The sequence below is a fragment of the Novosphingobium sp. BL-S-34 genome, from assembly GCF_056857015.1.
The window spans coordinates 1934565-1991603 of sequence record NZ_CM166473.1; the positions used below are offsets into that span (position 1 = coordinate 1934565).

A 57039-nucleotide genomic window follows, 5' to 3' on the forward strand; every position below is an offset into this window, starting at 1 on the left:
CCCAGCGCCGCCCCCGCCCCAACCCGAAGCCCCCGGCCCGTTCTCCTTCGGCGATGCGGCCCGCGTGGAACGCATCCTGGCCGAGGCCGGGTTCTCGCGGATTTCCGTGCTCCCCTTCGATCACGACATCCCCTTCGGCCAGGGCGAAGACCGCGAGGCCGCGCTGAACGATGCCGTGGCCATGGCTTTCGAGGTCGGCCCGCTTTCGCGCGCGCTGGCCGATCAGCCGCAGGACCTGCGCGCCCGCGCCGCCATCGAAGTGCGCAAGGCCTTCGCCCGCAGGCCCGGCGAAACGTCGGTCATGATCGACGGCGCGGCCTGGATCGTCACCGCGCGCAATCCGGGCGGCTGACGCGCCGGGGGGCGCTCCGCCCGTCTAGACCGATACCGCGCTCGCCACCCGACCCGCGGCGCCGAATACGCCGAGATAGCGCGCGATCTCGGCCGGATCGCCAGTGGCCTTGGCGGGATTGTCCGAGAGCTTCACCGCCGGGCGCCCATTGGCCGACACGACCTTGCAGACCAGCGAGATCGGATCGAGATCGTCCGTTTCGAACGGCGCGCAGCCGCGGAAGTCATTGGTGAGGTTGGTGCCCCAGCCGAAGCTCATGCGCACGCGGCCGTGGAAATGGCGATAGGTCGCCTCGATGCTGTCGATATCCATCCCGTCCGAGAAGATCAGCAGCTTGGTCCTGGGATCGCGGCCCTTTTCCTGCCACCAGCGAATGATCTGTTCGCCGCCCTCGATCGGCGGGGCGCTGTCCGGGCGGAAGCCGGTCCAGTCCGCCACCCAGTCCGGCGCGCGTTCGAGGAAAGCGGCGGTGCCGAAGGCATCGGGAAGCACCACGCGCAAGTTCCCGCCGTAATGGTCGCTCCAGTCCTTGAGCACGCGGTAGGGCGCCTGCCGCAGTTCCTCGTCGCCATCTGCCAGCGCGGCCAGCACCATCGGCAATTCGTGAGCATTGGTGCCGATCGCTTCAAGGTCGGCGTCCATCGCCAGAAGCACGTTAGACGAGCCGATGAAGCGGCTGCCGAGCCCTTCCTTCAGGGCCTCCACGCACCAGCGCTGCCACAGGAACCCGTGCCGCCGCCGCGTGCCGAAATCCGAGAGCACGAGGTCGGGAAGCTGGGCCAGGCGCTCCACTTTCTCCCACAGCTTGGCCTTGGCGCGGGCGTAGAGCACATCGAGCGCGAAACGGCCGCGGTCCTTCAGCGCCGCGCGCGAGCGCAGTTCGTTGACGATGGCGAGCGCGGGGATCTCCCACATCATCGTGTGCGTCCACGGACCTTCGAAGCGCAGCTCGTACTGGCCATCCACGCGGCGTAGGTCGTATTCGGGAAGGCGGAAATCGGCGAGCCAGGCGATGAAATCCGGGCTGAACATCTGCGCCTTGCCGTAGAAGCTGTTGCCCGCCAGCCAGATCAGCTCCTTCTTGCCGAACCGCAGGCCGCGCGCATGATCGAGCTGTGCGCGCAACTCGGCTTCGTCGATCACTTCGGCCAGGCGCACCGTTTTGGAGCGGTTGATCAGCTCGAACGTCGCCTGGACATCGGGATAGAGATGCCGGACCATCTGCAGCATCAACAGCTTGTAGAAGTCCGTATCGAGCAGGCTGCGCACGATCGGATCGAGCCGCCAGTTGTGATTGTAAGTGCGGGTTGCAATATCCGTGTAGACCATAAGCCATTCTTAGGACGTTCTCACGCGATGACAAACCTTGGCACGATCGCGCTTTCGGCAATGCCGCTTCCGGTTTCCGGCACGCGGCGCTTCGTCGTGGTGGTGGACATGCAGGGAGACTTCGTGCGCGCCTCGGGCGCCTTGCCGGTTCCCGGCGCCGAAGCGATCGTGGCGCCGATGCAGGAATGGCTGGCGGCGCTCGATCCCGCGACCACGGCGGGCGTGCTCCTGACCTTCGACACGCACAGTCCCGAAATCTACGCCGCCTCGCCCGAGAGCGCGCAGTTCCCGATCCACTGCCTGCGCGGCACGCCGGGATGGGACAGCGTTCTGGATGCAGGCGCCATCGCGCCGTCGATTCCGGTCTACACCTTGGAAAAAGGCGTGTTCGACATGTGGGCCGAGCCGGGCCTTCGCTTGATTCGCCTGAATGGCGAGGGAACCGAGGCGGCCGGAAACCGGGGCGAGGCGATCGACCGCGACGGCTTTTTCGCCGGCCTGGCTGCGGAGGGCGTGGCCGATGTCACCGTGGTGGGCGTGGCTGCGGATTTCTGCGTGAAGTGGGCCGCGGAAGGCCTGCTCGCCCGCGGTTTCCGCGTGGAACTGCCTGCCGCCCTGACGCGGGGCATTGCCATGGAAGCCGAAGCGGTGGCGGCGCAGCTGGCCCCCGCACGAGGGAGCGCCTCGGCCGGTTAGGCGCGAAACGCCGGCCACCTACTACTGGCCAACGGGACGTCAGCTATGCAGGACGAAGGGTATTTCCACCAGGCCGCGCACCATGACTGCCGCGCCGTCGCGGCGGGTGGGCGACCATTTCCAGTGGCGCACTGCCGATAGCGCGGCCCGGTCGAGCCGATCGAAGCCGCTGCTGCGCGATACCGAGATGTCGGCGACTCTGCCGTCCATGCCCAGGACCACCAGCAGGACCACCGTGCCCTGCTCGCGATTGCGGCGCGAATCGACCGGATAACGCGGCGGATCGGCGGCGATCATCTTGGACGAGAGATCGCCGGCATTCTCCACGCGCGGCGGCGCCGAAACGGCGACGGCGGCGGCCGGCGGGGCGGGCGGTCCCGGTACGGCCACCGGCAGGACCGGCGGCGCAGGCGAAGTGGTGATCGTGGCCGGGGCGGCGCTCAGCACCAGCGGCGGCGGGGGCGCGACCACGGGCGAGGCGGTCTGCACCACATGCTTCACCGGCTGCGGCGAGGGCCTGGGCGGCGGCGGTGCCGGCGGGCGGGGCTGCTCCAGCTGGGCGACGACCAGCCGCGGGCGCGCCTTCTGATGGCCATGGACGACATTGAGCGCCAGCATGGCCGCGATCATCCCGCCGACGATCGCCGTGGCGCCGAGCATGGCGACCAGGTTCGGTCGCTGGTCCTCGCCGTAGCGCGCGCCCTGTGCGGCGGCCTGTGCGGGATGCGACCAGCCGGTGGCCATGCCCACCGCGTCGCGCGGCAGCGCGCCGGCAAGGCGGGTCTGCGTCCGGGGCGCGAGGTCCGGAGAACGGCCCGGCTCCGGGGCAAGCGGATCCGCGTGATCTAAGGTTGCGTACATAGTCTGGCGCTGCCCCCCTCGAAGCCGCCTCGTCATTCGGGCTAATGCGAGGCATTCGCATAGCTGAGTCGGCGGTCGACGTCGAGCACGAATCCATCGCGCCCCGGCGATCCGGTGGACGCTGGGTGCCTCTCGGGTCTTGTGGGCTCACCGGATCGGCGCGACCGGGGCGCCGCTGCCTTCGAGCGGCAACGTCAAGGGAGGGACGGACGCGCCGCGTCAGATCTCCAGCTGGCTGCCCAGTTCGATCACGCGGTTGGTGGGCAGCTTGAAGAATTCCATCGCGCTCTGGGCGTTGCGCACCATCGAGGCGAAGAGTTTCTCCCGCCAGATCGCCATGCCGGGGCGGCTCGACGGGATCAGCGTCTGGCGCGAGAGGAAGTAGCTGGTCTCCATCGGTTTGAACGGCCCTCCCGCCCGGTTCTCGGCGGCGAGGGCGGCGGGAATGTCGGCCTCGTCCATGAAGCCGTAGCGCAGGACCATGCGGTAGAAACCGGCGCCCATGTCCTCCACTTCGCAGCGGTCTTCCGGCGCGACATGAGGCACGCCCCGGTTGGCGACGGTCAGGATCACCACGCGGTCATGCAGGATGTGGTTGTGCTTCAGGTTGTGAAGCAGCCCCGGCGGCACGCCCTCGACGGTGGAGGCCAGGAACACCGAGGTTCCCGCCACGCGCCGCACGCGTTCTCCCACGGATTTCAGGAAGGCCTCGATGGGGATCGAATCCTCGTGCATGCGCTCGCGCACCAGCCGCCGCCCGGTGGCCCAGGTGGTGAGCAGAGTGAACACCACGGCCGCCACCAGCAGCGGGAACCAGCCGCCGTCGGGAATCTTCGTTGCGGTCGAGGCGAAGTAGAGCCCGTCGATGAACAGGAAGCCCAGAGTCACGGCTCCGGCCAGCAGCGGGTGCCATTTCCACACGGTGAAGGTCAGGACGCCCAGCAGGCAGGCGGAAATGAGCATCGTTCCGGTCACCGCGATGCCATAGGCCGCCGCCAGATTGCCCGAGCTGCGGAAGCCGAACACCAGCAGGATCACCATGCCCAGCAGGCCCCAGTTCACCAGCGGCACGTAGATCTGCCCCGCCGCCTTGGCGCTCGTGTGCATGATCTTCAGGCGCGGCAGGAAGCCGAGCTGCACGGCCTGGTGCGAGACCGAGAACGCGCCCGAGATCACGGCCTGGCTGGCGATGATCGTGGCCATCGTGGCCAGCGCCACCAGCGGCAGGCGCGCCCAGTCCGGCGCCATGAAGAAGAACGGATTGCGGATCGCCTCGGGATTGCGCAGCACCAGCGAGGCCTGCCCCAGGTAATTGAGCAGGAGGCACGGAAAGGCCACGTAGAGCCACGAGATCGAGATCGCCTTGCGGCCGAAATGGCCCATGTCGGCATAGAGCGCCTCGGCCCCGGTCACGGCCAGCACCACCGAGCCCAGCGCCAGGAAGGCGAGCTTCGGGTTGACCATGAAGAATTCGAGCGCGTGATGCGGGCTCAGCGCGGACAGCACTTCGGGGGCCTGGAGGATGGAATGGATGCCCAGCCCGGCCAGCACCAGGAAGTAGACGATCATGATCGGCCCGAACAGCTTGCCCATGGCCGCGGTGCCGTGGGACTGGACCGAGAACAGCCCGATCAGGATCACCACGGCGATCGGCAGCACGAATTCGGCGAAGCGCGGGTTCACCACCGTCAGCCCCTCCACCGCCGAAAGCACGGACATGGCGGGGGTGATGATGGCATCGCCGTAGAACAGCGCCGTGGCCATCACGCCGAGCATGGCGATCACCGGCGTCCAGCGGTTCTTGCCCAGGGTGCGCCCGATCAGCGCCAGCAGTGCCAGGCTGCCGCCCTCGCCATTGTTGTCGGCCCGCAGGATGATCAGCACGTACTTGACCGTGACGATCAGCATCATCGTCCAGAACATCAGCGAGATCACGCCGAACATGTGCAGGCGGTCCACCACCAGCGGGTGATGGCCGATGAAGCTTTCCTTGAGGGCATAGAGCGGCGACGTGCCGATATCGCCGAAGACGACGCCGATGGCGCCGATCGACAGTGCCGTGAGGCTCTCATTGGGGGCGTGATGCCCGGAAGACTCGCTCATGCAACGGGCGCCTAGTCTCACGCGCACCAAGGCGCCACGACCTTTATGGATTCTTTATGTGCGGGGCGCAATTCCCCGTGGAAGCTTAACGCCTTGCAGGGCCATCTTGCTCCCACATCGTCCCGTCGGAGCCGTTTCATGCCCGCCCTGCGCCTTTTCATGCCGGTTCGCCCGCTTCTGCGCCGCCTGCGCGCCGGCGAGCGCTGCTGGCCCGCCGCGATCGCGGCCCGCCTTGTCGCCCTGGCCCTGCTGGCCGGATTCTGGCGGCTGGCGCTGGCGGAGCGCCGCCTTGCGCTTACCCCTCGGCCTCACCCCGCCACCCCGCTGGACCTGCTTTTCTGCGCGGCCATGGTGGCGCTCCTGCTCGGCGGGCTGGTTCTGGGCATCGCCGGGGCCGGGCTGCTGCGCGAGGTTGCGCTGCCCGGCCCGTTCTCGGCGCGAGGGGACTTTGCCGCCGGGCGATGACGGCCCCTCTCGACAGGGCGGGCGCTCTCGGCGCACAAGCGCGGCCGTGACAGATCCCTCGGCCATTCCCCCGACCGCGCCGCCCGGCGATCGGCTGCTCGTGGCCGTCAGCGAGCAGCCCGGCGCGCTCGATCTCATCCGCGCCGCGCGCCGCATGGCCGAGGCGCTGGACGCGCCGTGGAGCGCCGTCCACATCGAGACCCCGCGCAGCGCCCACTACAGCGATGCCGAGAACGCAGCCCTGGCCGAAGCGCTTCATCTGGCCGCCCAGCTCGGCGCCCAGGTGGCAAGCCTTCCCGCCGAATCCGTGCTGGACGGGCTGGAGCGCTTCGCCGCCGATGCCCATGCCACCCAGGTCGTCATCGGCAAGTCCCGCCGCTCGCGCTGGTTCGAGCTGCGCCACGGTTCGATCGTCGACCGCCTCGTGCGCCGCGCGCCGGGGCTGGCGGTGCACGTCCTGCCGCTGGCAGCGCCGCCGCGGAGGGCCCTCAGCCGGCAGGCCGCCGCAAGGAAGGCGGACCTGGCCGCACGATGGGGCAGCCGGACCGGCTATCTCGTGGCTTTCGGCCTCACTGCCCTGGTGACCTTGCTGGGCACGGAAATCCTGCGCACCGGAAATATCTCCGACCTCGGCCTGCTTTACCTGCTGCCGGTCATGGTCGCGGCCACCCGCTATGGCCTGCGCACCGGCATCGCCACCGGGCTGGTCTGCTCGATCGCCTACAATTTCTTCTTCATCCCGCCCACCCATACCCTGACCATCGACGACCCGCGCAATATCCTGACCGTGCTGGTCCTGCTCGGCGTGGCGGTGGTCAGCAGCCAGCTTGCCGCGCGGGTTCGCGCCCATGCCCTCCAGGCCCAGGCGAGCGCCGCGCAGAACGGCGCGCTCGCCGGTTTCGCGCGATTGCTGACGGGAATCCGCACGGTGGACGAACTGGGCCGCGTGCTCTGCGCCGAGATCGGCCGCCTGCTCGACGGCAATGCCGTGCTGCTCATGCCCGGCGAGGAGGGGCAGGCCCGCGCGCTCACCCGCCGCTGGAGCTGGTCGCCCGAAGCGCAAACCGCGCAGCCGCAGCTCGAAACGCTGGACCTGGCCGCCGCGAACTGGGCCTTCGAGCACGATGCCCCGGCCGGGCGCGGCTCCGACACGCTCACTGCCTCGGAATGGCTGTTTCACCCGGTGGCGGCGGGCGGGGCGGCCCTGGGCGTGTTCGGCCTCTCACGCAGCGACGCGCGCGAGCCGGTTCGCTCGGACCGGCTGCCGCTGCTGCTCAGCCTGCTCGACCAGGCAGCGCTGGCGCTGGAGCGCATCGAACTGGAAGCCCGCATGGCCGAGCTTTCGCAGGCACGTGAGCGCGACCGCCTGCGCCATGCCCTGCTGTCCTCGGTCAGCCACGACTTGCGCACGCCGCTCACCACGATCATCGGCACGCTGGCCGCCTTGCGCAGCACCGATGCCGAACAGGAACGGCAGATGGCCGCCGCGCGCGGAGAGGCGGAGCGCCTGCACCGCTTCGTCGCCAACCTTCTGGACATGGCCCGGATCGAATCCGGCGCGCTCCAGGGCAAAGTCGAGCCGGTGGACCTTGACGAAGCGGTCGCGGAGGCGCTCCACGCCATGCGCGCGCTGCTCGGCCGTCATCCGGTGGAAACCGCGGTCTCCGCCGATGCGCCGATGGTGCTCGTCGATCCCAACCTGTTCCACCAGTGCCTCACCAACCTGATCGAGAACGCGGCCAAATACGGCGACCCGCAAGGCCCGATCACCGTGGCCGCGCAGCGCCGGGGCGGCGGGCTGGAGCTGACCGTCTCCGACCACGGCCCCGGCATCCCGGCAGGCGCGGAAGAACGGATCTTCGAGACCTTCACCCGGATCGAAGGGTCCGACCGCAAGGGCGGCACCGGCCTTGGCCTTGCCATCGTGCGCGGCTTCGCGCTTGCCATGGGGCTGCAGGTCTCGGCCGCCAACCGGACCGACGGCACGCCCGGCGCGTGTTTCACCATCCGCTTCGATGCGGACCACCTCAAGGAGTGGCCGCTATGAAGCCCCCCCTATGAAACCGAACGTGACCATCCTCGTCGTCGATGACGAACCCGCGATCCGCCGCCTCCTGCGCGCCGGCCTGGCCCGCGCGGGCTATGCCGTGGTCGAGGCCGCCAACGCGCGCGAGGCGCTGAACGCCATGGCCATAGACAAGCCGGAAGTCGTGCTGCTGGACCTGGGCCTGCCGGACCGCGACGGGCTGGAACTGATCCCAGCGATCAAGCTGCAGGCCGCGATCATCGTCATTTCCGCGCGCGATGCCACGGACCAGAAGGTTGCCGCGCTGGATCTCGGCGCGGACGATTACGTTTCCAAGCCGTTCGACAGCGATGAAGTGCTCGCGCGCATCCGCACCGCCCTGCGCCACCGCCTGCCCGCGCCGACGCAGGACGGCCCGGTGCGCCGGGGCGACGTGGAGATCGACCTGCTTGCCCGCACGGTCCGCAAGGGCGGGGAGGAAGTCCACCTGACGCCCAAGGAATACGGCTTCCTCTCGGAGCTGGCCTGCCATCCGGGGCGCGTCATCACTCATGCCCAGTTGCTGCGCGCTGTCTGGGGGCCCGGGCACGAAAGCGATGTCGAATACTTGCGCGTCGCCGCGCGCGGCGTGCGCCGCAAGCTGGAGGACGACCCCGCGCGGCCGACGATGCTCCGCAACGAACCCGGCGTGGGCTATCGCCTGGTTGGGCTGGAATAGCGCCGGGCGCGAGGGGCGCCCGGCGTTATGCCGCTTCGCGAAGGGCCTCGGCTTGCCCGCGAAGCCGGGCCGCGCGCAAGGGCGAGAAGCCTGCATAACGTCCCGGCCGCAGCCAGAGCGCGGTCACCACGCCCATGCCGATGGCGCTCGTGGCGGACCACATCAGCTTGTCGAGCGGCAGGAAGGCCGAGGACGCCGCCAGGATCGCGAAGTCGATGAGGATCTGGCTGCGCCCGATGTTCCAGCCGCGCCGCTGCTGCAGCCATACGGTGACGATGCCCACGCCGCCCACGCCCGCCCCGTGGCGCACCACGGCCAGCGTCCCCATGCCCAGCAGCGTGCCCGCGCCCACCGCGGCGGCGAAGGGGTCCTTCACCTCGATCGTCAGGGCATGTTCGGACAGCACTGAGGCCAGCGCGATGCCGCCGCTCGCGGCAATCGTGCGCAAGGTGAACAGCGAACCCATGGCCCGCAGCGCCAGGAACAGGAAAGGTACGTTGAGCGCCGCGAAGAGCAGGCCCGGCGGGAGCGGCGCGAAATGCCCGACCAGCAGGGCCAGCCCCGCCATGCCGCCCGTCACCAGCCCCGCCGAATGGAGGATCGTCAGCCCCAGCCCGATGAGCAGGCTGCCCACCGCGATTGCGTAGATATCCTCGATGCGTCCGTGGCGGATGGCGTTCATGGCGAAAGGGGTTGTCTCCGGATGATTCGCGCGCCGTTTATGCACTTGCGAAGGCGCTGTCGAGGCTTGTCGAAAGCCCGGAATATTCTCACTTTTCCGTGGCCTTCGGCGCAAGGAACGGGAGCGCAGGAGGGCCGTTGAAACGCCAATTATTTCGCACCTGCGAAATGGCCGGGGCGCATTCGCGCTCGCGGCGGGGGCATGCTTGCGCTAGCCTGCGGCCTCCAACCCCCAGCGCCGACAGAGCATGACCGCCAAGCCCCGACTCAAGCTGCAGGCCCGCCTCTATTGCGGGGAAGAGATTGCCATGGGGCCGGGCAAGGCCGATCTGCTGGAGGCAATCGAGCGGGAAGGCTCAATCTCGGCCGCCGCCCGGGCCATGGGCATGAGCTATCGCCGCGCCTGGCTGCTCGTCGATGCGATGAACCGGTGCTGGAGCGAACCGTTGGTCGAGGCGGTGGCGGGCGGCAGCCACGAGCGCGGGGCGCGGATCACGGAGACCGGACGCACGGTGCTCGCGCAGTTTCGCGGCCTGCAGTCGCGCATGGCCGCGTTGGACGGATCCGAGGAATATGCCGCGCTGGAACGCGCCTTGCGCAGCCTGCCGCTTCCGCCCAAGGGTGACGGCGCGGCTTAGGGCAGCCGCGTCACCAGCAGCGGCAGGCGCGAGGCGGCATTGCCGGAAACCTGGATCAGGTAAGTGCCGGGCTGGAGCGTGAAGTCCACCATCTTGCGGATCCCCGAGCAGTCCGGACCATGGCCGTGCGCGGTCGAGGTCATGACAGTACCGTCGCCCACTTTCGCCCCGGCCTTCACCACGTCGATCCAGGCGGCCGACCCCAGCGCCACGCGGTAGCTGCCGGGATCCTTGACGCCGAACGTATAGAGCCCGCCGAAGCTGACCGAACCGCCCGGCTTTTCAGGACGCTGGGCGTAGCGCATCTCGCTGGTTGGGCGCAGGCCGCCTTGCACCGCCTTGCCCAGTTCCAGCTTCGCGCCGGAGAGCGAGCGGGTGTCGCGCGCGGCCAGCAGCGGCTTGCGCTTGTTCCAGCTGGCCATTTCGGGCGGCAGGTCCACCGGGTCCGACGAACAGGCCATCGGCGTGGGCACGCGCTCCGGTGCCGGAGAGCTGGAAGGCGCCGTGGGCGCTCCGACGGGCGATTGCATGGGGAAGCGGTCCGGCGTGACCTGTTCCGTAGGGGTCGGGGCGGTCGCCTGCGCCGAAGCCATGTTCAGCGGCGCGATCGCGGCGAGCATCAGCGCCGGTCCATAAGGCAGGTAGTGCCGGATCATCGTGCAAACACCTCTTTCGCAACTGCTTTTCATAATCGCCCTCAACTCTGCGCGGAGCGATATAGCCGATCGCGCGGCGTGCGACAGGCCGAAAAATCCACAACGCCTGGCCGCGCCCGGCGGTTGCCGTGCGGCCGTTTTCGCAAATCACGGCGCGCGGAAAACGGACAAAAAAAAGGCCGGTCCGAAGACCAGCCCTTGGAAAGTTTTTGGGAGAGGATGCCTGAAAGGCCCGTCCTATCTGGATGAGAATCGGGATTTCGGCAAATGAGGAAATGAAACCTGCTGTTGCGTTCCGCGCAACTCGCACGCAATTCCGGCATTTTTCCGTGGCGGATCGCCGGGCAATCTGCGCGAACCCTTGCACTTTCCTCAATGCCGAAACGGGGCTTCATTAAGGCTTCGCGCGCGGCGGAGAGGGCGAAAGCCCGCGATAAACCAAGGGTTTTGCTTTAATGGCCAGGCCGCGTCGGCGTCGGACCCGGCCGCAGACCTCTGCCCGGCAATCGTTTCAGGCAGTCGCACGAACCGCAAGTTTCGCAGCGGGCGTCAGCCCGCACCAAATGCCGCTCAGAAATGCGCCAGATAGCCGCCGTCCACACCGAGCACCTGCCCGGTGACGTAACTGGCCGCATCCGAAGCCAGGAAGACCACTGGCCCCACCACTTCCTCGGGCCGCCCCCAGCGGCCGAGCGAGGTGCGGCGGGCAAGGTGCGCGGCCACTTCGGGGTCGGCAACCATGGCCGCATTGGCCTCCGTGGCGAAATAGCCGGGTGCCACGGCATTGACCGTAATGCCGCGCGGACCGAGTTCCGCCGCCAGCGCGCGGGTCATGGCGTCCAGCCCGCCCTTGGCCATGGTATAGGCGGCGTCGCCAGAGCGGGCGATCTGTCCGGCGATCGAGGTGATGTTGATGATCCGCCCGCCCCCGCCCATGCCCGGCGCCAGCAGGCGGGCCAGATCGAAAGGCGCGACGAGGTTGACCTCCAGCATCATCCGCACGGCCTCGCGGTCAAGCGCCTCCATCGGCCTGCGGTCGCGGCGACCGGCATTGTTGACGAGAATGTCGATCCTGCCCAACCCTTCCAGCGCGGCGCGGGCGGCATCGCCATCCGCCAGGTCGAAAGCTGCGGTTGCCGCCGCGCCGCCGGCATCGGCGATCTCCTGCCGCAGGCTGTCGAGCGTCGCGATGCCCCGGCCGTGCAGCACGACGCGCGCGCCCGCCCGCGACAGGCCAAGCGCGATCTCACGCCCGAAACCGCCGCCGGCGCCGGTCACGAGGGCCGAGCGCCCTTCCAGCGGGAAGGCTCGGGAAAGGCCGGGACTCGCAGGCGCAGCGCCGGGGGAATGGGAAAAAGACGTCATGATCCTCCGTTACAATCGCGGCTCTTTCGGAACCAGCCCTCTCCTTACGGAGTAAGGGTGCGCCCTTGGAAGTGGCGCAAAGCCGCTGCAAACCGTTGAATCCGCGCGGATAGAGCCCCGGACAAGCCTCGCCCCGAAATCCCTGCCATTGGCCGCAATAGAAAACCTTGCGCTTGACCCTCCTTTCTCAACCAAATAACTAGACAAGCACACCGCACGGCGTCGGATGACCAGGCCGATCGTGCATATCCAGGGTTTCTTGGTCCGCGGCATTTGATGGGAAGCAGCTTGCTCCGCGTTACCAACCGCTAAAGCGCGCGATGCTCAGGCGACAGCGCCAGGCGTCGTGTTCCCCTCACGCCAACGATGAGGTGATACGATGCAGACCATGACTCCGCGCGGCTGACGCGCAACGGCCATGACCCCGCGCGCCTGACGCGCATCACGGGCTGACCAGCGGGAATTCACAGGACCAGCCGACCACGGCGGCCCCCGGAAACCCGCGTCCTTCACAGCAGACCCACGCGCCCGGCGCCGGAACCATGCGGTTCCGCGTGGAGGGATCGTGCGTCCCCGATCCGGTTTTTCCGGGCCTCAACGCAGGCTCCGGCCGTCCTCTGGCGCCCTGAACACGGGCCGACCCCGGCATGGCCGCCTGCCCCGAACCCAACCGCTTCAAATCCGCAGAAATTCACGCCCGACGACAGATCGGCGCGCACTCATGACAACAGGGATCCAGTTGAATGTTTCGCAGTTTCGTCACCGCCACCAGTCCGCTTGCGCTCACGGTTTCGCTGCTGGCCGCACCGGCTTTCGCCAACGAATCCGTAGCAGCGGAGACGGCGCCCGCCAGCGCCGCGCCTGAAGCCGCCGCTCTCGATACCGCAGCAGAGGCGAACAGCGGCGAGGCCATTGTCGTCACCGCATCGCGCCGCCGCGACGAGAACGTGCAGGACGTGCCGGTCGCCATCAGCGTCATCAGCGCCGCCACCCTGGAAAAGCGCGGAGACTATACGCTCGGCTCCATTTCGCAGCAGGTGCCCAGCCTTCAGGTCATCACCTACAACGCGCGCAACACCAACATCAACATTCGCGGCCTCGGCTCCAACATCTCGCTCACCAACGACGGGCTGGAGAACGGCGTCGGCTTCTACATCGACAACGTCTACTACGGCCGCGTCGGCCTGGCGCAGTTCGACCTTGTCGACCTTCAGGGCATCGAAGTGCTGCGCGGCCCCCAGGGCACGCTGTTCGGCAAGAACACGACCTCGGGCGTGATCAACGTCACTTCCCGGAAACCGACGTTCGATCCCGAACTCACGGCCGAAGCGAGCATCGGCAATTACGGCTTCTACCAGTTCCGCGCTTCGGGCTCTGCAGGGATCTTCAAGGACCTGCTGGCGGTGCGCCTTTCGGGTGCGATCAGCGAGAACGACGGGTTCCTCTGGAACAAGACCACCAACCGCCGCGCGCAGGACTACCTGAACAAGTCCATCCGCGGGCAACTGCTGTTCACGCCCGATCCGGACTTCGAAGTCCGCATCATCGGCGACTATGCCAAGCAGAAGCAGAACCACGTCCTCAACGTCTTCGCCGGCCTGCACACCACTTACACGGACGGTACCACCATCGCCAACAACTGGGCCCAGCGCGCCGCGCGGTTCCCCGGCTATACCCTGCCCAGCTTCGACGCCTTCGACCGCGTGGGCGAGGCGGACAGCCACTATCAGTCCAACATGGCCGGCTACGGCGTTTCGGGCGAGGTCAACTGGAACCTCGGCAATGCCGCGCTGACCGCGATCACCGCCTATCGCTGGTGGGACTGGAACCCCGCCAACGACGGCGACAGCACCTCGCTGCCGATCGTCACCAAGGCCCAGCAGGCCAACCGCCAGCGCCAGTTCAGCCAGGAAATCCGCCTGGCCTCCAAGGGCGGCGGCAGCTTCGACTATGTGGTCGGCGCCTATTATTTCTGGCAGATCGTGCGCGGCTACGGCGCCTCGCGCTATGGCCCCGCCGCGGCCCTGTGGAACCTGCCGGCCGCCAACCAGACGATCGCCAATGCGGCGCTGGACGGGTTCGAATCCAATTCCACCTCCACCCCGGAAACCAAGACCATCGCCGTGTTCGGCCAGACCGACTGGCACATCAACGATGCCCTGACGCTCACCACCGGCCTGCGCTTCACGCATGAGAAGAAGGAAGGCGCCTACGCCCAGTACTGGGTCGACGGTGCCGACATCTCCGGCTTCACCGCCGCGCAGCAAGCGGCGATCAACGCCATCCGCACCCAGTTCAACCCGGTGACCAGCTATGCCACCAGCTTCACCAACAACAGCCTTTCCGGCCTGGTCACGCTGAACTGGAAGGTCGCGCCGGACATCAACGTCTATGGGACCTATTCGCGCGGCAACAAGTCGGGCGGGCTCAACTTGTCCGTCCTGCCTGCCGGCGTCGATCCCGACGTGAAGCCGGAGAAAGTCGACGCCTTCGAACTGGGCTTCAAGTCCCAGTTCCTCGATCGCCGCGCCACCTTCAACGCCGCCGCGTTCTGGACCGAGATCAGCGACTACCAGACCACCATCACCGACCTGCCGGTGGGCGCCGTGGTGGGCCGCCAATATATCTCGAACATTCCCAAGGTCCGTTCGCGCGGCCTGGAAGGCGAACTGGCCGTGGCGGCCACTGACAACCTCAACTTCAATGCCTCGGCGACTTATACCGACGCCACTTACATCACTTACAAGAACGCCCCGCAGGCCTTCGAACGGCAGAACCAGGGCGCGATCCAGGACCTTTCCGGCGAGCGCCTGCCCGGCGTGCCCAAGTTCGCCTGGACCATCGGCGCGGACTTCAGCACCGCACTCGGCGATCTCGGCGGCAAGGAACTGGGGCTCTATGCCCATGCCGACTACGCCTACCGCAGCAATTTCAACACTTCGGCCTCGAATTCGGCCTGGGCGCAAATCCCCGGCTTCGGCCTGGCCAACGGCCGCATCGGGCTGAGGACGGACGACGGCCTCTGGGACTTCTCGATCTGGGCCAAGAACCTGTTCGACAAGAACTACTACGTCAGCCTCAGCGCCGCCAACACCGGCGCGGTCACTGCCCAGCTGGGCGAGCCGCGCACGTTCGGCGCCACCCTTCGCACCAAGCTCTGATCCCGCTCCCAACCAGGAGGCGCCAGCCATGATCCACGAGAGATTTCCTTCATCGCCGCCACGACAGGAACGACTTGATGGCTGGCGCCTCCTGCGCTTCACCGCCATGTCCGTGCCGATCTACGCCGCCGCGCAGCCGGTCATGGCCTTCGTGCCGGCCATCCTCTCGCGCCACTATGCCATTCCGCTGGCGGGGCTGGGGCTGGTCTACCTGATCGGCCAGGTAGTGAACTCGCTGCTGGACCCGGTGATCGGCGCGCTGAGCGACCGTACCGTCAGCCGGTTCGGGCGCAGGCGGCCGTGGATCGCGGCCGGCGGGCTGCTGTTCATCGTGGGCAGCACCATGCTGTTCTTCCCGCCCGAGGGCGCCAGCCTCACCTGGGTGGGGATCGGCGTGCTCTGCTATTACACCGGGGCCTCCGCCACCCAGACCACCTTGCTGGCCTGGTCCGGCGAGATCAGCGGCGACTACGACCAGCGCACGCGGATCGCCTCGCAGTTCACGCTGCTGTCCTCCGCGGCGCTGGTGCTGACCCTGCTGCTGCCCGCCCTGGCCGACCAGTTCCGGCCGGACGACGGCCCGCTGCGCCTGACCCTGTTCGGCACCCTGGTGCTGGTCACCGCCGTGCCCGGCCTGCTGCTCACGCTGACCGCCGTGCCCGACCACAGCGCGCCTTCCGGTGCGGAGCCATTCGTGCTGCGCAAGACGTTGAAGGCGGTCTTCGGCAATCCCCTGCTGCTGCGCGTCCTGGCCGCGGACGCCGCGGTCACGGCCGGACAGGGCGTGCGTACCGCGCTGCTGCTGTTCATCGTCACCATCTATTTCCAGCGCCCGGAATGGGCCGCCGGGTTCTTCCTGCTCCAGTACTCCTTCGGCGTGCTGGCCGGGCCGATCTGGCGCCGCATCGGCCTGCGCCTCGGCAAGAGCCGCGCCGCCGTGCTGGCGGAGCTGACCCAGGCGGCCATCAACTTCGGCCTCGTGTTCCTGACGCCCGACCGTTTCGGCCTGATGATGGCGCTCGCCGTGGCGCAGGGCCTCTCGCAAGGCTCGGGCAACCTCATGCTGCGCTCGATGGTGGCAGACGTGGCCGACCTCCACCGCGCCGAGACCGGCGAGGACCGCGTGGGGCTCTACTATTCGGTATTCAGCGTCTCGATGAAGTTGGGCGGCGCCTTGGCTTTCGGGATCGCCCTGCCGCTGGTCACGGCCTTCGGCTTCGATCCCAAGGCCGCCACCAACACGCCCCAGGCGCTCGATGCCCTGCTGCTGGTCTTCGCGCTCGGCCCGGCGCTGGCCCACACCCTGGCCGCCGCGCTGGTGGCGGGCTTCCCGCTCGACGCCGGCCGCCACGCCGAAATCCGCCGCCAGATCCAGGCGCGCGAGGACGTCTACGCCGCCGCCGCCGTCCCTGCCGAATGACCTTCCCGACCCCTGTTTTCACGAAGCCCGTTCCCCGTTTTCACGAAGAAGGAGTAACTGCCATGACTTCGATTGCCACTTACGCCAATGCCAAGGATCCCGCCTCCCCGCTCGACGTGGCGCCGATCACCGGCACCATCGGCGCCGAGATCCGGGGCGTGACGCTCTCCGGCGATCTCGACGGCCCGACCGTGCAGGCCATCAAGGACGCGCTCGTCCGCCACAAGGTGATTTTCTTCCGCGGCCAGCACGAACTGGACGACCAGCGCCACGAGGCTTTCGCCTCGCTGTTCGGCGAGCCGGTCGCTCACCCGACCGTGCCGGTGGCCGAAGGATCGCGCTACCTGCTCGAACTCGACAGCAAGGAAGGCTACGCCGCCTCCAGCTGGCATACCGACGTGACGTTCACCGATGCCTATCCGGCCGGCTCCATCCTGCGCGCGATCACCATTCCCGAAGCGGGCGGGGACACCGTCTGGGCCAATACCGAGACTGCCTACGAAGGCCTGCCGGAAAGCCTGCGCCAGCTTGTGAACACGCTCTGGGCGGTCCACTCGAACGATTACGACTATGCCGCCGTGCTGGGCAATGCGCCGAAGGATGACGAGGCCGCCCAGAACCGCACGCAGTTCCAGAAGAACATCTTCGCCTCGACCGTTTACGAGACCGAGCACCCGCTGGTTCGCGTCCATCCGGTCTCGGGCCAGCGCAGCCTGCTGCTCGGCCATTTCGTGAAGCGCATCGCCGGGCTGAACCAGGCGGATTCGGCGCGGATCTTCTCGATCCTTCAGGAACACATCACGCGCCCCGAGAACGTCGTGCGCTGGCGCTGGCAGCCGGGCGACGTGGCCTTCTGGGACAACCAGGCGACCCAGCACCGCGCCGTGGCCGACTTCGGCCTCCAGCGCCGCACCCTGCGCCGCGCGACGATCGCCGGCACGGTGCCGGTCGCCATCGACGGACGCCAGAGCCGCACGACCCGGAAGGAAAAGGCCACCACTTACGAACCGGCCTGATCCCTCACACCCTGTACGGGCCGTTGACTGCCCGCGCCGCGCGCTTCCGCCGCGGCGCGGGATTTTTCCAAGGACATATCGATGAAATCCAAGCGTTTCGCTTTCGCCGCCGCTTTCGGCGCAGCCCTGCTCGCCACCACCGTAACCCCGGCGTTGGCGCAAACCGCTCCGGCGCCGTCCGGTCCTGCGGGCCAGGTTCCCGCGCAAGCCCGCCCGAACTTCCTGGTCATCATCGCCGACGACCTCGGCTTTTCCGATGTCGGCGCCTTTGGCAGCGAGATCGCCACCCCCAACCTCGACCGGCTGGCGCTGGACGGGCTGCGGCTGACGGGCTTCCACACCGCGCCCACATGCTCGCCCACGCGCTCGATGCTGCTGTCCGGCACGGACAACCACCGCGCCGGGCTGGGCAGCATGGCGGAACTCACCGCCCCCAACCAGAAGGGCAAACCCGGCTATGAAGGCTATCTCAGCCGCGATGTCGCCAGCCTGGCCGAGCGCCTGTCCGCGGGCGGCTATCGCACGCTGCTTTCGGGCAAGTGGCACCTGGGCCTGACCCCGGACCTCGATCCCCATGCGCGCGGCTTCCAGCACAGCTTCGCGCTGCTGCAGGGCGGCGCCAACCACTATGGCCGCGACCAGTCCGCCGAACCCGGCAAGGGCGCGACCTATACCCGCGACGGCAAGGTCCTGGCCTCGCTCGACAAGGATTTCTACTCGTCGGATGCCTATGCCACGAACCTGATCGCGGAATTGCAGCAGAGCCGCCGCGAGAGCCCCGACAAGCCGTTCTTCGCCTATCTCGCCTTCACCGCGCCGCACTGGCCGCTCCAGGCGCCCGCCGAAGACGTCGCGCGCCAGAGCGGCAAGTACGACCTGGGCTTCGACGAGATCCGCAGCCGCCGCCTCGCCCGGCAGGAGCAGCTCGGGATCCTGGCCAAGGGTACGGCCGCGCACAGCGTGCGCGCCCCGCGCGGCGGCTGGGATTCGCTGTCTGCGGCGGACAAGCGCGAAGCCGCACGCGACATGGAGATCTATGCCGCCATGGTCGAGCGCATGGATCGCAATGTCGGCCGCGTGATCGAGGAACTGCGCGCCAGCGGCGAACTCGACAATACCGTGATCGTGTTCCTGGCCGACAACGGCGCGGAGGGCCTCGATTATCGCACGACCGGCGCGAAAATGCTCGGCAGCCGGGTTGCCGAGGCGGACAACAGCTTCGCCAATCGCGGCAAGGCGAACTCCTACATCACGTACGGCCCGGAATGGGCGCAGGCCGGCACCGCGCCCTCGTGGCTGACCAAGGCCTATGCCTCGGAAGGCGGCACCCGCACCGTGGCCTTCGTCCATGCCAGGGGGCTGGCCCACGCGCGGGGCGTGGGCAGTGCCTATGTCAGCGTGGCCGACATCGCGCCGACCCTGCTCGACTATGCGGGCGTGCCCGCCGCCGGCACCACGTTCCAGGGCCGCACCGTCCTGCCGATCACCGGCAAGAGCGCGCGTCCCTGGCTGGAGGGCAAGGCCGCCGCGGTCCACGCCGCCGACGAGCCGCTGGGCACCGAACTGTTCGGCAGCCGCGCCTTGCGCAAGGGCGACTGGAAAGTGACCGACATCGGCGACGGCCAGTGGCGCCTCTTCGACATCGCCCGCGACCCCGGCGAAACCCGCGACCTCTCCGCCGCGAACCCGGACAAGCTGCGCGAACTGACGGCCGCCTGGGACGATTATGCCAAGGCCAATGGCGTGATCCTGCCCACCGAGGCGCTCTACCGCCCCTGAGCCGCCCCGCGCAGGAGGGGGCGGGACGGATCGCCGCCCCCTCCCTGCGCTCTCCCTCTCCTGCCCTCCCCCCTCACCGTGACGCGCGCGGCGAAGCGATCCCCGGCGCGGGGCGGGAGAGACTTGCCCCGGCTCCTGGCGGCAAACGAGAAAGATCAGGCTTTTCAACAGGCCGCGCCCGGCAATATGGGTGCCGCGCCATACCCCCGATGGGCCACGCGCTGGCCCTTTTGTTGAATCGCTCCCGCGCCATGCGCTGGCTACGCTGCACCTGCTCAAAGCCACGAGAGGTCGCATGCGTTCTGAATCGCCGCTTCGCGCGCTCTTCGTCATCAATTCGCTCGCCGGCGGCGGGGCAGAGCGCGTGTTCACCACCCTGGTGGACCAGCTCAGCCGCCGCCCGGACGAAATCGCCATCACCGTCGCCCTGCTCGATAACGAGGCGGAAGAGGCCTACCGCCTGCCCGCCGGCGTCACGGTGGAGCGCCTAGACGCGCGCGGCGGGCTGCTGCGCAGCATCACCCAGACCCGCAAGCTCGTGCGGCGGCTGCGGCCGGACGTGACGCTCTCGTTCCTCTCACGCGCCAATGTCGCCGCGATCGTCGCCATGCGCCGCACCGGCGGCGCGGCGATCATCAGCGAGCGGGTGAACACCACCGCCCACCTCCGGAGCGGCCGTCTCGCCTTCCTCAGCCGCCTCCTGATCCGCAACACCTACCCCGCCGCCCGGCGCATCATCGCCGTCTCCCAAGGCGTCGCCCGCACGCTGGAGAGCGACTTCGACGTGGAGCCGCAGCGCATCTCGGTGATCTACAACCCGGTGGACACCGCGCATATCCACGCGCTGGCCGCGCAGGAACCGGCCATCCCGGTCACCGCGCGGGACTTCGTGACGATGGGCCGGCTGGTGGACAACAAGAACACCGCCATGGCCATCCGCGCGTTGGCGGAAATAGGGACGGTAACGGGGGCGGGAGCGGGGGCCGAAGCGGGATCCGGCAACCTGATCGTGCTGGGCGAAGGTCCCTTGCGGGAAGACCTGATCCGGCTGGCGGCCGGGCTGGGCCTGGCCGATCGCGTGCATTTCCCGGGCTTCCTCGCCAATCCCTACGCCGTGCTGGCGCGGGCGGGATGTTACCTGCTCACGTCCTATGCCGAAGGTTTTCCCAATGCCATGATGGAGGCCATGGCGGTCGGCCTGCCGGTCGTCGCCACCGATTGCCCTTCGGGACCGGCGGAAATCCTGGAGGTCGAGCTGGACGGCGCGCGTTCGGTCATGGGCCATGGCGGCGCTCTCGTGGCGCCCGACGATCATGCCGCCATGGCGCGCTGCATGGCCGAGATGATGGGGCCGCGCCATGCGGAACTGTCGGCCGCGGCCGCCCGGCGCGCCGCCGCCTTCTCGGTGGAAAGCGCGGTCGAGCGGTTCCGGACGGCGCTGATGGAGGCCGCCCCGGCGCCTGCCGCAAGGCAGGCACAGGCGGTGCGGCCATGAAAGTCTGCGTTACCGGCCTGCGCGGCATCCCCGGCGTCATGGGCGGGGTGGAGACCCACTGCGAGGAACTCCTGCCCCGCATCGCCGCCATGGAGCCCGAGATCGAGATCGAGGTCTGCTGCCGCGCGCCCTATGTCGATCCGGCGATCACCAGTTTTCGCCACGTCGCGCTGAAGCCGCTCTATTCCCCCACCGGCCGCATCAGCGAGGCGCTTGTCTCGACGTTCGTGGGCATCGTCCACGCGCGCCTTCACGGCGCCGACGCCGTGCATATCCACGCGGTCGGCCCCGCGCTGCTGGCCCCTTTCGCCCGCCTGCTCGGCCTGCGCGTGCTGCTGACTCACCACGGCGCCGACTACGACCGCGAGAAATGGGGCCGCGGCGCCAAGCTCATGCTCAAGCTGGGCGAGTGGCTGGGCGTGCAATCGGCCGACCGCGTGGTCTGCGTCTCGCCCTCGCTCGCCGCCCGCATGCGCGAGCGCTACCCGGCGCGGGCCGAGCGCGTGGAGTTCATTCCCAACGGCGTCAGCACGATGCCCCCCTCTCCCCAGAGCGACGAGGACGTGCTGGCCGAACTGGACCTGCGCGCGCAGGACTATGTCCTCTGCGTGGCGCGGCTGGTGCCGGAAAAGGGCATCCACTACCTGGTGGAGGCCTTCCGCCGCAGCGGAGACGGTCTCGGCACGGACGGTTCTGGCAGGGATGGGCGCACCCTGGTGATCGCCGGGGCGGGCCGCAAGGACGATCGCTATGCGCAGGACCTGCTCGCCATGGCGGAGCCGCGCATCCGCTTCCTGGGCATGGTGCCGCGCCCCCGGCTGGGCGTGCTGCTGCGCAATACCGCGCTTTTCGTGCTGCCCTCCTTCCATGAGGGCCTGCCCATCGCCGCGCTGGAGGCGCTGGCCTGCGGCTGCCCGGTCCTGCTCAGCGACATCCAGCCCAACCTCGACCTCGGCCTGCCCGCCGACCGCTACTTCCCGGTCGGGGACGTCAACGCCCTCGCCGCGCGTCTCGGCGCGGAAGACCGGCCGCAAACCGGCCCGCAGGACGAGGAAAGCGCGGGCGATCCCCCGCCCGAGACATTGCCCGAGACATTGCCCGAAACATTGCTCGACTGGGACGAAGTGGCCCGGCGCACGGCCGCCGCCTACCGCAAGCTCAAGACCCGCAAGTGGCTCAGCCATGCCCTTACCCCTGCAAGCTGAGGCCCTCCCGCCGATCCCGGCCCGGACCGGCGCCACGGCCGAAGCGCCCCTAGACCGCGACCGGAGCACGCCATGCTGGCACTGACATCGGGCAGCCCGCCCATCCCGATCTTCCTGCTCCTGCCCACGATGATGCTCTACTGCGTGCTCGTGGTGGTGCTCTGCCTGCAGGTGCGCGCTTCGGCGCGGTTCCTGATCGTGGCTTTCGCGATGCGCCTGGCGATGTCCGCGATGCCGCGCTTCGCCTTTTCCTCCAGCCCGGCGGGACTGAGCTGGAACGCGCTGGCCTCGGTGGTGCTGGTGGGCGTGGGCGCGCTGCTGCTCCTGCGCAGCCGCGCCGTGCCGCTGATCCTGGCGCCGATCGCGCCGCTGCTCATGGTCATCGCCATGAGCGCCGTGCTTAACGGCGAGATCTCCGGCTCGGTCGAGAGCCTGGTGAAATACGCCTATCTCGCGATCATCGCCCTCACCGCCTACGACGCCTTCGTGATCGACGGCGCCGGCAAAGTGCTGCTGCGGCTGCTGTTCACGTTCCTGCTTCCCCTGATGCTCCAGGGCTTCAGCATCGTGCTCGGCATCGCCAAGGCCACCGAAAGCGACGGCTCCACGTCCTACATCGGCGGCTACAACCACGAGGCCAGCTTCTCGATCATCCTCCTGACGGGGCTGCTCACCGCGATCCTCAACCCGCGGCTGCGCGCGCTCTACAAGCTGGGGATCGCCGTCGTCTGCCTTGGCGGGATCCTGGCCGCCAACTACCGCACCGCCATCATCACCGCCGGACCGCTGATGCTGGGCCTGTTCATCGCCGCGATCGTGGGCGGGGTCCGCCCCAGCCAGAGGCCGATCGCCGGCATCCTGGGCTGGCTGCTGGTGCTCTCCGCCGTGCCGATCGTGCCGATCGTCGCCGGGGACCGCTTCGATGCGGTCAAGACCGTGTGGGACAATCCGGCCATCATCATGAAGGCCCCGGCCGACTTCAGCCGCGCCGACACGCAGGTCCTCTCGGGCCGCCTGCTGCTCTGGAGCCAGTACATCACCGCCTGGGATGCCGGCACGCCGCGCCAGCACATGCTGGGCTTCGGCGCCAATGCCTGGGAAGGCCGCTATCGCTACTATGCCCATAACACCCTGGTCTCCACGCTTTACGAGCTGGGTGTCCTGGGGGTGGCGGCCATGCTGCTGCTCTGGAGCTGGATGGTGTTCCTGGCCGCCACGGCGCGCACACCCGCGCGGTTCACGCTGGTGATGGCGCATCTCGGGTTCTTCCTGCTCAACATGGCGACGATGCCGTTCTGGATGATCGAGGGCCTGCTGTTCTACGGCCTGCTCTGCGGTTTCACGGTTCACGCCAACCTTCAGGGCCGCGCTGCGAAACGGTCCGTCGCAAATCCCGCAGCGCTCCGCCCCGTTTGAGGACATTTCGCCCGCCCCGCCAGTTGTGCTTCAAGTTCACCTGGGCAAGTAGCCCAAAAGAACTAAGCCATACGGATGAGACTATTCGTCATGGTCCTGTCAATAAAACGCGATCAAGCGCCTAAGTCCTTGAGGAAGCACATGTTTCGAACACTTGGCCTCGTCCTGCCGATGCTGGCGATGGGCCCATCCAACGGGGGTGCGCCCGCCGCACTCAGCAGCCTGACCGCCTCGCCGCTGGCCATGGCCCAGGCAACCGCCACTACCGCCGCCACCACTTTCACCATGCCGTCCATCGCCGCCCCGCAAGTGAGCAGCGCCGCCTGCAAGGCCGCCTCGACCTTGCGCATGACCGCCACCACGCCCGGAATCTCGAAGCTCTGCGTCGTGGACGGCAACATCCTGGTCAACGGCAAGGACGCCAGCGGCTTCGTGATGCGGGACATCAAGTCCCAGCGCTACGGCCCGCTCATGCGCGGCAGTAATGTGCCGGACCTGCAGGTCCAGCGCGTTTCCGACACCGAGGCACGCGCCGACGCCACCCTTGGCCTCGGCCTCGTCAACGTCAGCAACGGCATCGGCAAGGCAAGCTTCCACGACCTCGTCTGGATCGGCGACAAGGCCCATCCGGCCATCAACAGCGACGACGCCTGGGCCGCCATCGCCCTCAAGGGCAAGGACGCGGACGACGTCGGAAATTTTGAAATCAACAACTTCGACTTCCAGAATCTATTCATGAATTCAGGAAGCTATTACCAGAACGTGGACGGCATCTCGACCGAGGGCGGCTATTCCGGCACGATCACCAATGGCCGCGTTATCAACGCCAGCGATGCCTGCCTGGACATCAAGGGCAATGTGCGGGCGGACAACGTCTACCTCTCCGGCTGCCGCCAGGGCATCAAGGCCTGGACCAACCAGAGCCACGGCCTGATCGAACTGGGCACCAACCGTTTCGTCGGCATCATCGGCAAGGGCAGCAAGGGCGTGACCCGCACGATCACCATCGACGTGCTGATCGCCTCGGGAGACCCCAACGTGCCCTTGTTCCGCGCCGAGGACGGCGTGGTCAACCTGCATATCCGCCGCCTGATCGCCAAGCCGGGCCAGGTTCTGAGCGCATCCGGCAGCTTTTCCGGCTCCAAGGTGACGATCGACCAGCGGATGGCGATCTGACCGACCGAACAGGCCCGCCGAACCGGCCGGAACGCCGGTCGGCGGGCTGTTTTCGAAGGCTGGCGGCCCAATGTCCGCTGGCGTTCCTTGCGCGCCTATCCGCCCTGGCGCCCCAGGCCAGGCGGTCCGGCGCGGCGCCGGCATCCATGCGGACAGCCCCCCAGCCACTTGCACAAGCGCGAAAGGCCCGGAGCCCGGCCCGGGCGCCGGCTCCACTCGCACGAGGTAGTGGTGCCTGAGATTTCGAATTACTACCTGTTTCTCATGGATTTCCAATGGCAAAGGCTCGCAGAATAAGTCCGCGAATTTCCTCGATTCTCGAGAGGTAGGCGACTTGCACGTGGCTCCCAACAAGCTGGATCCCTCCGTAGCACGCAGGGTGGGGTTGACCGACCCCGCCCCAGGCAGCGCTGCTTCCGCCTCCGGCTCTGGCCCCGACGGGGGCAAGCTCATCGACCTGTCCTGGCTGGCGACGCTGGCCTGGCGGCACAAGTGGGCCATGCTCATCGCCATTCTCGCGGTGCTGGCGGCCACGGCCACGGCCTATCTCTTCGCGGTCAAGAAATACGACGCCAGCGTCGTGCTGGCGCTGGACCGGGGCGACCAGCAACTGGTCCGCACGGCGCAGACCAACAAGGATACCATCGTCGATTCCCCGGCGGTGGACACCGAAGTGCAGGTCCTGCTCTCGCCCGAAGTGGCGGCCGCCGCCGTGCACAACGCGCGGCTCAACACCAATCCCGCGTTCCTGGCCGCCTCGGCGCCGAACGCCCCCGGCCCCCTGACCGAGGCCGCCGCCGCCAATATCCTGCGCTCCAACCTCACGGTCGGCCGCCAGGGGCTGTCCTACGCGATCAACCTCGGCTACCGCTCGCGCGATCCCAAGGTCTCCGCGATGGTCGCCAACACCGTGGCCGACGCTTACGTCAGCGGCCAGGTGCAAGGCGAGCAGAGCGCGCGCAGCCAGGACATCAACATGCTGCGCAGCCGGCTCGACCAGCTGCGCGGAGACGTGATCAAGGCCGAGGCCGCCGTCGCCTCCTACCGCGCCAGCGCCGATCTCGTGGCCGTCAGCAACGACAGCACGATCGCGCAGCAGGAGCTTTCCACGCTCAACACCGAACTGGCCTCGGCCAAGGCCGAACTCGCCGCTTCCCAGGGCCGCGCCAGGGCCAATGCGGGCGAGAACGGCACCGCCGTCAACAACAGCCCGGTGATCCGCGACTTGCGCACCGAAGTCTCGACGCTGGAGGTCAAGCTGGCCGAGCAGTCCTCCACGCTCGGGCCGAACCACCCCGATCGCGTCAGGACCGAAGCCCAGCTCGCCACTGCCCGCCAGGCGCTGCGCCGCGAAGTGGCCCGCGCCGCCTCGGGCGTCAGCTCCGACGTGGGCGTGGACAGCCAGCGCGTGGGCGCCCTACAATCCGCCATCGGCGGCGCCAAGGGCCGCCTGCTCGCGGGCAACAACGCCTCCGTGCGCCTCAACGAACTGGAGCGCGTGGCCGAAAGTTCGCGCCAGCTCTACCAGACCTTCCTTGACCGCTACCGCGTGGAACTGGCCACGCGCGGCACCGAAAAGAGCAAGGCGCAAGTCATCGCCCGCGCCCAGGTGCCCACCAAGCCCTCCTCGCCCGACCTGCTGGTCTACATGCTGGGCGGCGGCATTGCCGGGGTGATCGCCGCGGTCCTGCTGGCGCTGGCCCTGGAATGGCGCGAACGCGGCATCCGCACCCGCGCCGAAGCCGAAGAGCTGACCGGCTACGAAGTGGTCAGCAGCCTGCCCGACATCGCCACCATGGACGAACCCGACTTCCGCAAGGACGACGCCCTGGGCGTGCCGGACTTCCTGGTGAGCCACCGGGATTCGCCCTTCGCGGAATCGGTGCGCGCGATCTGGACGGCGCTGAAGATCGGGCACAAGGGGCAGGTCGCCCGCTCGGTGGGGGTCACCTCGTCGATCCCCGGAGAGGGCAAGACCAGCACCGCCATCGCCCTGGCCCGCTCCGCCGCCATGGCCGGCCGCCGCACCCTGCTGATCGACTGCGACGTGCGCCGCATGGGCACCACCATCGCGCTGGGCCTGCGCGGCCGCCCCGGCCTGGCCGAAGTGCTGACCGGAGAGGCGCGGGTGGAAGACGTGCTGGTCCTGGACGAACCCTCGGGCGCGCATGTCCTCCCGCTGAATTCCACGGCCGAAACGCCGCTGGACATCATCCACTCGGACGCCACCGCCACCCTGTTCGACCGGTTCCGCCAGGAATACGACCTTGTCGTGCTGGACATCGCGCCGGTCATCCCGGTGGCCGAGGCCCGCGCGCTGGCGGCCATGGCGGACGTCACCCTGATGATCCTGCGCTGGCGCTCCACCCAGCGCAACGTGCTGAAGACCGCCCTGCGCGAACTCGACCGCGCCGGCGCCAATATCTACGGCCTGCTGCTCACCCAGGTGGACACGCGCTCCTCGGCCGTGCTGGGCGAGGAAATGGCCTATTATCAATACTATTACGCGCGCGGTACCAGCTGAGCAGGCGCGGAATGCCCGTCGTCCCTGCCGGATCAGGCCGACCGGATCGGGGGCGACGGGGCCTTATTGGCTCCTTGGTCGGCGGCCCGTCTAATCGGCGGCCCTTTCAATCAGCTGGGCGTTCGGCCTCGTAGCCGAAGAATGCCAGCAGGTCCGGCGCTTCGGCCACCGTTTCGGCCACGATCCGCCGCTCCCCGGTCGACAGCATGAGGACCTGCGACGAAGCGCTGCGATGCTCTTCGGCCGCCGCTGATGCGGGCGGACCGACTTCCAGCCCGAAAGCCGACAGGATCGCATCGGGATCGCGGCGGAAGCGTTCGTAAGTGACCAGCGGATAGCCGTGCCGCTCGATCGCGGTGCGCAGCAGGCCGCTTCTCCAGATCCACGTCCGTGCCAGGTCGCGCACCACACGGTCACGCGGGACGCCGCGATAGGCGGGCAGGGCATAGCGCTTGAGCTGGGCGTCGATATTGGTCAGCGGCGCGCGGTTGCACACGGCGACGCGGTAGTCGCTGAAATGACCGAACAGCGTTTCGTAGCGGACGAGGTTGGGCGGGCTCTTCTCCAGGAAGAACGCCCGGCCGCGGCTCCGCTCGGCTTCGGCGATGCGTGCGTTCCAGGCCCCGAGCACCGCTTCGTAGTCTACGAACTTGCGGTCGAGCCACTGGTCCGCGTCCATCAGCCCGCGCACCAGGCGCTGCCCTTCGAAGCTGGAGTGAAGCCCGCCGACATCGGCGCGATCGGCCACATGACGCGCGATCGCGGTCGTGCCCGCGCCCGGCGGCGTCAGCAGGAACAGGAAGGGGTGGTGGATCCGGTCGGTGCGGCGCCGGGGCCAATAGGGTCCGGGATCGTCCGGCCGCGCCTGAAGGCCCAGGGGTTTCAGCAGGCGGTCGACCGCCGTCTTCACAGAGTCGTCCCGCCCATGCCCCGGTTCCTCGCCTGTCCGCACCGGGATCAGGATAGCCGTTCGGCCTCGCCCGGGCGCGGCTATTGCGAGTGGCCTGCTACCTCTTTTGCGCCCGGAGGGTGCGGAATCAGCAGATCTCGAAGCCGGTGATGCGCAGCAGGGTCTCGGTGATCGGCTGCGCGGTCAGGCGCAGGCGGTGGCGGGATGGGCGGTCGTGGGTGGCGGGCTGGGCGAGCCGGGACGCCAGCGCTTCTGCCTCGCCGGCCGGCAGCACGATGTCCACTTCGATGCGGTCTGCATAGATGCGGCCCTGGCCCAGCACGCCTTCCAGAAAGGCCGTGCCTGCGGGATTCACGCAAAGCGCGACTTCGGCGCCCTCGTGGCCCCAGGAGGGCAGGACATCGTCTTCCTCCACCGTTCCGGCCACATCGAGACCCGGCAGACCGGCAGGGCCCGCGGCGCGCACCGAGAGGCTGCCGACGGCCACCGTCAGCGCCGGAACGGCCGGCTTGCCGCCGGCCCATGCTGTCGCGCCGCCGCGTTCGATCATCCGGCCAGGTCCATGTCGCTGCTTCGCTGCCCCATTCGCGCGTCCGGGCATCGCGCACCCGGACAGCGGCAGCCTACATAGCAATGCCTAACGAATTGAGAAGCCAAGGATCGAAAAGTCCGAAAGCGCCGTCTGGGGCGAAAGGTCAGGATTGCGGCAGGGCCACCGCGGTATCGGGCGCATCGCGCAGGCGCAGGTAGAGCTTTCCGGCCACGGGACGCGGCACGGGCAGGCTGGAGCCGGTGAAGCCGGTGGGCACTGCCGCGGGCTGGGCGAAAGTGGGCTCCGCCGAGACGGAGCCGATCAGGAACAGATCCCGCCCGGTGAGCGTACAGGGTGTTGCCGCCGCCCCTGCTCCGGTCGCTGCTCCGGCCTCCTGTTTCGTGCCGTCCTTGTCGCAGACGAGGTTCTCGATCCGGGGCAGCCGGGCCAGCGTGGTCAGCGGCGTCCAGTCCCCCGTGGTCTCACCCCCGGCGAGACGGAAGCGCAGCGGCCCGAAGGCGCCGGCAGGCAGGTCGGCGGCCTTGAGCCGGGCGACGAGCACCTGGCGGCTCTCCAGCGTCAGCCCCTTGCCGGCCGAAAGACGAGCGACCGCGGGGCCGTCCGCCGTGGCGATCTCGATCGTGTCGCGCGTGCCAAAACCGGTGCCCGGCGCGGCCTTTACCGAGAAGACCAGTTCGCCGTTGTCAGGCAGAAGTTCGCCCGCGCCCAGTTCCAGCGCCCTGGCGCCCGGCGCGACCGGGCCGGGATAGATCGTGCGGCCCAGCAGCTCCACTTGCGGGCGGGGGGCACTTACGCGCACCGGCAGGGTCAGGCTGCGCCCGTCCGCCAGGCGCACCACGGCCTTTGCCGAAGCGCCTTGCTCAAGCGCGGGAGTGGTCTTCGCCGCACCGTTCTGGCCCGGAGTGTTCTGGCCCGGAGTGCCGGGCGACGTATTGGCCTGGGCCGAATTGACCTGGGCCGGAGCGGCTTTCACCGAAAGGCGCAGGCGATCGACAGCATCCTCGCGGGTAAGGCCGTCCGGGCGGTATTCGACATCGTTCAGCGTCAGCGACTGGACCTGGTCCAGCCGCTGGCCGGTCAGCACGCCCTGCCGGTCTCCGGCGTGAAACTCGAACCCGTCGACCCGGCTCGCTTCGGCGCGGGCGCGCAATGTGACGGTTTCCGGGCCCTTCGCGCCCTGATAGCGCACTTCCACGCGCATCTCGCCGGGGTTGACTGCGGCCAGCGGCACGGTGAACGTCAGCCGCTGGCCGTCCTGCACTTTCCATTCCAGCGACCGGGGGGCGCCGCTGCCCTGCCTCAGCAGCACTTCCTCCACGCAGGAGGGCGCCGCGCCTTCCAGCGTGACGGCATTGTCGCGGCCGACCACCAGTCCGTCAGCGTCGCCCACCACTTTCCAGGCGGCGCCGTCGGGCCGCTGCAGCAGGAAGTCCGGCCCGCCGAACGGCGCGAAGCCCCACATGCCGTGAAGCTGGGCGCGCAGCGATCCGGTGAAGGCGCTGGGCAGTTCGTCCGGCCCGATCATGTAGCCGCCCCGGTCCGCGCGCGGCACCACCGCCACGTCCATCGTCTCGCCGGAACCGTTAGTGAGCTTGATCTTCATGTCGTGCGCGAAGGCCGTGGAATAGACCAGGGGCGCGCCTTCCACCGGCAGCACGGCGCCGGGCCGGGCGATGCAGACCGGCCCCTTGGCGATGCTGCGCAGCTGCGGGGGAATGTCCGCCTCCACCGCGGGCAGCGCCGTGACCATGACCGACTTCGGCTTCTGGAACGAAGGCGCCGCATTGAGCAACAGCGACATCGTGGCGTCCTTGCGCAGCGAAAGCGTGGGCAAGTAATTGAACTGGGGGTTGTTGAAGGCGCCGAAAATGCGCGCGATGTCCCGCGCCACACCGATATAGGCGCTGTAATAGCCGCCGCCCGCCTCGGGCGTGGCGCTGAGCTGCAGGGCCAGATCGGTGGGGGTGCCCGTCAGCGTATCGGCCAGCGAACTGGAGTGCACGTCGTTCAGCACCAGCGCCTCGCGGTTCTCCAGCAGGCAGGAGGCCTGCATCTCCACGACTTTGGACAGGCACTCGTCATTGAGCTTGATGGACAGGCTGCGCGCCAGCACGGGGGCCACGGTGCGCAAGTATTCCGGCCCGGTATTGTCCTGCGCCTGGATGGCGGCCATGAAGGTGGCCAGGCGCGAATGGTCTAGCGAGGCCTGGTTCAGATCCTGGCTGGCGCGCACGAATTCGCCCGGCTTGCCGCGTACCGCGTCCAGCAGCACGCCTTCCGCCCCGCCGGTATCCGCCACCATCAGCAGCACTGCCTGCCGCGCGCCCTTGGGCACGGTGAGCGAGAGCGCCTTGTCCTTGTCCTTGGACTTCCAGGTGCTGGCGGTGGTGACCCAGTCCTTCGGCGGGGGATTGGTGGCCCCGCGCAGGAAGGCGGACGTCAGCAGGAACTTCTGGCCCTGGTCGCCCGGCAGGTCGGCGCGGATCGAGAGCTTGTCCCCCTCGGCCAGGCTGGGCACTTGCGCGATCGGCAGGGTCTGCTGGCCGCGCGTCACCTCGATCCGCAAGTCCGGGCCGCTCAGCTCGAAGGGAGCGGGATCGGCCAGGGCCGGCGCCGCCGCCACGGCAGCAAGCGCCGAGGCGGCGAGGAACAGGGGCGCTCCGGCGCGCGGGAACCGCGAATCATCGTCCTTCATGCTGATCGGCAAAGCGCGTCCATCCTGTCGGTTGCCTGACTGTCGGTCCCGAGGCGCAAATTTATTCACCTCGCCCCTATTCACATCGCGGACCGCCTTGCCAAGGGCGCGGCGCCGGTTTGCCGGACGGATCGACCCTACCGTGCGATTCGCGGCGGGGGGCGGGGCGGTAGGCTGCGCCTTCCCTAGAACAGCGTCCACAAGGGATTGGCCGGGTCGGCCAGCAGCTTGACGGTCAGCGCGAAGGACATGACCACCAGCAGCGGCCGCACCCCGCGCCCGCCGAAGCGGATCGCCAGCCAGGCGCCGGTCTGGTTGCCGGCAATGTTCGCCGCCGCCATGGAGAGGCCCAGAACCCACAGCACTTTGCCGCCGGCCACCATCGCCAGCAGCGCGGCCACATTGGTCGCCAGATTGATGAACTTGGTATTGGCAATGGCCCGCACCAGGCCCAGTCCGCCCAGCGCTACCAGCGCCGTGGTCAGGAAGGAGCCGGTGCCCGGACCGAAGAAACCGTCGTAGAAGCCGATGCCGGTGCAGACGGCGGTCAGCCCCGCGCCGCCGAGGCGGGCGTGGCGGTCCACTTCGCTCATCGGCGGCGCGAGCAGGAAATAGAGACCCATCGCGATCAGCAGCAGCGGCACGAAAGCGGTGAGGAAGCCGGGATCGACATGCTGGACGGCCGTGGCGCCCAGCACCGATCCGGCGAAGGCCCCGGCCGCCGGCACGGCGAAAGCGCGCAGATCCACTCGGCCTGCGCGCAGGAAGGCGGCCACGGCAGAGGCCGTGCCGATCGTGCTCTGCAGCTTGTTAGTGGCCAGCGCGGCGATCGGCGGCACGCCCGCCATGAGCAGCGCCGGGATCGTCAGCAGTCCCCCGCCCCCGGCCAGGGCATCGACCGTGCCCGCCATGAAAGCGATGGCGACCAGGAACGAGATGGCTTCGAGGGTCAGATGCATCGAGGGGTCCTGAAAGTACGGTCACGGCCGCTGCTCTTCCGCCCTCCCCGCCCGCGGGACGGCGCCGCGGGGCGGGGGAAGCGGGAAAGGATCGGCGCAGGGCTTTCGAGGGCGGGGGCCGTCAGCGCTGCTTTTTGGTGATGGCGGCGGTGAAGTCCGGGTCCTTCTTCGCCACCCAGTCCACGAACTTGCGCACGTTGGGATTGAGCAGCAGGCCCTCCACATCCATGCCGTGGCGCTGGAGTTCGGAATTGCTGAAATTGGCGATCAGCGTCTGCTGGCAGATCGGGTGCATCGGCACGACATCGCGCCCGCCCCTGCTCTTGGGAACGGGGTGATGCCAGACGATGGTCTTGCCCGTGGGCCGCCCGCAGAGCCAGCACGGCACCGGCGGAGGGGCCTCTTCCTCTTCGGTGGGATCTTCCCAGGGGCCGTGTTTGGGATGCTTGCGGGCCATGTCTCTGCCTGATCTGCCTGAAAGGAATTGCCTGAAATCGGCCTGCCCCTACCGCGCCCCGGCTGACATTGCCACTGCGACGTCCTATCGCCGGCCCATGGGCAGGAAAAAGCGATACCTCACCGCGCGGATGCCGGACGGCTACGTGAAGACGATCGGGCCGACCGCCGACCCCTTCACGCATTACTGGCGCATTGTCGCCACGCTGGAAAACGGCAAGACCGAGGTGTTCTGGGGGCATACCCGCTCGCTGGCGGAAGCGAAGAAAAGGCGCGCCGCCACGCAGGACGCGGTGCGGATGCGGGGCTGGAAGGGCTTCGTCTTCGAGATCGCCGAACTGGAGGAAAGCGCCGAGCCGCCTGGTGCTTGAGCGCCTCTTCGCCGGACACACCGCCATGTTTCCCGAGGGAAACGGCTGAAACCCGCGGGGAACGCGGCTTTTTCCGCGCCGATTCGGTCAAACGCGCCTTGAAGCCTGAGGCGATTCCAACCGGCCGGCAAGCGCGCGGGAGCAGTCGCATTTTCCGAGCCATCAGGTGATTCCACCCGACTGGAAAATGCTCTAGGCATGGGTCCGATGTCCAGAATCTCCCTGCTGCTTGCCGCCCTGTGCGCCACAGTTCCCACCAGCTTCATCTCCGCAGAGGCCGCCCCCGTGACCGAGAAGACCGCCCCCCGGGCCGCCGACACCCCTGCCAGTCCGGCCGCTCGTCCGAACATCGCTGCAGGCGCGCTCGATTTCCAGCGCGTCTTCGCCAGCCCCTCGCTCGATGGGCCGCAGCCGCGCGAAGTGAAGATCTCGCCGGACGGGCGCTATCTCACCCTGCTGCGCAATCGCACCGAGGACCGCCAGCGCTACGACCTCTGGGGCTACGACCGCGAGAGCGGCGAATGGAGCATGCTGGTGGATTCGCTCAAGCTCGGCTCCAGCCGCCCGCTGTCCGAAGCCGAAAAGATGCAGCGCGAACGCAAGCGCGTGGGCGATCTCAAGGGCATCGTCGCTTATGACTGGAGCGACGACGGCCGCTCGATCATCGTCCCGCTGGACGGCGATCTCTATCTGGCCGGGCTGGACGGTTCGGTGCGTCGCCTGACCGATTCCCCGGAGGACGAGCTGAACTCCGCGCTCAGCCCCGGCGGCAAGTATCTGTCCTTCGTGCGCGAACAGCGGCTCTGGGTGGGCTCGCTCGAACAGGGCGCGCAGAAGCCGATCACCCCCGAAGAAAGCGCGAAGACCGTGCACTGGGGCGAGGCGGAGTTCGTGGCGCAGGAAGAGATGGACCGCATGGCGGGCTATTGGTGGTCGCCCGACGAAAGCCGCATCGCCGTGGAGCGCTATGACGAGGCCCCGGTCAAGGTCGTCACCCGCGCCGCGATCGGCGCGGAGGGCACGCGCACTTACGAGCAGCGCTATCCGGCCGCGGGCACGCCGAACGTGCTGGTCTCGCTCTTCGTGATGAAGCCGGACGGCAGCGGCAAGGTCCAGGTCGACCTGGGTGCCGACAGCGATATCTACGTGGCCCGGGTCAACTGGTCGCATGATGGCAAGATGCTCTACGTCCAGCGGCAGGACCGCGCGCAGACGAAGATCGACATGCTGGCGGTCGATCCGGCCACCGGCAGGAGCAGCGTGCTCTTCACCGAAAAGGCCTCTCCGGAGGCCTGGATCAACTTGTCCGGCAACTACCGCTTCCTCAAGGACGGCAGCCTGATCTGGTGGTCCGAACGCGACGGTTTCGGCCATCTCTACCGCTTCGCGAACGGCAAGTGGCAGCAGCTGACCTCGGGCCGGTGGACGGTGACCAAGCTCGTCTCGGTGGACGAGGCACGCGGGCGCGTGCTCTTCACCGGCACGAAGGATGACGTGCTGTCCCCGCAGCTTTACGCCATCGACCTGGCCAGGCCCGGCACGCCGCAGCGGCTGACCGAGGAAGGCTGGTTCAATGCCGCCGTGGCGAACAAGGACGGCCGCACGCTGGTCGTCACCCGCTCCTCGCCCACGCAGCCCTCGCAAAGCTATGTCGCCGATGCCGAGGGCAAGCGCCTCGCCTGGGTGGAAGAGAACCGCCTCGACGGCGCGCATCCTTATGCGCCCTATCTGGCCGGCCACCGCACGCCCACCTTCGGCACGGTCAAGGCCGAGGACGGCAGCGACCTGCACTGGCTGATGATCACGCCCAAGATGGAGCCCGGCAAGCGCTACCCGGTGTTCTTCGAGCACTACGGCGGCCCGCATAGCCAGCAGGTGGCGCGCCAGTGGCTGGGCGCCCTGCCGCAGGCCATCGTCGACAAGGGCTATATCTACTTCCGCCTCGACAACCGCGGCAGCCCGAACCGCGGCGTGAAGTTCGAAAGCCAGATCCGCCACAAGCTGGGCACCGTCGAAGTGGCGGACCAGCGCGCGGGCGCCGCCTATCTCAAGACGCTGGACTTCGTCGATCCGAGGAAGATCGCGACTTATGGCTGGTCCTACGGCGGCTACATGACGCTGAAGATGCTCCAGGCCGATCACGGTCTTTACGCGGCAGGCATCTCGGGCGCGCCGGTGACCAAGTGGGAGCTTTACGACACCCATTACACCGAACGCTACATGGGCGACCCCCGCAAGCAGCCGGAAGCCTATACCGCCTCCGACGCCATCGAGAACGCCGCGAAGATCAGCGATCCCCTGCTGCTGATCCACGGCATGTCGGACGACAACGTGGTGTTCGAGAACAGCACCGTGCTGATCTCGAAGCTCCAGGCCCAGGCCGTCCCGTTCGAGATGATGCTCTATCCCGGCTATACCCACGCGGTGAAGGGGCCGATGATCAGCAAGCACGTCTGGGAGACGATCTTCGCTTTCCTCGGCCGCCACGGCGTCACCCCGCCGGAGTGACCGCCACGAGAGCGAGCTGGCAATTTTCGAAGCGCCGGGCCGAAAGGTCCGGCGCTTTTCAGTTTCATCGAACGATTGGCGGGGTTTTATCCAGCTTCACCGAAAAGGGGATTCTGGCGACAACGGCTCCACCAACGCATTCCCGTCCGCCCCGATCGCATCCGGGGCGGCGCATTCGATAACACCTGTCCCGATGGAGCCCCTCGCCATGACTTCGCCCACAACCGGCCCGACCATCACCGCCAAGACATCGCTCCCACGCCTGCTGCTGCTGCTGTCCGCAACGACCGGCCTTGTCGATGCCGCTTCGGTGCTCGGGCTTGGCAAAGTGTTCACTGCCAACATGACCGGCAACGTGGTGTTCCTGGGCTTTGCGGCCGCGGGTACGCCGGGCTTCAAGGTCGTGCCGGCGGTGCTGGCGCTGCTGGCCTTCATGGTCGGCGCCTGGGGAGCGGGACGCCTGGCGCGGGCCCATACCGACCTGCCGCTGCGCCGCTGGCTGATCCGCGCGGCCGTGGTGGAAGCCGGCTTGCTGTGGGTCGCCGCGGCGATTTCCACCCGGATCGACGTGGCCGCACAGGCACCGGAGATCGCCGTGCTTTCGGTCATCGCCCTCACCGGTTTCGCGATGGGGCTGCGCAATGCCACGGTGCGCGCACTGAAAGTGCCGGACCTGACGACCACCGTGCTCACCCTGACGATCACCGGCATCGCCGCCGACATGGCAGGGCGCGTCTCCCCCAACTTCGCGCGCCGCCTTGCCGCCGTGCTCTCGATCTTCCTCGGCGCGGCCCTGGGTGCGGCCCTGCTGCTCCGCGTCGGCCTGGCCGTGCCGCTGGCACTCGCCGGAGCGGTGGTGCTGGGCGCCACCCTGCTTTTCGCCCGCGACCCCGGCTCCGCCCAACCGCACCGGCCGTAACGGGGTACCGCCGGTAGCATCGCATGGGGATTTTTCCGGTGCTCGGAACCTCGCGGCCTCCCGAGCACTACCTACGACATACCTTCGTTTCGTGAGCGCTGGACTTCTTTTCCGGCGCTGGCGGACATGAGGCGTGCCCACGCGGGTAGCGGAAGGAGAGACGATGAAGGAACAGTCGAGCCGTGCGAACGTGCGCCCCGCCCTCTCTCCCGGGGATATGGCCGACAGATTCCAGCGAACCCGCCATCTCAGCCGCGATCTGGTGCAGGGGCTGAACGAGGCCGACGCCGCCGTCCAGTCCATGCCCGATGCCTCGCCCGCCAAGTGGCATCTCGCGCATACGACCTGGTTCTTCGAGACTTTCCTCCTGCGCGACCATGTGCCCGGCTATCGCCTTCACGATCCGCGCTGGCCCTTCCTGTTCAACAGCTATTACGAGGCCGAAGGCGCCCGCCTTGCCCGGCCCGAGCGCGGCCTGCTGACGCGGCCCACGCTGGCAGACGTGCTGGACTATCGCGCCCATGTGGAAGCCGCCATGCTGGAGGCCATGCCCCTCCTGCTGGAACGCCACGGCGAGTTGGTGGAACTGGGCATCCAGCACGAGCAGCAACACCAGGAACTGCTGCTGACCGACATCAAGCACCTGTTTTCACGCAATCCGCTCGGCCCCGCTTATGCGGCTCCCTCCCCGCCGGCCTCCACGCCGGCCCGCAGCGCCCCGCTGCGCTGGATCGAAGGGCCAGAGGGGCTGGCGGAGATCGGGGCCGGCCCAGACGAGCGCTTCGCGTTCGACAACGAACTGCCGCGCCACCCCGCCTGGCTCGCCCCCCATGCCCTGGCCAACCGCCCGGTGACCAATGGCGAATGGATCGAGTTCATCGCCGACCAGGGCTACGGCACGGCCGCGCTCTGGCTATCGGATGGCTGGGACTGGGTGCGTGGCGCCGCAGAAGGCCTCGAAACCGTCTCAGCGCCGCTCTACTGGCGCGGCGGCGGACGGCAGTGGGAACAGTTCACGCTGGCGGGCTGGCAGGACGTCGATCCCGAAGCCCCGGTGACGCATATCTCCTTCTACGAAGCCGATGCTTTCGCGACATGGGCCGGCGCCCGCCTGCCCACCGAGCACGAATGGGAAGCCGCTGCGCGTGGCCGCGATCCTCTTGGCGGCCTGCAACTGGACCGGGCTGGCCCCGCAGCGCCCCGTGCGGAAGAGGAAGTGGACGGCTTCGCCTCGCTCTACGGCAATGTCTGGGAGTGGACCGGATCGGCCTATCGCCCCTGGCCCGGCTATCGCCCGGCAGCGGGCGCCGTGGGCGAATACAACGGCAAGTTCATGTCCAGCCAGTTCGTGCTGCGCGGCGGCAGCTGCGCCACCCCGCGCGGCCATGTCCGCCCTTCCTACCGCAACTTCTTCCACCCCCACCAGCGCTGGCAGTTCACCGGACTTCGCCTCGCAAGGAGCCTCTGACATGTATTTCACGGCCCCCAGGAACGACGAGAATCCGACTGTCCGTCCCCTTGCCAGAGCGCCCGAGGCAGATCCCGCCTTCCGCGCCGACGTGCTGCGCGGTCTTGCGCAAACGCAAAAAGCGGTGCCCGCGCGCTGGTTCTACGACATGCGCGGATCGCAACTGTTCGAAGCGATCACCCAGGTCCCCGAATACTACCCCACCCGCACCGAAACCGCGCTGCTGCAGGCCCATTGCCCCGCTGTGGCGGAGCGCATCGGCAGCGATGCCACGGTGGTGGAATTCGGATCGGGCAGCTCGATCAAGACGCGCATCCTGCTGAAATCCATGCCGCGTGCGACATATGTGCCGGTCGACATCTGCGGCGAATTCCTGGACGAGGCCTGCGCCGCGCTCCAGGGCCTGTTCCCCGCGCTGCGCATCGTGCCGGTGGAAGCGAACTTCATGAACCCCGTCCACCTGCCGCTGCGGCAGGATGGCGAGGCGCGCAGCATGCTGGGCTTCTTCCCCGGATCGACCATCGGCAACCTCACCCCGGAAGCCGCCGTGGACCTGCTGCGCTCCATGCGCGAGACGCTGGGCACGAATGCCCACCTGCTGATCGGCATCGACCGGGTGAAAGACCCGCAGCGGCTGACCGCCGCCTATGACGATGCTCAGGGGGTTACGGCCCTGTTCAACCTCAACTTGCTCCAGCGCATCAACCGCGAGCTGCGCGGCTCGATCCCGGTCGGGGAATTCCGCCATGTATCGCGCTGGAATCCGCTGGCCAGCCGTGTCGAGATGCATCTGGAAGCCCGCCGCGCGATCCGCTTCGAGGTGGACGGCCAGCCCTTCCGCATGGAAGGCGGCGAAACCATCCACACCGAGAATTGCCACAAGTACCGCCCCGGGGAAATGCGCGTACTGCTGGCCGCCAGCGGTTGGCGCGAACTGGAGCACTGGACCGACCCGCAGGGCGATTTCTCGCTGATCCTGGCCAAGGCCGATGGAGCCCGTCAGGAGCCCTGACGGCCATCATGCAGGGCGGCGTGCGCGGTTGTTCCGCGCATGTCCGTCGCTCCTGCGACCCCTTGCGCAGTCCTGATCCCTCTCAGCCCCGCCGCGCGGCGCCGTCGGCACTGGGTGGAAGCGCATGCGGAACACGGTGCCGTGCGGGCGGTTCTCGGCGGCCTCCAGATTGCCGCCGGTCCGCGCCATGAGTTCGCTGGCGATGGCCAGCCCCAGCCCCGACCCGCTCTTGAAGTCGCGCCGCGCCGAGGAGAAGCGCGCGAAGAGTTCGTCACCGGCGGCGACGGGCGGCAGGCCCGGTCCGTCATCGGCCACGCGGATTTCGGCGGCGGGATCCACGGTCACCACCACATGCGTTCCGGCGGGCGTGTGCTTCATGGCGTTTTCCAGCAGGGAATCGAGCGCACGCGCGGCTAGGTGGTGCGCGGCGAAGACGGGCACGCTTTCGGCGCCGACGATCTCGATCTCCTGCCCGCGGGCGATGAACAGAGGCGCAATTCCCGCCACGCGTTCTTCCGCCAAAGCGCGCAGATCCGTCACTTCGCCGGGGTCGCAGGCCATGGCGTCCACTTCCGCCAGCAGCAGCAGCCGTTCCACCATGGCCTCCAGCGCGTCGATCTGCCGTTGCAGCCGGGGCACCGCCTCGGGCGCACCGTCCTGCTCCACCAACAAGCGCAGGATCGCTAGCGGGGTGCGCAGTTCGTGGGCCGCATCCGCCGCGAAGTCGCGTTCGATGCGATAGGCTTCCTCGACCCTGTCGAGCGCGGCATTGATCGCCTGGAGCAGCGGCACGACTTCCTCGGGCATGCCCGCCGTGTCCACCCGCTGCTGGAGCTGATAGGGCGAGACTTGCCCCACTTGCCGCGAGGCCCGCTTGAGCGGCGCCAGCGACTGGCGCACGATATAGGCGTCCACCGCCAGCAGCCCCACCAGGAACACGGCCAGCAGCACCCCGCCCACCACCGCGATATCGGCGCGCAGGTCGTCGAAGATCACGTCCGGATGGTCGAGGTTCTGCACGATCACCAGCCAGCTGCCCCGCTCGCCCATCAGCGGCATGGAGACGCCGGAATAGATCCGCGGCCCGCGCACCCGCTTGAAATAGGCCGCACCCGCCCGCATCGGCACTGACAGCGAAGGGTCAGAGCGCAAGTTCTCGATGGCGACGGGCCGCCCCTCGTCCTCGATCCAGAAACTGAAGCTGGAGCCGCCGCCGCGCAGGGCCGAGGCGGTTTCCTCCGAGATCGTCCAGCCGCCCCCCTGCCGGTGGAGCCCGTGCTGCATCTTCTGGGCATATTCGTCCAGGATCTGGCGTTGCAGCCGGTCCCCCGTGCTGTCGATCAGCAGCATCGCGCCCCAGGCCGCCAGGACCGCCGTGACCAGCGTGGCCGCCGCATGGAGCAACAGGATGCGGCGCAGGATCGAATGGGTGGGCATCAGGGCGCCGGATCGGGGGCCGGATGGGTGGCCGGATCGGGGGCCGAGACTTCAGGTGCCGCTTCCGGCAGCCCCACAGGCAACGCTTCCGGCGCGGCGCGCAGCAGGTAGCCCAGGCCGCGCACCGTCACGATCTCCACGCTCGCCTCCAGCGCCGTCAGCCGCTTGCGCAGCCGGTGCACGCTGACTTCGGCGGCATTGGAGGAGAATTCCTCGCCAAGGCCGAAGAACACGGATTCGATCTGGGTCTTGCGCACCACTTTGTCTCGCTGGCGCATCAGCAGGTCGAGCAACTGGACCTCGCGCGGGGCCAGGACGATGCTGGAAACCTCTCCGTTCCGTCCCACCCGCACCGTTTGCGAGGCCACGTCGTAGCGCAAGCGGCCGCAGGCGATCTCGCTGCCGTTCTCGCCCATGGAGCGGCGCAGCAGCGCGGCCACGCGGGCGATCAGTTCCTCCGCAGCAAAGGGCTTGGGCAGGTAATCGTCGGCCCCGGCATTGAGCCCGGCGACCCGGTCGGCAATGGCCGAACGCGCGGTCAGCACCAGCACCGGCAGGTAATGGCCGGCAGCCCGCAGCGAGCGGAGCAGGGCGATGCCGTCCTGGTCGGGCAGGCCAAGGTCGAGAAGCAGCGCGGCGTGGTTGCCCGCCTCCACCAGGATGCGCGCCTCTTCCGCGGTGGCGACGATATCGTTGCCGAAGCCCCCGTCGCGAAGGTGCATGCCGATCAGCTCGGCCAGCTCGGCATTGTCCTCGACGATCAGCAGCCGCATGGCGCGCCTTCGGGGAGCCGCGGGGCGGGAGTGATCGGAGTGCCAGTCATCCCCCCATCTATCGCGGGGATGGAACCGGCGCGCAACAGACATGCGCCCCTGCGCACATCCTCTCACGCACCGGCAGGCTGTAAGGTTGCGGTAAGCCAAGGCGGAATAGCGCGGCGCCGAGCGGCGGGCGGAACGGACCGCGCCGCAAATCGAAACCAGGACATGAAGCCGCAAGTCGAAATCGCGCCCGAAGAACGCCCGTCCCTGCCACGCCCCCTTCCCCCCCGCGCGCCCGCTTCCAGCCGGCGCCCGCGCGTCGCGCTCTTTTCGGGAAACTACAACTACGTCCGCGACGGCGCGAACCAGGCGCTCAACCGGCTGGTCGGCTATCTGGAGCGGCGCGGCTGCACCGTGCGCGTCTATTCGCCGACGGCGCCCGCCCCCGCCTTCGCGCCCGAAGGAACGCTGATATCGGTCCCTTCGGTGAGGATCCCGGGGCGCGGCGACTATCGGCTGGGGCTGGGCCTGCCGCGCCGCATCCGCGCCAATCTGGCCGAGTTCGCGCCGGAGATCGTCCATGTCTCCGCGCCCGACTGGACCGGCACCGCTGCCCAGCGCCTGGCGCGGCAGGCCGGCATCCCGGTCGTCTCCAGCCTGCACACCCGCTTCGAGACTTATGCCGCTTTCTACGGCGCAGGCCTCGTGCGCCCGGCGATGGAGCGGCACCTCGCGCGCTTCTACCGCAATTCGGATCGCATCCTGGTGCCCACCCCCGCCATCGCCGCGGAATTTGCCGAGGCCGGGCTGGCCGGTCGCACGCGGCTCTGGGGACGCGGGGTGGACCGCACGCAGTTCACGCCGCATGCGCGCGACCTGGGCTGGCGCCGCGCGATGGGCGTGGCCGAAGGCGAAGTGGCCGTGCTCCATTTCGGCCGCCTGGTGCGCGAAAAGGGCCTGGCCGCCTTCGTCGCGCTCTGCCGCCGCCTGATCGCGGAGGGCCTGCCGGTCCGCCCGCTGATCGTGGGAGACGGCCCCGAGCGCGCCTGGCTGGAGCAGAAGCTGCCCCAGGCCCGTTTCGCCGGCCACCTCATGGGCGCAGAGCTAGGCCGCGCCGTGGCCAGCGCCGACTTGTTCCTCAATCCCAGCACGACCGAGGCTTTCGGCAACGTCACACTGGAGGCCATGGCCTCGGGCCTGCCCACCGTCTGCGTCGACATGCCGAGCGGGCGCAACCTGCTGGAGGGCGGCTCCGGCCTGCTCTACGCTCCCGGCGACGAGGAGGGCGCTCTGGATGCCCTGCGCCTGCTGGTGAGCGACAGCCGCCGCCGTGCCCGGATGGGCGCTTTCGCGCGCGAGGCGAGCAAGGCCTACGACTGGGACGCCGCCTCGCACCAGGTGCTGGCCTGCTACATGGACGTTCTCGGGCGCAGCCTCTCCCCGGCTGACACTTGCCCCGCCGCCCCCTGCTCTGCCGAACCATGCCCCGCCGAAGCCCTGAGCCGCGCCGCGTGAGCGTAGCGCCGAACTTTGTCTCTGGGGGGCGTTCTCCCCGCGGTTTCGGCACCCGCCCTGATCCGGGCGGGGCCTGACCCTGCCATGGAAGGCATGATCGACCAGGCCAGCGCCTTCGTATCGGCCCACGGCATCTGGGCCGGGCCGGTGGTGGGTGTGCTCTGCTTCGGGGAGTCGCTGGCCATCGTCGGCCTGTTCGTGCCGGCCACCGCCGTCATGCTGGCGATCGGCGGCCTCATCGGCGCCGATGCGCTGGAAGCCTGGCCGATCTTCCTCTGGGCCGTGGCAGGATCGATCCTGGGGGACTGGGTCTCCTACGCTTTCGGCAACCGCATCGGCCCGCGCGTCTATCGCCGCTGGCCGCTGAACCGCCACCGTCCGGCCGTGGCGCGCACCCGGCTGTTCTTCCGCAAATACGGGTTCGCGGCGATCTTCATGGGCCGCTTCCTCGGCCCGATCCGCGCGACGGTGCCGCTGGTGGCCGGCGTTCTGGCCATGCCCCGGCGGCCTTTCCAGATCGCCAACGTCACTTCGGCCTGCCTCTGGGTGCCGCTGATGTTCGCCCCCGGCTACCTCGCCGCCGGACCGCTGGGCGCGGCGCTGGCGATCGATGAGGGCAAGCTGCTGCTGGGCGGACTGGCCCTGGCGGCCACGGCAATGGGGCTGACCTTGCTCGGATCGCGGCTGCTGGGACGGCGGCGGCGGCGCAAGGCGTGACAATTCGGCATGAGACCAATGGACGGGGTGATGGAATGGACAGGACGATGACCGCAGCGGTTTCCCGCAAGACTGCAATTCTCGGCGCCGCTGCTGGCACGGCGCTGGCCGCGCTGCTGGCGGGCTGCAGTGCGCCGAAAGTGGCCGAAGTGCCGCCGCCCCCGCCGCCGCCCGTGGTGGTGGTGCCGCCGCGCCCGATGCCGCCGATGGGCGCCTCTCCCAGCATGGCCATTCCCGCCCGCGCCGCCGACGGCGCGCGCCATACCGTCAACAGCGCGCTCTCCCCGGCGCAGGCGATCTGGAACTTGCGCTCCGCCTACAACGTGGCGGCGCTCAACTGCACCGGGGCCGATGGTGCGCCGATCCTGGCGGGGTACACCGAGTTCCAGAAGAAGTACGCCAAGTCCCTGGCGGCCACCAACAAGACGCTCGACAAGGAATTTCGCGCCCGCTTCGGCGCCAAGGCCATTCGCGAACGCGAGGCCTACCAGACGCAGGTCTACAACTTCTTCGCGCTGCCGCCGGTAGTGCCCTCGCTTTGCCGCGCCGCGCTGGAGCTGACGGGCTCGCTTCAAGCCGTGACCCCGGCCCAGCTCGAAGGCTTCGCGCCCTCGGCCCTGGCCAGTGCCGAGGCCCCGTTCCGCGCCTTCTTCGACAGCTATGAGCAATACCGCAGCGATCTGGCCGCCTGGGAAGCGCAATATGGCGCCGCCCGCGCCGAAGGCATCGAGAGCGCCGACGGTGCCCAGACGGCAACGGAATCCGCAGACAGGCCTGGCCCGGCAAGTGTCGCCCTAATGAAAATACCTGTGAAAAACACCCTGTAAGGATGCCGTAAGCGCGGCTAGGATAGGCCTGCGTGGTCGATCCCGTGCAAAGCGCCGGGAACGCCCGCGGGGGCACACTAGGACGAAACGGCGTGGTAGATCACGAGCTTATTTCAACGGCATGCGTGCCGGCAACCGAAGGCTATTATCTCTCCACCGAGACCCGCAAGGGCCGTGAGCGCACGGATTCGGCGGAGATGGACCAGGTCCTGGCCTGGCGGATCGACACCTTCAAGGTGAAGGGCGATACGGTGCCGATGTCCACGATCACGCCGATCACCATCAACGGCAGCATGGATACGGTGGAATTCGCCATGCTTCGTCCGGACGGCGTGGTCGAATATCCCGACGGCGCCTCCATCGCCGTCGGCGCGGGTGCACGCCTGCGGGTGGTGGAAGACAAGCTCTGACCGGCATGCCCCCGATGGATGCCGCCCCGGCGCGCGTCCGGTAGGGCACATACCCGCAATGTCCATAGCGGCGCTGATCGCCCGGTTCGGCCTTCCCGCCGTGGCACTGGGCGCGGCGGTGGAGGGCGAGACGGTGGTCATGACCGGCGGTCTCATCGCGCACCAGGGCCTGATGCCGCTTTCGAGCGTCATGGCCGCCGCCGCCATCGGCTCTTTCGTGGCGGACCAGTTCTTCTTCCTGCTCGGCCGCCGCTTCCGCATGCACAGGCTGGTGCGCAAAGTCACCGAACGGAAGGCATTCGCCCGCGTGCTCAAGCTGCTGGAGCGCTATCCCACCGGCTTCATCCTGGCCTTCCGCTTCCTCTACGGCTTGCGCACGATCAGCCCCATCGCCATCGGCACCTCGAACATCCCTGCCCGCCGCTTCGTGGCGCTCAACGCGCTGGCGGCGGCGGTATGGGGCGTGGTGATCGCCGGGATCGGCTACAGCTTCGGACAGGTCGTGGAGTTGGCTTTCGGCCACCTCCGGCGCTTCGGCCACGTCGCGCTGGCTGTCTTCGCGCTCGTGGCCGTCGCTACCGCGCTGACCCTGCTGTTCCGGCGCCGGCTCAGCCGGGCCATCGATACGGACGAGACCTAGGGTCAGGACCTCACCCGCATTTGCTGAAGCCGCATTGCGGGCAGGTGAGGCAGCCCTCCATCATGATCGCGGAGTGCTCGCCGCAGTTCGGGCAGGTCTCTCCGGCAACCCCCGTGTCGTTCGCCGCCGCGGGCGCCCCGACCGGGCCTTCCGCGTGTTCGCGCAGGATGCGGCCGATCAGCGCGATCAGGCTGGGGGCGTAGCGACCCTTAGTATCGTGCTCCAGAGCCACGAAAGCCCCGCCCTTGGCCGAATGGACGCGCTCCAGTTCCTCGAAGATGAACACCGCGTCGCCCCGGCGGCAGACCGCCGAGAGGGTGCGGGTGAGTGCCGCCATCGTCTCGAAATTCTCGGCCGAACTGGTGTTGATGAAGATTTCGAAGGGAATGCGGCGGCCGTCCGGCGCGAGGTAATCGTTGATGGTGAGGTAGTAGTTCTCGCCATCGACCGGCCACTTGATCTTGATCGTGCGGCCCTGAAGCATTTCCGGGCGCTTGGGCACCGGCGCCTCGCTGGGGAATGTCGGCGCCGGCGCTGCAGGCTTGGCCGTTTCCCCGGCCGTTTCCTTCACCTGTTCCGCCACCGGCTCTGACAGCACGGAACCTCGCACGCCGCTGGGCCGGTACGTGGTGCATCCCTTCATGCCGGTCTCCCAGGCCTTCAGGTAGACCGCGCGGAACGCCGCGTAGGGCATGTCCGCCGGGCAGTTGATCGTCTTGGAGATCGCCGCGTCCACCCATTTCTGCGCGGCGGCGGCCACGGCGATATGATCCTCCACCGAGAGTTCCAGCGCGGTCACCATGTAGGGCGGCAGCGGCGCGGCCGGATCGAAGCCCGGCAGGCGGCTGTAGAGGTACCAGCCGTAGTCCTCGACAGTGAAGCTTTCCGTGCGCTGCTCGGTGGCGGTCTGCTCCACCACGACGGCGCGGTTGTAGCGCCAGGAGAAGCTCGGCTCGATGCCGGAGCTGACATTGCCGTAGAAGATGCTGGTGGTGCCGGTGGGCGCGATGGTGAGCAGCACGCCGTTGCGGATCCCGTGGCTGGCCACGTCGGCGCGGATGTCCGCGGGGAGCTTGTCCAGCATCGGCGCACGGGCGAACTGGTCCCGGTCATAGGCGGGGAACGGCCCGCGCTCCTTCGCCAGCGCGATCGAGGCGCGATAGGCTTCTGCCGCCATCGCCGCGCAGACTTCCTCCACCATCGGCACGGCAGCCTCGCCATAGCGCAGGCCCAACTGCTGGAGCAGATTGCCCAGGCCGGTGAAGCCCAGCCCGATGCGGCGCTTGGCCTGCGCCTCCAGCCGCTGGTCCTCGGTGGGGAAGGGCGAGGTTTCCAGCACGTTGTCGAGGAAGCGGACGCCGATCCGCACGGTTCTGGCCAGCCGCTCCCAGTCCACCCGCGCAGCGGCAGTGAAGGGATCGAGCACCATGTTGGCGAGGTTGACGTGGCCCAGATCGCAATCGCCGTTGGGCGGCAGGGGCTGCTCGCCGCAAGGGTTGGTGGCCGAGATCGTCTCGCAGTAGGAAAGGTTGTTGAGCCGGTTCACCCGGTCCACGAAGACCACGCCCGGCTCGGCATATTCGTAAGTCGTGCGGGTGATGAGGTCGAACAGTTCCGCCGCGCGCATACGGCGATAGACGTACCACGGCTTGCCGTCGCGCTCGGTGACGGCGACATGGCTGCCGTCCGCGCGGGGCACGGAGAAGCCCAGGTCCCAGTCCGCATCGGCTTCCAGCGCGGCCATGAAATCGTCAGTGATCGCCACCGAGACGTTGAAGTTCTTCAGCACGTCCTTGCGCGTCTTGGCTTCCACGAAGGCGATCACGTCCGGGTGCCAGACCGGCAGCATGGCCATCATCGCGCCGCGCCGCGATCCGCTGCTGCGGATCGTCACGCACATGCCGTCCCACATGACCATGAACGGGATCACGCCCGAGGAGACCGAGGCCGTGCGGCCCACCACCGCGCCGTCGGGGCGGATCGTGCCGAAGTCCATGCCGATGCCGCCGCCCTGCTGCTGCGTGAAGGCGGCCACTTTCAAGGCGTCCATGATGCCCACGCCCGGCAGGTCCGGCTCGGTATCCATCGAATCCTGGATGATCGGACTGACGAAGCAGTTGATCCAGGTCACCCGCTTGCCGGTGCCCGCGCCCGCGAAGATGCGGCCACCGGGCACCCAGTCGCGCGCCTCCAGCGCCGCCAGCGCCTCGGCCGCCTGGGCGGCATCGTCCCGGGCATAGACGCCCGCCACCACGCGCCGGAAGGTGTCGGACGGGCTCTGCTCATCGGCGTGCCGGTACTTCTCCTTCCAGACGTGCAGGGTGACGGGCTGGTCGAGGGGGCCGGAGGAAGTCAGGCCTGAAGCACTGGGAGCGGACGAGGTCGGGGCGGGCATGGCGGTTCCTTGTCGTGATCTGTCGGCCAGAAATCGGTCCGGGCAGATCGGGTGGATGGGCGGCGGGCACGCCTGCAGGCGCGCCGAAGCCTCGGCCGTCACCAGGGTAACGGCCGCGGAGCGGTTTTGGTTGTCGGTATCGAGAGCTTGCGCGTCAGGCGCCGGGCGGAGCGCGCTCGCAGGTCTGCGGAGACCTGGGCGACGTTCGCGCCTTGGGGACGCGTCTCATCGGGGCGCGAAGCGGCGCCTGGGCAGCGATCATGGCGGCAACCTCCGCCGCACCCGGCCATCCGGACACGACGGGATTCAGGATACCGGGCGGTTTCCCGATTACAACCCTTGCGGGAAACTTTCGTGGTGGAGCAGGGGCCTTAGCCGGGAAGCAGGGGCGGCAGCGCCAGCCGCACGAGGTCTCCGGCGCGGGGTGCGGACACGAAGGTCAGGGCCGGGGCGAAGGCGATCTCGAACAGCAGCGCGCCAAGCTGCTCGGGCGCGGCCCGGCACCCCGGGAAACGGCCGAGCAGATAGCTGCCGAGCTTGCGCCACTGCCCGCGCACGATCTCTTCCTGTTGGCGCAGCGAGTCCTTGCCCTGGGCCACGCGGGCATGTTCCAGAATGGTCAGCGACCATCCCCCAAACCGCGAGCGCTCATCGGCCCAATCTGCCAGAATGGTCACGATTTCCGCCGTTTCCTCGGCCTTTTCCAGCCGTGCCAGCAATTCCCGGAGGTTCTCCTCGCTTTCCGATTCCAGCACGGCCAGGAAGATCGCTTCCTTGCCCTCGAAATTGGAATAGACCGCGCCCTTGCTGTAGCCCGCCGCTTCGGCGATGCGGTCTACCGAGGTCACGGCATAGCCGTCGCGCCGGAACAGCTCGCGCGCCGATTTCAGCAGCCGCAGGCGCGTGAGCGCCTGGCTTTCACTCCGCGTCAGCCGCGTCATATGCCCACTTCTCCTGTCGGTCCGCCTCGTTCGGACGGCCTGGCGTTTCTTGCCGAAGCGGGCCGTCTGCGCGGCCCGCTTCGGGATACTAATCGGTATTCAAAGAGGCGCCGCGCCTTGCCCGCAGCGGCGCCCTGGGGATCAACTTTCGAACTTCTCCGTCGTGTCCGCCGCACCCTTCACCCAGTAACCGCTGGCCTTGAGCCACTGCGGCACATGGCCCAGTTCCTCCAGCACATAAGTGCGCAGCGCCCGCGTCACGGCGCCTTCCGCGGCGATCCAGATGAAACCGTCGCCCGCGGGCGGCACGAACTGGCGCAGGGCTTCCAGCAGCGGTTCGGCATCGATGGCCTGCGCGGCCGGGCGGTGCACCCAGATGGCCTCGTGCTGCGCGGCGGTTGCGAATACCTGCTCTTCTTCCGCCCCTGTCACGGCGACCAGGCTGGTTACGGGGGTTCCGGGCGCGAGTTCCTCGATCCGGCGACCGATGGCGGGCAGTGCGGTCTCGTCTCCCACCAGCAGCCACCAGTCGAAGTCCTGCGGCACCACCAGCGAACCGCGCGGACCGCCGATGCGCGCCTCGTCGCCCACTTTCGCGCCCGAAGCCCAGGCGGTGACCGGCCCTGCCTCGTGAATCGCGAAGTCTACGATCAACGCATTGTTTTCCGCGTCGTAGCGGCGCGGCGTGTAGTCGCGCATGGCGGTTTCGCCGTTTTCTCCTTCGGGCACGAAGACCTTGATATGATCGTCAGGCGCGAGGCTGGTGAAACCGGCCAGCTCGTCCCCGCTCAGGGTAAGCCGCAACATGTTCGGCGTGACGTTCTCGACCCGGCTGACCACGAGCGTGCGGCGGTGCAGTTCGTGGCGGACGCGGTTGATCTGGTGCTTCATGGGCTCTCCTGCGAGCGGTTGGCGCGAATGGGCGCGCTCCCTTCCCGCCTTTCAGATACTCACTGGTATCCCTGTTCGCAAGGGCCCACAGCCCTCGCTTCGGGGAGCCGCCGCCGCTTTTGCCGGGGATTCTCCCGATGGGCAAAGGCCGCCCGAACGGAACATCCTCCCAGGGTCCGAAGAAGGGGCCTGTCGATGGAAGACATTCTGCATAGCATAGCCGAATACCTGGCGCTGGGGGTGAACCTGCTGGCGATGCTGGCCATTGCCATCGGTTCGATCCAGGGCGCCATCGGCCTGTCGCGCCTGCTGCTGTTCAACGGTTCCGAAGAGGAACTGGGCCCGGTCTGGCTTTCGCTCGGGCGCTGGCTGGTGGCCGGGCTGACGTTCCAGCTTGCCGCAGACATCGTGGAAACCACGATCGCACCCAACTGGGACGCCATCGGCAAGCTGGCCGCCATCGCCGTCCTCAGGACGCTGCTGAACTATTTCCTGGACCGCGACATGGATGCGCTCCGCGAGCGGGCCGAGCGCCGGGCCGAGGCGATGCGGGACGCTGCCGAGGCGCGTGCCGCGACAATGGGAACCGCCGCCCCCTGATCGGGTCCTACACGGGAGATGCCTTGATGGCCACGACGCAACCTGCCCAGGGAGAAACGCCCGAACTACCGGGCGACCTGGGCGCAATCCGCACGATCCTGGCGGCAGACCGCACGCTGATGGCGTGGATCCGCACTTCGCTGTCGATGCTCAGCTTCGGCTTCACGATCTACAAATTTCTCCAGAGTCTGGCGGACAACGCCCAGATCACCCGTACCGACAGCCCGCAGCATGTCGGCATGTTCCTGGCGGCGGCGGGTACCGGCGCCATGCTGCTGGGCACGGCCAGCTACTGGATCACCCTGCGCGACGTCGCCCGCGTCGAGCCTTTCAAGCTCGGCCGCTCCGTGCTGCTGGTGGCTTTCGTGATGTCCGTGGCAGGCCTGTTCCTTTTCACCGCCATCGCCACGCGACTGGTGTGAGCACCGGCCCGATTTCCCGCCCCGCTGCCCCATCGCTTGCCGCCCCACCTCTCGCCGCCCCATCTATCGCCCAACGGAGCCTGTCATGATGCCCATAACCAGTCCGCTTGCCTCGGTCCCCATCGTCATCCTGGGGCTCGTGCTCCTTGCCGTGGTGGTCGGCCTGACATGGCTGGGCATGAGGCTGGGAACCCGGATCGAAGGGGCGCGCCGCTCTACCACGGTCAGTGCCGATCCCCGCATGCCGGGTGCGGCCACCACCTCCGCGAAAGCCGGGGCCGACGATCCGGGCGACGATGTGAACAGCGCGATCGTACCGGCCGTGCTGGGCCTGCTGGCCCTGCTGCTGGGCTTCACCTTCGCTCTGGCGGTGGACCGTTTCGAAACGCGCAGGGGCCTGGTGCTGGAAGAAGCCAACGCCATCGGCACGGCCTATCTCCAGACGCAGATCCTGCCCGACCCGCACCGTGCCCGCCTGAGCGCGCTGCTGACCCGCTATACCGATAACCGCATAGCCCTGGCCGGAGACCCGACGCCGGAGCAGCTGCGCAACGAGCTGGCGGAGAACAACCGCATCGTCAACGACATCTGGTCCGCCACCCTGGCCGGGTTCGACAGCATCCGCCAGTACGATATGTCCAGCACTTTCGTGTCCTCGATCAACGCGGTGATAGACCTCGATACTTCGCGCAAGACCGGTCGCATGGCCCATGTGCCCGAGGAAGTGTTCTGGGTGCTGATCGTCTACGTGCTGATCGCCGCCTTCATCATCGGCTACATCATCCGCACCCGCGCGAGCTTCTACTTGTCCTGCGTGATGAACCTGCTGGTGGTCATGTCACTCATGCTGATCATGGACATCGACCGGCCGGCATCGGGCGGCATCCGGGAATCGCAGTTCCCCATGCTGCTGCTCAGCCAGTCCATGCGCGGCGAATCCCGCGCCGATTTCGACCGCTGGCGGACCGTGCCGGGGGTGCTGCCGGCCACGCAGCCTGCGCCGCAGTAGATGCCGTGCCGGGCGCTCTCGACTTCCCCGGCGCCTGCCCCGGCCGGAACCGCGTCTCCTTGGGTGCAGGAGTAGGGGTTTCCCTGATGCCTGCCTCGGGATTGGCCCGGATACGCGGGACTCGGCGGCGCCCATATCCTTGCAGGCATATCCTTCGGGAAAACCACGAATTGAGAGCCCGTCACCCGGGTTCTCCCCGCCTTTTCGAAGACCTCATTCACTTTGGGCCGCCTGCCATCGATACCAGGCCGCCTCTGACAGGAGCAGACCATGGAAGCCCAGATTTCCGACGTGGTTCCGACACTCCGCCGAGGTTCCGGACAAAGCGCGCCTGAGCGGATGCGGCCCGCCCGCAACAGACGGCGGATCGCCCTGCTGGCATCGGCCTGTGCCGCACTGGGGCTCCACGCCCCCGCCTCGGCCCAGACGCTGGACAACAAGTACTGGGTCAGCGCCATGGCGTTCTTCCCCAAAGTCGATACCGACGTGCGCGTGGCCACCAAGACCCAGGCGGACATCGGCACGGACATCGATTTCGAAAAGGACTTGGCGCTCGACAAGGACGAGATCCTGCCCTCCTTCACGGCCGGTGCACGCTTCGGCCGGGTGGTCGTGGGCGCTGACTTCTACAAGCTCAACCGCAATGGCCAGATCGGCCTGGCGCGCGACATCTCGTTCGACGGCGTCGTCTATCCCGCCACTGCCCAGGTGCGCAGCGGCTTCGACAGCGAGATCTACCGCCTCACCGTGGGCTATGCCTTCGTGCAGAACTCCACGGTGGAACTGGGCGCCGCGATCGGCGCGCACGTCACCCGGTTCGAGATGTCGCTCAGCGGCGTCGGCACCGTGGGCGGCGTGACCGGCCAGAGCGAAGTCCGCCGCCGCAACGTGCTGGCACCGCTCCCCACGATCGGCGCCTTCGTGACGTACAAGGTCGCCCCGCGGGTGGAGCTGAACGGCCGGTTCGACTGGCTTTCGCTCAAGATCGACGATTACGACGGCCGCCTGCTCAACGCCCAGGTCGGCGCCAACTACGCGGTGGCGAAGAACCTCCAGCTGGGGGTGGCCTATCGCTATGTCGACTACCGCCTGGGGATCGACAAGGAGCGCTGGGACGGCCGCGTGCGCTACAAGCTCTATGGCCCGGCGGTGCTGCTCCAGGCCTCGTTCTGATCGCATTGCCGGTAACGAGAAAGGCGGCGGACCGGATCGGTCCGCCGCCTTTCCCTTGCGTCCAGCGTCTGCGCGCCGACGAGCGCCGGCGCGCCGGTCCCCTCAGCGCGGAGGATTGACCACGACGTACTGGACGGACGATCCCGAATACTGCGGCTGATACCAGGTGCTGCCGCATTGGGAGTAGCTGACGCCGTTGACGATCGTCGTGGTGCAGCTGGGCGGCACGCTGCGGACGATGGAGCCGACCACCGCCGCGGTCGTGGCGGCAACCGCCATCGTCGCCACCGGGTGCCAGTGATCGTCCCAATCGTCCCAGTCGTCGTGATAACCACCGTGATAGTCGCCATGGACGTTGACGTCGACATTGCGGTTCACGTTGCGATTGACGTTCCGGTTCACGTTGCGATCGGCGCTGTGGTTGATGTTGGTGGAGGCCCCGCCGCGCACCGGCGGACGGCCGCCGGAGCGGGGCGCGGCGGCACGCGCTCCGCCGCCGCCACCGGCAGGCCGCGCGTGGGCACCGCCGCCTGCGGGACGGCGCTGGCCGCCACCCGGCGCAAGCTGCGCCTCACTTCCCGACACGGCCGATGCCGGCAGCATGTCCGGCCCTGCCAGCGACGCGGCCGAGACCCCGTCCAGCCCCAATGCGAGTCCGGCCACGAGCGCCAGAGGCGCGGAGACGATCAGGCTCACTGCCCTTCTCCCTTGGTTGCGGCGGCATTGACGTCCGCCATGGTGATACGATGTGCGTTCGCTGGCGGGGTGAAGGCCAGGTCGGCCGTGCCCGGCGTCACTTGCGTGTCCCAGTGCAATACGGCGACATATTGCGGCATGGCGGGATCGTCCTTGTTGGTGATGACCAGCTTGCAGGGCAGCGGCCGGGCGCCGTCCTCGATCCAGATCTGCCAGTCCACTTTCTCCTGGCGGAAGGCATAGTGCATGCACTTGCGGTCATCGATCGTCTCCGGCCGCACGACCATGGCCTCCTTCACGCGCGAACGCAGGGTCTGGTCGGTGCCCCAGGTGAAGAAGTCGGCCAGGGGCAGCTCGATGCCGTAGTCGCGCTTGGCCTTGTCGATGGTCAGGCCGATCGAGGAGGCCGCCGGGAAGTCCGCGTAGAAGCCCACGCGCGGGGCGAAGATCGTGAAGGTCTTGCCGTCGTAGTACATCTCGCGAAGCTGGGTGTCGGAATCCGTGACGATCTTGAAGGCATTGGGCCGCTTCGCCAGGATGTTCACCTTGCCGCCGAACTGGATCTTCTGGCCGGTGACCAGAACCTGCTCGGTGGTGGCGTCCGCCGTGACGCGGAAGCTGCCGAGAGTCAGCAGGAAGGCGCTCATGCGGTCCATGGCCTGCATGGCGGCGGGGTCGATGGGGCTGGAGGCGGCATCCGCGGAAGCGGCCTGCGCCCGGGCGGAAGGCGCCACCGGCCCGCATAGCGCCCCTATCCCCGCCAATGCCATCGCGGTCGCCATGAGCGCCGCCTTCCGTGTCGGGCCGATTGAGCCGGAACGTGCCATATAGTCTCTCCTCTAAGGTCGCCCGACGGGCGGCTATGACTATCTGCCCGCGCCGCCAGCCGCCCCATCGGGATTAATGCCGAGTTCGCGCAGGATTGATCCGCCTGTCCGGGAATCCGCCTTATTCGGGGAACAGCAGGGTCATCACGAAGCGGGCGCCCCACTCCGGGCCGAAGCGCGGCCGCTCGGCATAGTAGCGCGCGCCCACGCCCAGGCTGACCGGCTGCTTGCCGAACTTCACCACATGGCTGACCGAAAGGTTCACCGGAACCGTCCAGTCCTTGGACTTCCAGTCGTAGCTCGTCTCGGTGTTGAGGGCGAAGCTGGTGGAATCGGGCAGGGTCTTGGTGATGAAAGGCTGGAGGAAGGTCTGGCTGATCCCCGGCGCGGAAGACTTGCCGGCGAATGACCAGAGGTGATTGGCCAGGAAGCCGAACGTCAGCCCCCCGCCCTGCTTCAACAGCACTGCGGTCGGCCCGGCGCCGAACTTGTCCGACCCGAAAGTGGCATTGCCGGTGGGCCAGAGAATGGCCGGGCCGACCCCCCAGACCACGCCGTTTTTCGCCGCCTTGGGCGAAAGGAAGAAGCTCTGCAGGGTATCGCCGAGGCCGGTGTCGCCCTTGCCGCCGCGTACGGTGGTCTCCTGGCTGATGACCGGCAGGATCGTGCGGGTGATGAGGTTCCAGTCCTTCGTGATGCCCAGCGGGATCACCGGCTGGATGTTCAGGGTATAGCGGTCCCCGTCCGCCGGGCCGTAGCAGCAGTCGTAATTGGACTGGAGCGGCACCGAGATCAGGCTGGAGATCGGGTTCGCCAGCTTGTCCGCCAGCGCCTGCCCTTCGGAAGCGGCACCGGCCGAAGCGGCATCCTGCTCCTGCGCGTGAGCGGCAGCGCAAGTTCCCGCCAGCAACAGGGCAGCGAGTGTCGCGGCGAATCTCATCTGGTCGTTCTCCCTCGATGGACCGGCCCGCCCGGTCAGGGCCCAATACGGGCCAGCACCGGGCCAGCCCCCGGGCCAATACCGGCACGCTCGCCCGTCCCCGGGGCCGGGGCTATGGGCGATTTCCTTGCCTTTGCGGGGGGACAATTCCCGAGACCGGCCCGGGAGCGGCTCCTGAATGGGCCGGACCCATCGCCATGTCAGGGAATCGCCTGGGTCTTTCGCGGGAGAGTCCCGATGGGTGCCGCCACGGGGATCGGGTACCCGATAGGGCGTGACGCGCCGAAGGAGCCGCCGAACCGCCGATACGGTGCGTCACAAATTCATGTCCGGCCGAACTTTCGCGGCCCGGAAGGCGCGCGAGCGCGGCATAAACCCAACCCGAAATGCCGACCGAAATGAAGGAGACTGGCCGTGGCCCAGAAGGAATTCAAAGGCGTCATCAAGCTCGACATTCGCGATTCGAAAGCGGACTGGGAGCCATTCCTGCCGCCCAAGGCGCCGGAAGGGGCACCGAACGTCCTGATCGTGCTTTACGATGATACCGGCCAGGCGGCATGGCAGCCTTATGGCGGCGCCATCAACATGCCCACGCTGCAGAAGCTGGCCGACAACGGCCTGACCTACACGCAGTGGCACACCACCGCGCTGTGTTCGCCCACCCGCTCGTGCTTCCTGACGGGCCGCAACCACCACCTCAACGGCATGTCCTGCATTACCGAGGCGTCGAACGGCTTCCCGGGCTGGAGCGGCCGCGTGCCGGAAAACTGCATGTCGATCGGCCAGATGCTGCAGGGCAACGGCTACAGCACCTACTGGCTGGGCAAGGACCACAACGTGCCCGAACAGGACATCTGCTCCGGCGGGCCGAAGTCGGAATGGCCGCTGCAGAAGGGCTTCGACCGGTACTACGGCTTCCTCGGCGGTGAGACCAACAACTGGTATCCCGACCTGGTCGAGGACAACAAGTTCATCGACCAGCCCTACCTGCCCGAGGACGGCTACCACTTGTCCAAGGACCTGGTGGACCAGGCCATGCAGATGATCCGCGACCAGAAGGCCAGCAACCCCTCCAAGCCCTGGTTCATGTGGCTCTGCCCCGGCGCCAACCATGCCCCGCACCATTCCCCTAAGGAATATGCCGACAAGTACAAGGGCAAGTTCGACGACGGTTACGACGCCTATCGCAAGTGGGTCGTGCCCCGGATGATCGAGAAGGGCCTGCTGCCGGCCGGCACCAAGCTGGAAGATTTCAACCCGGTTCGCGAAGACCAGGCCAACCCCGGCGACTACGTGCGCCCGTGGGAGGAACTGAGCGCGGACGAAAAGCGCCTCTTCTCGCGCATGGCCGAAGTCTATGCCGGCATGTCGGAATATACCGATGTGCAGGTGGGCCGCCTGATCGACTACCTCGAACAGAGCGGGCAGCTGGACAACACCATCGTCCTCTACTGCTCCGACAACGGCGCATCGGGCGAAGGCGGTCCCAACGGCTCGGTGAACGAGAACAAGTTCTTCAACAACTATCCCGACTCGGTCGAAGAGAACCTCAAGTATCTCGACGTGCTGGGCGGGCCGGAAACCTACAACCACTATCCCACCGGCTGGGCGGCGGCCTTCTCGGCGCCGTACAAGATGTTCAAGCGCTATTCGGAATATGCCGGGGGCACCGCCTGCCCGATGGTCATTTCCTGGCCCAAGGGCATCAAGGCCAAGGGCGAAGTGCGCAACCAGTACCACCACGCGGTGGACCTGGTGCCCACGCTGCTCGAATGCATCGGCATCCAGATGCCCGAAACCCATCACGGCGTGAAGCAGCACCCGCTGTCCGGCGTGTCGATGAAGTACAGCTTCGAGGCCGACGGCGCGACGCAGAAGAAGCGCCAGTACTACGCCATGCTCGGC

General features: G+C 68.1%; 49 protein-coding genes (2 of these 49 running past the window's edge). 30 read left to right on the top strand and 19 right to left on the bottom strand.

The window, feature by feature from the left end; all coding sequences use genetic code 11:
- On the top strand, window positions 1-352 hold the 3' portion of the coding sequence (locus AC1VV3_RS22245; protein ID WP_482962528.1) for a class I SAM-dependent methyltransferase. Its footprint begins 542 nt before the window's first position; only the last 352 of its 894 coding nucleotides appear in the window; its start codon lies off the left edge, out of view; it ends in the stop codon at window positions 350-352.
- A gap of 24 nt (window positions 353-376) precedes the next feature.
- Here AC1VV3_RS22245 and pncB read toward each other — a convergent pair whose 3' ends face one another.
- The gene (gene pncB / locus AC1VV3_RS22250) at window positions 377-1681 is read right to left on the bottom strand and encodes a nicotinate phosphoribosyltransferase (protein ID WP_132267715.1); all 1305 of its coding nucleotides are present in this window, start codon (window positions 1679-1681) and stop codon (window positions 377-379) included.
- A 27-nt stretch (window positions 1682-1708) separates the two neighbouring features.
- On the opposite strand from pncB, the gene AC1VV3_RS22255 reads away from it, so the two are divergent.
- On the top strand, window positions 1709-2377 hold the full coding sequence (locus AC1VV3_RS22255) for a cysteine hydrolase family protein (protein WP_482962529.1): 669 nt from the start codon (window positions 1709-1711) through the stop codon (window positions 2375-2377).
- A 39-nt stretch (window positions 2378-2416) separates the two neighbouring features.
- Here the strand turns inward: AC1VV3_RS22255 and AC1VV3_RS22260 are convergent, their stop codons facing one another.
- Both AC1VV3_RS22260 and AC1VV3_RS22265 read right to left on the bottom strand, forming a co-directional pair.
- A complete protein-coding gene (locus AC1VV3_RS22260; RefSeq protein ID WP_482962530.1) occupies window positions 2417-3238 on the bottom strand; it encodes an energy transducer TonB in 822 nt (273 codons plus the stop codon).
- A gap of 219 nt (window positions 3239-3457) precedes the next feature.
- Entirely contained in the window at window positions 3458-5341 is a 1884-nt protein-coding gene (locus AC1VV3_RS22265) for a potassium transporter Kup (protein ID WP_132267717.1), read from the bottom strand.
- A 138-nt stretch (window positions 5342-5479) separates the two neighbouring features.
- On the opposite strand from AC1VV3_RS22265, the gene AC1VV3_RS22270 reads away from it, so the two are divergent.
- From AC1VV3_RS22270 to AC1VV3_RS22280, 3 genes are read left to right on the top strand one after another with little or no spacing between them, the layout of a single operon-like run.
- Window positions 5480-5806, top strand: coding sequence for a hypothetical protein (locus AC1VV3_RS22270; RefSeq protein ID WP_482962531.1), 327 nt, complete (start codon window positions 5480-5482; stop codon window positions 5804-5806).
- Between the two features lie 46 nt (window positions 5807-5852).
- Window positions 5853-7853: a DUF4118 domain-containing protein gene (locus AC1VV3_RS22275; RefSeq protein WP_482962532.1), complete on the top strand. Its 2001-nt coding sequence runs from the start codon at window positions 5853-5855 to the stop codon at window positions 7851-7853.
- A 10-nt stretch (window positions 7854-7863) separates the two neighbouring features.
- The gene (locus tag AC1VV3_RS22280; protein ID WP_134093332.1) at window positions 7864-8550 is read left to right on the top strand and encodes a response regulator; all 687 of its coding nucleotides are present in this window, start codon (window positions 7864-7866) and stop codon (window positions 8548-8550) included.
- A 25-nt stretch (window positions 8551-8575) separates the two neighbouring features.
- Here the strand turns inward: AC1VV3_RS22280 and AC1VV3_RS22285 are convergent, their stop codons facing one another.
- Window positions 8576-9232 (bottom strand): YitT family protein, encoded by a 657-nt coding sequence (locus AC1VV3_RS22285; protein WP_132267721.1) that lies wholly within the window; start codon window positions 9230-9232, stop codon window positions 8576-8578.
- 247 nt (window positions 9233-9479) lie between these two features.
- On the opposite strand from AC1VV3_RS22285, the gene AC1VV3_RS22290 reads away from it, so the two are divergent.
- On the top strand, window positions 9480-9869 hold the full coding sequence (locus AC1VV3_RS22290; RefSeq protein ID WP_431567932.1) for a winged helix-turn-helix domain-containing protein: 390 nt from the start codon (window positions 9480-9482) through the stop codon (window positions 9867-9869).
- Here the strand turns inward: AC1VV3_RS22290 and AC1VV3_RS22295 are convergent.
- The gene (locus AC1VV3_RS22295; protein WP_482962533.1) at window positions 9866-10525 is read right to left on the bottom strand and encodes a homogentisate 1,2-dioxygenase; all 660 of its coding nucleotides are present in this window, start codon (window positions 10523-10525) and stop codon (window positions 9866-9868) included. The two genes, AC1VV3_RS22290 and AC1VV3_RS22295, sit on opposite strands and share 4 nt — an antisense overlap.
- Window positions 10526-11095: 570 nt before the next feature.
- The gene (locus AC1VV3_RS22300; RefSeq protein WP_482962534.1) at window positions 11096-11890 is read right to left on the bottom strand and encodes an SDR family oxidoreductase; all 795 of its coding nucleotides are present in this window, start codon (window positions 11888-11890) and stop codon (window positions 11096-11098) included.
- A 743-nt stretch (window positions 11891-12633) separates the two neighbouring features.
- On the opposite strand from AC1VV3_RS22300, the gene AC1VV3_RS22305 reads away from it, so the two are divergent.
- The 9 genes from AC1VV3_RS22305 (at window position 12634) to AC1VV3_RS22345 (ending at window position 27082) form a co-directional block, all read left to right on the top strand.
- Entirely contained in the window at window positions 12634-15051 is a 2418-nt protein-coding gene (locus AC1VV3_RS22305) for a TonB-dependent receptor (RefSeq protein ID WP_482962535.1), read from the top strand.
- 28 nt (window positions 15052-15079) lie between these two features.
- Window positions 15080-16471, top strand: coding sequence for an MFS transporter (locus AC1VV3_RS22310; protein WP_134093328.1), 1392 nt, complete (start codon window positions 15080-15082; stop codon window positions 16469-16471).
- 62 nt (window positions 16472-16533) lie between these two features.
- Complete coding sequence (locus AC1VV3_RS22315) at window positions 16534-17487, top strand: TauD/TfdA dioxygenase family protein (protein WP_132267732.1); 954 nt, start codon at window positions 16534-16536, stop codon at window positions 17485-17487.
- A gap of 81 nt (window positions 17488-17568) precedes the next feature.
- Window positions 17569-19266 (top strand): arylsulfatase, encoded by a 1698-nt coding sequence (locus AC1VV3_RS22320; protein ID WP_482962536.1) that lies wholly within the window; start codon window positions 17569-17571, stop codon window positions 19264-19266.
- A gap of 295 nt (window positions 19267-19561) precedes the next feature.
- Window positions 19562-20761: a glycosyltransferase gene (locus AC1VV3_RS22325; protein ID WP_482962537.1), complete on the top strand. Its 1200-nt coding sequence runs from the start codon at window positions 19562-19564 to the stop codon at window positions 20759-20761.
- A complete protein-coding gene (locus AC1VV3_RS22330; RefSeq protein ID WP_482962538.1) occupies window positions 20758-21966 on the top strand; it encodes a glycosyltransferase family 4 protein in 1209 nt (402 codons plus the stop codon). Before AC1VV3_RS22325 ends, AC1VV3_RS22330 begins: the two co-directional genes overlap by 4 nt.
- Before the next feature lie 72 nt (window positions 21967-22038).
- Complete coding sequence (locus AC1VV3_RS22335; RefSeq protein WP_132267738.1) at window positions 22039-23382, top strand: O-antigen ligase family protein; 1344 nt, start codon at window positions 22039-22041, stop codon at window positions 23380-23382.
- Window positions 23383-23523: 141 nt separating this feature from the next.
- Entirely contained in the window at window positions 23524-24558 is a 1035-nt protein-coding gene (locus AC1VV3_RS22340; RefSeq protein WP_482962539.1) for a hypothetical protein, read from the top strand.
- 340 nt (window positions 24559-24898) lie between these two features.
- A complete protein-coding gene (locus AC1VV3_RS22345) occupies window positions 24899-27082 on the top strand; it encodes a GumC family protein (protein ID WP_132267741.1) in 2184 nt (727 codons plus the stop codon).
- A gap of 106 nt (window positions 27083-27188) precedes the next feature.
- Here the strand turns inward: AC1VV3_RS22345 and AC1VV3_RS22350 are convergent, their stop codons facing one another.
- The 5 genes from AC1VV3_RS22350 to AC1VV3_RS22370 all read right to left on the bottom strand — a co-directional run bounded on the left by AC1VV3_RS22350 (window position 27189) and on the right by AC1VV3_RS22370 (window position 32656).
- Window positions 27189-27992: a hypothetical protein gene (locus AC1VV3_RS22350; protein WP_431567924.1), complete on the bottom strand. Its 804-nt coding sequence runs from the start codon at window positions 27990-27992 to the stop codon at window positions 27189-27191.
- Window positions 27993-28119: 127 nt separating this feature from the next.
- Window positions 28120-28542, bottom strand: coding sequence for a hypothetical protein (locus AC1VV3_RS22355; RefSeq protein WP_482962540.1), 423 nt, complete (start codon window positions 28540-28542; stop codon window positions 28120-28122).
- A gap of 145 nt (window positions 28543-28687) precedes the next feature.
- A complete protein-coding gene (locus AC1VV3_RS22360) occupies window positions 28688-31240 on the bottom strand; it encodes a hypothetical protein (protein ID WP_482962541.1) in 2553 nt (850 codons plus the stop codon).
- 185 nt (window positions 31241-31425) lie between these two features.
- A complete protein-coding gene (locus AC1VV3_RS22365; RefSeq protein WP_482962542.1) occupies window positions 31426-32199 on the bottom strand; it encodes a TSUP family transporter in 774 nt (257 codons plus the stop codon).
- Between the two features lie 121 nt (window positions 32200-32320).
- Window positions 32321-32656, bottom strand: coding sequence for a hypothetical protein (locus AC1VV3_RS22370; protein WP_132267749.1), 336 nt, complete (start codon window positions 32654-32656; stop codon window positions 32321-32323).
- A 97-nt stretch (window positions 32657-32753) separates the two neighbouring features.
- Between AC1VV3_RS22370 and AC1VV3_RS22375 the strand changes: the two genes are divergently transcribed.
- The 5 genes from AC1VV3_RS22375 (at window position 32754) to egtD (ending at window position 38933) form a co-directional block, all read left to right on the top strand.
- Entirely contained in the window at window positions 32754-33026 is a 273-nt protein-coding gene (locus AC1VV3_RS22375) for a hypothetical protein (RefSeq protein WP_431567921.1), read from the top strand.
- A 207-nt stretch (window positions 33027-33233) separates the two neighbouring features.
- A complete protein-coding gene (locus AC1VV3_RS22380; protein ID WP_482962543.1) occupies window positions 33234-35534 on the top strand; it encodes a S9 family peptidase in 2301 nt (766 codons plus the stop codon).
- Between the two features lie 208 nt (window positions 35535-35742).
- Window positions 35743-36453 carry a YoaK family protein gene (locus tag AC1VV3_RS22385; RefSeq protein ID WP_134093318.1) on the top strand — a complete coding sequence of 237 codons (711 nt, stop codon included), beginning with the start codon at window positions 35743-35745 and terminating at the stop codon, window positions 36451-36453.
- Between the two features lie 163 nt (window positions 36454-36616).
- Window positions 36617-37921: an ergothioneine biosynthesis protein EgtB gene (gene egtB, locus AC1VV3_RS22390; RefSeq protein WP_482962544.1), complete on the top strand. Its 1305-nt coding sequence runs from the start codon at window positions 36617-36619 to the stop codon at window positions 37919-37921.
- A 1-nt stretch (window position 37922) separates the two neighbouring features.
- A complete protein-coding gene (egtD, locus tag AC1VV3_RS22395) occupies window positions 37923-38933 on the top strand; it encodes an L-histidine N(alpha)-methyltransferase (protein WP_482962545.1) in 1011 nt (336 codons plus the stop codon).
- Between the two features lie 6 nt (window positions 38934-38939).
- On the opposite strand, the gene AC1VV3_RS22400 is transcribed toward egtD, so the two are convergent.
- Together AC1VV3_RS22400 and AC1VV3_RS22405 are read right to left on the bottom strand one after the other, a co-directional pair.
- Window positions 38940-40370 carry an ATP-binding protein gene (locus tag AC1VV3_RS22400; RefSeq protein ID WP_482962546.1) on the bottom strand — a complete coding sequence of 477 codons (1431 nt, stop codon included), beginning with the start codon at window positions 40368-40370 and terminating at the stop codon, window positions 38940-38942.
- Window positions 40370-41143 carry a response regulator gene (locus AC1VV3_RS22405; protein ID WP_482962547.1) on the bottom strand — a complete coding sequence of 258 codons (774 nt, stop codon included), beginning with the start codon at window positions 41141-41143 and terminating at the stop codon, window positions 40370-40372. The genes AC1VV3_RS22400 and AC1VV3_RS22405 overlap by 1 nt, the downstream gene beginning before the upstream one ends.
- A gap of 213 nt (window positions 41144-41356) precedes the next feature.
- Between AC1VV3_RS22405 and AC1VV3_RS22410 the strand changes: the two genes are divergently transcribed.
- The 5 genes from AC1VV3_RS22410 (at window position 41357) to AC1VV3_RS22430 (ending at window position 45240) form a co-directional block, all read left to right on the top strand.
- The gene (locus AC1VV3_RS22410; RefSeq protein ID WP_482962548.1) at window positions 41357-42646 is read left to right on the top strand and encodes a glycosyltransferase family 4 protein; all 1290 of its coding nucleotides are present in this window, start codon (window positions 41357-41359) and stop codon (window positions 42644-42646) included.
- Between the two features lie 84 nt (window positions 42647-42730).
- Window positions 42731-43363, top strand: a complete 633-nt coding sequence (locus tag AC1VV3_RS22415) for a DedA family protein (RefSeq protein WP_482962549.1) — start codon at window positions 42731-42733, stop codon at window positions 43361-43363.
- Window positions 43364-43410: 47 nt separating this feature from the next.
- The gene (locus AC1VV3_RS22420) at window positions 43411-44190 is read left to right on the top strand and encodes a hypothetical protein (RefSeq protein WP_482962550.1); all 780 of its coding nucleotides are present in this window, start codon (window positions 43411-43413) and stop codon (window positions 44188-44190) included.
- A gap of 125 nt (window positions 44191-44315) precedes the next feature.
- The gene (locus AC1VV3_RS22425; RefSeq protein WP_132267766.1) at window positions 44316-44600 is read left to right on the top strand and encodes a hypothetical protein; all 285 of its coding nucleotides are present in this window, start codon (window positions 44316-44318) and stop codon (window positions 44598-44600) included.
- Between the two features lie 58 nt (window positions 44601-44658).
- A complete protein-coding gene (locus tag AC1VV3_RS22430; protein ID WP_482962551.1) occupies window positions 44659-45240 on the top strand; it encodes a DedA family protein in 582 nt (193 codons plus the stop codon).
- 10 nt (window positions 45241-45250) lie between these two features.
- Here the strand turns inward: AC1VV3_RS22430 and AC1VV3_RS22435 are convergent, their stop codons facing one another.
- From AC1VV3_RS22435 to AC1VV3_RS22445, 3 genes are all read right to left on the bottom strand, one after another.
- Entirely contained in the window at window positions 45251-47635 is a 2385-nt protein-coding gene (locus tag AC1VV3_RS22435; protein WP_482962552.1) for an adenosylcobalamin-dependent ribonucleoside-diphosphate reductase, read from the bottom strand.
- 371 nt (window positions 47636-48006) lie between these two features.
- Window positions 48007-48576, bottom strand: a complete 570-nt coding sequence (locus AC1VV3_RS22440) for a TetR/AcrR family transcriptional regulator (RefSeq protein WP_482962553.1) — start codon at window positions 48574-48576, stop codon at window positions 48007-48009.
- A 141-nt stretch (window positions 48577-48717) separates the two neighbouring features.
- On the bottom strand, window positions 48718-49467 hold the full coding sequence (locus AC1VV3_RS22445; RefSeq protein ID WP_132267773.1) for a siderophore-interacting protein: 750 nt from the start codon (window positions 49465-49467) through the stop codon (window positions 48718-48720).
- Between the two features lie 195 nt (window positions 49468-49662).
- Here AC1VV3_RS22445 and AC1VV3_RS22450 point away from each other — a divergent pair, with 195 nt between their 5' ends.
- From AC1VV3_RS22450 to AC1VV3_RS22465, 4 genes are all read left to right on the top strand, one after another.
- Window positions 49663-50067 (top strand): DUF1622 domain-containing protein, encoded by a 405-nt coding sequence (locus AC1VV3_RS22450; RefSeq protein ID WP_431567910.1) that lies wholly within the window; start codon window positions 49663-49665, stop codon window positions 50065-50067.
- A gap of 26 nt (window positions 50068-50093) precedes the next feature.
- Window positions 50094-50489 carry a YidH family protein gene (locus AC1VV3_RS22455; protein WP_132267775.1) on the top strand — a complete coding sequence of 132 codons (396 nt, stop codon included), beginning with the start codon at window positions 50094-50096 and terminating at the stop codon, window positions 50487-50489.
- 88 nt (window positions 50490-50577) lie between these two features.
- Window positions 50578-51498 carry a bestrophin-like domain gene (locus AC1VV3_RS22460; RefSeq protein WP_482962554.1) on the top strand — a complete coding sequence of 307 codons (921 nt, stop codon included), beginning with the start codon at window positions 50578-50580 and terminating at the stop codon, window positions 51496-51498.
- A gap of 270 nt (window positions 51499-51768) precedes the next feature.
- A complete protein-coding gene (locus tag AC1VV3_RS22465; protein ID WP_431567908.1) occupies window positions 51769-52671 on the top strand; it encodes an outer membrane beta-barrel protein in 903 nt (300 codons plus the stop codon).
- A 102-nt stretch (window positions 52672-52773) separates the two neighbouring features.
- Here AC1VV3_RS22465 and AC1VV3_RS22470 read toward each other — a convergent pair whose 3' ends face one another.
- From AC1VV3_RS22470 to AC1VV3_RS22480, 3 genes are all read right to left on the bottom strand, one after another.
- Window positions 52774-53367, bottom strand: a complete 594-nt coding sequence (locus tag AC1VV3_RS22470; protein WP_465127323.1) for a hypothetical protein — start codon at window positions 53365-53367, stop codon at window positions 52774-52776.
- Window positions 53364-54194, bottom strand: a complete 831-nt coding sequence (locus tag AC1VV3_RS22475; protein WP_314467498.1) for a DUF2092 domain-containing protein — start codon at window positions 54192-54194, stop codon at window positions 53364-53366. The genes AC1VV3_RS22470 and AC1VV3_RS22475 overlap by 4 nt, the downstream gene beginning before the upstream one ends.
- Window positions 54195-54315: 121 nt before the next feature.
- Complete coding sequence (locus tag AC1VV3_RS22480; protein ID WP_482962555.1) at window positions 54316-55134, bottom strand: hypothetical protein; 819 nt, start codon at window positions 55132-55134, stop codon at window positions 54316-54318.
- 414 nt (window positions 55135-55548) lie between these two features.
- Between AC1VV3_RS22480 and AC1VV3_RS22485 the strand changes: the two genes are divergently transcribed.
- A protein-coding gene (locus AC1VV3_RS22485) for an arylsulfatase (RefSeq protein ID WP_431567804.1) crosses the window boundary here: on the top strand, window positions 55549-57039 show its 5' portion. Its footprint extends 831 nt past the window's final position; only the first 1491 of its 2322 coding nucleotides appear in the window; its start codon is at window positions 55549-55551; the stop codon falls past the right edge of the window.

Excerpts from the sequence above, each read along its gene's own strand:
- AC1VV3_RS22255 (WP_482962529.1), top strand. The coding sequence starts at position 1,709 with ATGACAAACCTTGGCACGATCGCGCTTTCGGCAATGCCGCTTCCGGTT.
- AC1VV3_RS22480 (WP_482962555.1), bottom strand. The coding sequence starts at position 55,134 with ATGAGATTCGCCGCGACACTCGCTGCCCTGTTGCTGGCGGGAACTTGC.
- AC1VV3_RS22310 (WP_134093328.1), top strand. The coding sequence starts at position 15,080 with ATGATCCACGAGAGATTTCCTTCATCGCCGCCACGACAGGAACGACTT.
- AC1VV3_RS22400 (WP_482962546.1), bottom strand. The coding sequence starts at position 40,370 with ATGCCCACCCATTCGATCCTGCGCCGCATCCTGTTGCTCCATGCGGCG.
- AC1VV3_RS22440 (WP_482962553.1), bottom strand. The coding sequence starts at position 48,576 with ATGACGCGGCTGACGCGGAGTGAAAGCCAGGCGCTCACGCGCCTGCGG.
- AC1VV3_RS22415 (WP_482962549.1), top strand. The coding sequence starts at position 42,731 with ATGGAAGGCATGATCGACCAGGCCAGCGCCTTCGTATCGGCCCACGGC.
- AC1VV3_RS22290 (WP_431567932.1), top strand. The coding sequence starts at position 9,480 with ATGACCGCCAAGCCCCGACTCAAGCTGCAGGCCCGCCTCTATTGCGGG.
- AC1VV3_RS22405 (WP_482962547.1), bottom strand. The coding sequence starts at position 41,143 with ATGCGGCTGCTGATCGTCGAGGACAATGCCGAGCTGGCCGAGCTGATC.
- AC1VV3_RS22295 (WP_482962533.1), bottom strand. The coding sequence starts at position 10,525 with ATGATCCGGCACTACCTGCCTTATGGACCGGCGCTGATGCTCGCCGCG.
- AC1VV3_RS22460 (WP_482962554.1), top strand. The coding sequence starts at position 50,578 with ATGCCCATAACCAGTCCGCTTGCCTCGGTCCCCATCGTCATCCTGGGG.
- AC1VV3_RS22340 (WP_482962539.1), top strand. The coding sequence starts at position 23,524 with ATGTTTCGAACACTTGGCCTCGTCCTGCCGATGCTGGCGATGGGCCCA.
- AC1VV3_RS22465 (WP_431567908.1), top strand. The coding sequence starts at position 51,769 with ATGGAAGCCCAGATTTCCGACGTGGTTCCGACACTCCGCCGAGGTTCC.
- AC1VV3_RS22265 (WP_132267717.1), bottom strand. The coding sequence starts at position 5,341 with ATGAGCGAGTCTTCCGGGCATCACGCCCCCAATGAGAGCCTCACGGCA.
- AC1VV3_RS22270 (WP_482962531.1), top strand. The coding sequence starts at position 5,480 with ATGCCCGCCCTGCGCCTTTTCATGCCGGTTCGCCCGCTTCTGCGCCGC.
- AC1VV3_RS22280 (WP_134093332.1), top strand. The coding sequence starts at position 7,864 with ATGAAACCGAACGTGACCATCCTCGTCGTCGATGACGAACCCGCGATC.
- AC1VV3_RS22380 (WP_482962543.1), top strand. The coding sequence starts at position 33,234 with ATGTCCAGAATCTCCCTGCTGCTTGCCGCCCTGTGCGCCACAGTTCCC.
- AC1VV3_RS22475 (WP_314467498.1), bottom strand. The coding sequence starts at position 54,194 with ATGGCACGTTCCGGCTCAATCGGCCCGACACGGAAGGCGGCGCTCATG.
- AC1VV3_RS22375 (WP_431567921.1), top strand. The coding sequence starts at position 32,754 with ATGGGCAGGAAAAAGCGATACCTCACCGCGCGGATGCCGGACGGCTAC.
- AC1VV3_RS22285 (WP_132267721.1), bottom strand. The coding sequence starts at position 9,232 with ATGAACGCCATCCGCCACGGACGCATCGAGGATATCTACGCAATCGCG.
- AC1VV3_RS22320 (WP_482962536.1), top strand. The coding sequence starts at position 17,569 with ATGAAATCCAAGCGTTTCGCTTTCGCCGCCGCTTTCGGCGCAGCCCTG.
- AC1VV3_RS22305 (WP_482962535.1), top strand. The coding sequence starts at position 12,634 with ATGTTTCGCAGTTTCGTCACCGCCACCAGTCCGCTTGCGCTCACGGTT.
- AC1VV3_RS22315 (WP_132267732.1), top strand. The coding sequence starts at position 16,534 with ATGACTTCGATTGCCACTTACGCCAATGCCAAGGATCCCGCCTCCCCG.
- egtD (WP_482962545.1), top strand. The coding sequence starts at position 37,923 with ATGTATTTCACGGCCCCCAGGAACGACGAGAATCCGACTGTCCGTCCC.
- AC1VV3_RS22260 (WP_482962530.1), bottom strand. The coding sequence starts at position 3,238 with ATGTACGCAACCTTAGATCACGCGGATCCGCTTGCCCCGGAGCCGGGC.
- AC1VV3_RS22420 (WP_482962550.1), top strand. The coding sequence starts at position 43,411 with ATGACCGCAGCGGTTTCCCGCAAGACTGCAATTCTCGGCGCCGCTGCT.
- AC1VV3_RS22430 (WP_482962551.1), top strand. The coding sequence starts at position 44,659 with ATGTCCATAGCGGCGCTGATCGCCCGGTTCGGCCTTCCCGCCGTGGCA.
- AC1VV3_RS22450 (WP_431567910.1), top strand. The coding sequence starts at position 49,663 with ATGGAAGACATTCTGCATAGCATAGCCGAATACCTGGCGCTGGGGGTG.
- AC1VV3_RS22445 (WP_132267773.1), bottom strand. The coding sequence starts at position 49,467 with ATGAAGCACCAGATCAACCGCGTCCGCCACGAACTGCACCGCCGCACG.
- AC1VV3_RS22300 (WP_482962534.1), bottom strand. The coding sequence starts at position 11,890 with ATGACGTCTTTTTCCCATTCCCCCGGCGCTGCGCCTGCGAGTCCCGGC.
- AC1VV3_RS22435 (WP_482962552.1), bottom strand. The coding sequence starts at position 47,635 with ATGCCCGCCCCGACCTCGTCCGCTCCCAGTGCTTCAGGCCTGACTTCC.
- egtB (WP_482962544.1), top strand. The coding sequence starts at position 36,617 with ATGAAGGAACAGTCGAGCCGTGCGAACGTGCGCCCCGCCCTCTCTCCC.
- AC1VV3_RS22330 (WP_482962538.1), top strand. The coding sequence starts at position 20,758 with ATGAAAGTCTGCGTTACCGGCCTGCGCGGCATCCCCGGCGTCATGGGC.
- AC1VV3_RS22365 (WP_482962542.1), bottom strand. The coding sequence starts at position 32,199 with ATGCATCTGACCCTCGAAGCCATCTCGTTCCTGGTCGCCATCGCTTTC.
- AC1VV3_RS22360 (WP_482962541.1), bottom strand. The coding sequence starts at position 31,240 with ATGAAGGACGATGATTCGCGGTTCCCGCGCGCCGGAGCGCCCCTGTTC.
- AC1VV3_RS22410 (WP_482962548.1), top strand. The coding sequence starts at position 41,357 with ATGAAGCCGCAAGTCGAAATCGCGCCCGAAGAACGCCCGTCCCTGCCA.
- AC1VV3_RS22385 (WP_134093318.1), top strand. The coding sequence starts at position 35,743 with ATGACTTCGCCCACAACCGGCCCGACCATCACCGCCAAGACATCGCTC.
- pncB (WP_132267715.1), bottom strand. The coding sequence starts at position 1,681 with ATGGTCTACACGGATATTGCAACCCGCACTTACAATCACAACTGGCGG.
- AC1VV3_RS22355 (WP_482962540.1), bottom strand. The coding sequence starts at position 28,542 with ATGATCGAACGCGGCGGCGCGACAGCATGGGCCGGCGGCAAGCCGGCC.
- AC1VV3_RS22335 (WP_132267738.1), top strand. The coding sequence starts at position 22,039 with ATGCTGGCACTGACATCGGGCAGCCCGCCCATCCCGATCTTCCTGCTC.
- AC1VV3_RS22325 (WP_482962537.1), top strand. The coding sequence starts at position 19,562 with ATGCGTTCTGAATCGCCGCTTCGCGCGCTCTTCGTCATCAATTCGCTC.
- AC1VV3_RS22370 (WP_132267749.1), bottom strand. The coding sequence starts at position 32,656 with ATGGCCCGCAAGCATCCCAAACACGGCCCCTGGGAAGATCCCACCGAA.
- AC1VV3_RS22455 (WP_132267775.1), top strand. The coding sequence starts at position 50,094 with ATGGCCACGACGCAACCTGCCCAGGGAGAAACGCCCGAACTACCGGGC.